At 38.6% G+C, this 57472-nt stretch carries 62 protein-coding genes (2 of these 62 only partly in view); 48 read left to right on the forward strand and 14 right to left on the reverse strand.

What is annotated here, in order from left to right; genetic code table 11:
• The 10 genes from ACFQRG_RS09690 to ACFQRG_RS09735 all read left to right on the forward strand — a co-directional run.
• Window positions 1–734: the 3' portion of an AI-2E family transporter gene (locus ACFQRG_RS09690; RefSeq protein WP_380965696.1), read on the forward strand. It extends 346 nt beyond the left edge of the window; only the last 734 of its 1080 coding nucleotides appear in the window; its start codon lies beyond the left edge, outside the window; its stop codon occupies window positions 732–734.
• Window positions 735–1013: 279 nt separating this feature from the next.
• On the forward strand, window positions 1014–3650 hold the full coding sequence (gene alaS, locus ACFQRG_RS09695; RefSeq protein WP_380965697.1) for an alanine--tRNA ligase: 2637 nt from the start codon (window positions 1014–1016) through the stop codon (window positions 3648–3650).
• Window positions 3651–3698: 48 nt separating this feature from the next.
• The gene (locus ACFQRG_RS09700) at window positions 3699–3950 is read left to right on the forward strand and encodes an IreB family regulatory phosphoprotein (RefSeq protein WP_380965824.1); all 252 of its coding nucleotides are present in this window, start codon (window positions 3699–3701) and stop codon (window positions 3948–3950) included.
• The gene (gene ruvX / locus ACFQRG_RS09705; protein WP_380965698.1) at window positions 3947–4372 is read left to right on the forward strand and encodes a Holliday junction resolvase RuvX; all 426 of its coding nucleotides are present in this window, start codon (window positions 3947–3949) and stop codon (window positions 4370–4372) included. The genes ACFQRG_RS09700 and ruvX overlap by 4 nt, the downstream gene beginning before the upstream one ends.
• Window positions 4373–4376: 4 nt before the next feature.
• A complete protein-coding gene (locus ACFQRG_RS09710) occupies window positions 4377–4661 on the forward strand; it encodes a DUF1292 domain-containing protein (RefSeq protein ID WP_380965699.1) in 285 nt (94 codons plus the stop codon).
• Between the two features lie 146 nt (window positions 4662–4807).
• A complete protein-coding gene (gene mltG / locus ACFQRG_RS09715) occupies window positions 4808–5932 on the forward strand; it encodes an endolytic transglycosylase MltG (RefSeq protein WP_380965701.1) in 1125 nt (374 codons plus the stop codon).
• Window positions 5933–5981: 49 nt separating this feature from the next.
• A complete protein-coding gene (locus ACFQRG_RS09720) occupies window positions 5982–6626 on the forward strand; it encodes an O-methyltransferase (RefSeq protein WP_380965702.1) in 645 nt (214 codons plus the stop codon).
• Between the two features lie 97 nt (window positions 6627–6723).
• Entirely contained in the window at window positions 6724–7362 is a 639-nt protein-coding gene (udk, locus tag ACFQRG_RS09725) for a uridine kinase (RefSeq protein WP_380965703.1), read from the forward strand.
• Window positions 7363–7423: 61 nt separating this feature from the next.
• Window positions 7424–7900, forward strand: a complete 477-nt coding sequence (gene greA / locus ACFQRG_RS09730; RefSeq protein WP_380965704.1) for a transcription elongation factor GreA — start codon at window positions 7424–7426, stop codon at window positions 7898–7900.
• Between the two features lie 79 nt (window positions 7901–7979).
• Window positions 7980–9749, forward strand: a complete 1770-nt coding sequence (locus ACFQRG_RS09735) for a penicillin-binding transpeptidase domain-containing protein (RefSeq protein WP_380965705.1) — start codon at window positions 7980–7982, stop codon at window positions 9747–9749.
• Here ACFQRG_RS09735 and ACFQRG_RS09740 read toward each other — a convergent pair.
• Window positions 9746–9988, reverse strand: coding sequence for a KTSC domain-containing protein (locus tag ACFQRG_RS09740; RefSeq protein ID WP_380965706.1), 243 nt, complete (start codon window positions 9986–9988; stop codon window positions 9746–9748). The two genes, ACFQRG_RS09735 and ACFQRG_RS09740, sit on opposite strands and share 4 nt — an antisense overlap.
• Window positions 9989–10206: 218 nt before the next feature.
• Between ACFQRG_RS09740 and ACFQRG_RS09745 the strand changes: the two genes are divergently transcribed.
• Complete coding sequence (locus ACFQRG_RS09745) at window positions 10207–10860, forward strand: YrrS family protein (protein ID WP_380965708.1); 654 nt, start codon at window positions 10207–10209, stop codon at window positions 10858–10860.
• Between the two features lie 47 nt (window positions 10861–10907).
• On the opposite strand, the gene ACFQRG_RS09750 is transcribed toward ACFQRG_RS09745, so the two are convergent.
• From ACFQRG_RS09750 to ACFQRG_RS09760, 3 genes are all read right to left on the reverse strand, one after another.
• The gene (locus ACFQRG_RS09750; RefSeq protein ID WP_380965825.1) at window positions 10908–11429 is read right to left on the reverse strand and encodes a shikimate kinase; all 522 of its coding nucleotides are present in this window, start codon (window positions 11427–11429) and stop codon (window positions 10908–10910) included.
• Between the two features lie 273 nt (window positions 11430–11702).
• Window positions 11703–12533: a sugar phosphate isomerase/epimerase family protein gene (locus tag ACFQRG_RS09755; RefSeq protein WP_380965710.1), complete on the reverse strand. Its 831-nt coding sequence runs from the start codon at window positions 12531–12533 to the stop codon at window positions 11703–11705.
• Between the two features lie 222 nt (window positions 12534–12755).
• Window positions 12756–13511 (reverse strand): IclR family transcriptional regulator, encoded by a 756-nt coding sequence (locus tag ACFQRG_RS09760; protein ID WP_380965711.1) that lies wholly within the window; start codon window positions 13509–13511, stop codon window positions 12756–12758.
• Window positions 13512–13915: 404 nt separating this feature from the next.
• On the opposite strand from ACFQRG_RS09760, the gene ACFQRG_RS09765 reads away from it, so the two are divergent.
• From ACFQRG_RS09765 to ACFQRG_RS09825, 13 genes are all read left to right on the forward strand, one after another.
• Entirely contained in the window at window positions 13916–14773 is an 858-nt protein-coding gene (locus ACFQRG_RS09765) for a citryl-CoA lyase (RefSeq protein ID WP_380965712.1), read from the forward strand.
• Window positions 14770–16224: an aldehyde dehydrogenase family protein gene (locus tag ACFQRG_RS09770; protein ID WP_380965713.1), complete on the forward strand. Its 1455-nt coding sequence runs from the start codon at window positions 14770–14772 to the stop codon at window positions 16222–16224. Before ACFQRG_RS09765 ends, ACFQRG_RS09770 begins: the two co-directional genes overlap by 4 nt.
• 43 nt (window positions 16225–16267) lie before the next feature.
• The gene (locus tag ACFQRG_RS09775) at window positions 16268–17266 is read left to right on the forward strand and encodes a zinc-dependent alcohol dehydrogenase (RefSeq protein WP_380965714.1); all 999 of its coding nucleotides are present in this window, start codon (window positions 16268–16270) and stop codon (window positions 17264–17266) included.
• On the forward strand, window positions 17263–19023 hold the full coding sequence (locus ACFQRG_RS09780) for a thiamine pyrophosphate-binding protein (protein ID WP_380965715.1): 1761 nt from the start codon (window positions 17263–17265) through the stop codon (window positions 19021–19023). Before ACFQRG_RS09775 ends, ACFQRG_RS09780 begins: the two co-directional genes overlap by 4 nt.
• A gap of 69 nt (window positions 19024–19092) precedes the next feature.
• Window positions 19093–19326, forward strand: a complete 234-nt coding sequence (locus tag ACFQRG_RS09785) for a hypothetical protein (protein ID WP_380965716.1) — start codon at window positions 19093–19095, stop codon at window positions 19324–19326.
• Window positions 19327–19350: 24 nt separating this feature from the next.
• Entirely contained in the window at window positions 19351–20553 is a 1203-nt protein-coding gene (locus ACFQRG_RS09790; protein WP_380965717.1) for a CaiB/BaiF CoA transferase family protein, read from the forward strand.
• Window positions 20554–20923: 370 nt separating this feature from the next.
• Window positions 20924–22264 (forward strand): MFS transporter, encoded by a 1341-nt coding sequence (locus tag ACFQRG_RS09795; protein ID WP_380965718.1) that lies wholly within the window; start codon window positions 20924–20926, stop codon window positions 22262–22264.
• Between the two features lie 247 nt (window positions 22265–22511).
• Window positions 22512–23291 carry a type I 3-dehydroquinate dehydratase gene (gene aroD, locus ACFQRG_RS09800; protein WP_380965826.1) on the forward strand — a complete coding sequence of 260 codons (780 nt, stop codon included), beginning with the start codon at window positions 22512–22514 and terminating at the stop codon, window positions 23289–23291.
• 102 nt (window positions 23292–23393) lie between these two features.
• A complete protein-coding gene (locus tag ACFQRG_RS09805; protein WP_380965719.1) occupies window positions 23394–24713 on the forward strand; it encodes an MFS transporter in 1320 nt (439 codons plus the stop codon).
• A gap of 369 nt (window positions 24714–25082) precedes the next feature.
• Complete coding sequence (locus ACFQRG_RS09810) at window positions 25083–26072, forward strand: zinc-dependent alcohol dehydrogenase (protein WP_380965720.1); 990 nt, start codon at window positions 25083–25085, stop codon at window positions 26070–26072.
• Window positions 26073–26273: 201 nt separating this feature from the next.
• Window positions 26274–26978, forward strand: coding sequence for a 5'-methylthioadenosine/S-adenosylhomocysteine nucleosidase (gene mtnN / locus ACFQRG_RS09815; protein ID WP_380965721.1), 705 nt, complete (start codon window positions 26274–26276; stop codon window positions 26976–26978).
• Window positions 26971–27435 carry an S-ribosylhomocysteine lyase gene (locus ACFQRG_RS09820; protein WP_380965722.1) on the forward strand — a complete coding sequence of 155 codons (465 nt, stop codon included), beginning with the start codon at window positions 26971–26973 and terminating at the stop codon, window positions 27433–27435. The genes mtnN and ACFQRG_RS09820 overlap by 8 nt, the downstream gene beginning before the upstream one ends.
• Window positions 27436–27566: 131 nt before the next feature.
• Window positions 27567–27800, forward strand: coding sequence for a YrhC family protein (locus tag ACFQRG_RS09825; RefSeq protein ID WP_380965723.1), 234 nt, complete (start codon window positions 27567–27569; stop codon window positions 27798–27800).
• Window positions 27801–27903: 103 nt separating this feature from the next.
• Here ACFQRG_RS09825 and ACFQRG_RS09830 read toward each other — a convergent pair whose 3' ends face one another.
• Window positions 27904–29295, reverse strand: coding sequence for an amino acid permease (locus tag ACFQRG_RS09830; protein ID WP_380965724.1), 1392 nt, complete (start codon window positions 29293–29295; stop codon window positions 27904–27906).
• 269 nt (window positions 29296–29564) lie between these two features.
• Here ACFQRG_RS09830 and ACFQRG_RS09835 point away from each other — a divergent pair, with 269 nt between their 5' ends.
• Together ACFQRG_RS09835 and ACFQRG_RS09840 are read left to right on the forward strand one after the other, a co-directional pair.
• Window positions 29565–30353 (forward strand): SDR family oxidoreductase, encoded by a 789-nt coding sequence (locus ACFQRG_RS09835; protein WP_380965725.1) that lies wholly within the window; start codon window positions 29565–29567, stop codon window positions 30351–30353.
• A gap of 604 nt (window positions 30354–30957) precedes the next feature.
• Window positions 30958–31107: a YrzI family small protein gene (locus tag ACFQRG_RS09840; RefSeq protein ID WP_380965726.1), complete on the forward strand. Its 150-nt coding sequence runs from the start codon at window positions 30958–30960 to the stop codon at window positions 31105–31107.
• A 49-nt stretch (window positions 31108–31156) separates the two neighbouring features.
• Here the strand turns inward: ACFQRG_RS09840 and ACFQRG_RS09845 are convergent, their stop codons facing one another.
• The 3 genes from ACFQRG_RS09845 to hmpA all read right to left on the reverse strand — a co-directional run bounded on the left by ACFQRG_RS09845 (window position 31157) and on the right by hmpA (window position 33433).
• Window positions 31157–31717 (reverse strand): FAD-dependent oxidoreductase, encoded by a 561-nt coding sequence (locus ACFQRG_RS09845; RefSeq protein WP_380965727.1) that lies wholly within the window; start codon window positions 31715–31717, stop codon window positions 31157–31159.
• A 99-nt stretch (window positions 31718–31816) separates the two neighbouring features.
• On the reverse strand, window positions 31817–32089 hold the full coding sequence (locus ACFQRG_RS09850; RefSeq protein WP_380965728.1) for an acylphosphatase: 273 nt from the start codon (window positions 32087–32089) through the stop codon (window positions 31817–31819).
• A gap of 108 nt (window positions 32090–32197) precedes the next feature.
• The gene (hmpA, locus tag ACFQRG_RS09855; RefSeq protein ID WP_380965827.1) at window positions 32198–33433 is read right to left on the reverse strand and encodes an NO-inducible flavohemoprotein; all 1236 of its coding nucleotides are present in this window, start codon (window positions 33431–33433) and stop codon (window positions 32198–32200) included.
• 194 nt (window positions 33434–33627) lie between these two features.
• Between hmpA and ACFQRG_RS09860 the strand changes: the two genes are divergently transcribed.
• The 3 genes from ACFQRG_RS09860 to ACFQRG_RS09870 all read left to right on the forward strand — a co-directional run bounded on the left by ACFQRG_RS09860 (window position 33628) and on the right by ACFQRG_RS09870 (window position 35164).
• Window positions 33628–34062: an RrF2 family transcriptional regulator gene (locus ACFQRG_RS09860; RefSeq protein ID WP_380965729.1), complete on the forward strand. Its 435-nt coding sequence runs from the start codon at window positions 33628–33630 to the stop codon at window positions 34060–34062.
• A gap of 95 nt (window positions 34063–34157) precedes the next feature.
• A complete protein-coding gene (gene sigK / locus ACFQRG_RS09865) occupies window positions 34158–34874 on the forward strand; it encodes an RNA polymerase sporulation sigma factor SigK (RefSeq protein ID WP_380965730.1) in 717 nt (238 codons plus the stop codon).
• Window positions 34875–35062: 188 nt separating this feature from the next.
• On the forward strand, window positions 35063–35164 hold the full coding sequence (locus tag ACFQRG_RS09870) for a YjcZ family sporulation protein (RefSeq protein ID WP_380965731.1): 102 nt from the start codon (window positions 35063–35065) through the stop codon (window positions 35162–35164).
• 93 nt (window positions 35165–35257) lie between these two features.
• Here ACFQRG_RS09870 and ACFQRG_RS09875 read toward each other — a convergent pair whose 3' ends face one another.
• The 3 genes from ACFQRG_RS09875 to sda all read right to left on the reverse strand — a co-directional run bounded on the left by ACFQRG_RS09875 (window position 35258) and on the right by sda (window position 37321).
• Entirely contained in the window at window positions 35258–36565 is a 1308-nt protein-coding gene (locus tag ACFQRG_RS09875; RefSeq protein ID WP_380965732.1) for an ArsB/NhaD family transporter, read from the reverse strand.
• Between the two features lie 17 nt (window positions 36566–36582).
• Complete coding sequence (locus ACFQRG_RS09880) at window positions 36583–37050, reverse strand: hypothetical protein (protein WP_380965733.1); 468 nt, start codon at window positions 37048–37050, stop codon at window positions 36583–36585.
• A 130-nt stretch (window positions 37051–37180) separates the two neighbouring features.
• Window positions 37181–37321, reverse strand: a complete 141-nt coding sequence (sda, locus tag ACFQRG_RS09885; protein WP_380965828.1) for a sporulation histidine kinase inhibitor Sda — start codon at window positions 37319–37321, stop codon at window positions 37181–37183.
• Window positions 37322–37795: 474 nt separating this feature from the next.
• Here sda and ACFQRG_RS09890 point away from each other — a divergent pair, with 474 nt between their 5' ends.
• The 8 genes from ACFQRG_RS09890 (at window position 37796) to ACFQRG_RS09925 (ending at window position 42815) form a co-directional block, all read left to right on the forward strand.
• Window positions 37796–38311 carry a YqeG family HAD IIIA-type phosphatase gene (locus tag ACFQRG_RS09890; RefSeq protein ID WP_380965734.1) on the forward strand — a complete coding sequence of 172 codons (516 nt, stop codon included), beginning with the start codon at window positions 37796–37798 and terminating at the stop codon, window positions 38309–38311.
• 2 nt (window positions 38312–38313) lie between these two features.
• On the forward strand, window positions 38314–39423 hold the full coding sequence (gene yqeH, locus ACFQRG_RS09895) for a ribosome biogenesis GTPase YqeH (RefSeq protein ID WP_380965735.1): 1110 nt from the start codon (window positions 38314–38316) through the stop codon (window positions 39421–39423).
• A gap of 5 nt (window positions 39424–39428) precedes the next feature.
• A complete protein-coding gene (gene aroE / locus ACFQRG_RS09900; RefSeq protein ID WP_380965736.1) occupies window positions 39429–40268 on the forward strand; it encodes a shikimate dehydrogenase in 840 nt (279 codons plus the stop codon).
• Window position 40269: 1 nt separating this feature from the next.
• A complete protein-coding gene (gene yhbY, locus ACFQRG_RS09905; RefSeq protein WP_380965737.1) occupies window positions 40270–40566 on the forward strand; it encodes a ribosome assembly RNA-binding protein YhbY in 297 nt (98 codons plus the stop codon).
• 11 nt (window positions 40567–40577) lie between these two features.
• On the forward strand, window positions 40578–41150 hold the full coding sequence (locus ACFQRG_RS09910; RefSeq protein ID WP_380965738.1) for a nicotinate-nucleotide adenylyltransferase: 573 nt from the start codon (window positions 40578–40580) through the stop codon (window positions 41148–41150).
• A complete protein-coding gene (gene yqeK / locus ACFQRG_RS09915) occupies window positions 41140–41718 on the forward strand; it encodes a bis(5'-nucleosyl)-tetraphosphatase (symmetrical) YqeK (RefSeq protein ID WP_380965739.1) in 579 nt (192 codons plus the stop codon). Before ACFQRG_RS09910 ends, yqeK begins: the two co-directional genes overlap by 11 nt.
• Window positions 41718–42071, forward strand: a complete 354-nt coding sequence (gene rsfS / locus ACFQRG_RS09920; RefSeq protein ID WP_380965829.1) for a ribosome silencing factor — start codon at window positions 41718–41720, stop codon at window positions 42069–42071. The genes yqeK and rsfS overlap by 1 nt, the downstream gene beginning before the upstream one ends.
• Window positions 42072–42206: 135 nt before the next feature.
• Entirely contained in the window at window positions 42207–42815 is a 609-nt protein-coding gene (locus tag ACFQRG_RS09925; RefSeq protein ID WP_380965830.1) for a class I SAM-dependent DNA methyltransferase, read from the forward strand.
• 44 nt (window positions 42816–42859) lie between these two features.
• On the opposite strand, the gene comER is transcribed toward ACFQRG_RS09925, so the two are convergent.
• Entirely contained in the window at window positions 42860–43693 is an 834-nt protein-coding gene (gene comER / locus ACFQRG_RS09930; protein WP_380965740.1) for a late competence protein ComER, read from the reverse strand.
• A 173-nt stretch (window positions 43694–43866) separates the two neighbouring features.
• On the opposite strand from comER, the gene ACFQRG_RS09935 reads away from it, so the two are divergent.
• The 3 genes from ACFQRG_RS09935 (at window position 43867) to ACFQRG_RS09945 (ending at window position 47496) form a co-directional block, all read left to right on the forward strand.
• Window positions 43867–44517, forward strand: a complete 651-nt coding sequence (locus tag ACFQRG_RS09935) for a helix-hairpin-helix domain-containing protein (protein ID WP_380965741.1) — start codon at window positions 43867–43869, stop codon at window positions 44515–44517.
• Window positions 44518–44612: 95 nt separating this feature from the next.
• Entirely contained in the window at window positions 44613–45182 is a 570-nt protein-coding gene (locus ACFQRG_RS09940) for a ComE operon protein 2 (protein WP_380965743.1), read from the forward strand.
• On the forward strand, window positions 45127–47496 hold the full coding sequence (locus ACFQRG_RS09945; protein WP_380965744.1) for a DNA internalization-related competence protein ComEC/Rec2: 2370 nt from the start codon (window positions 45127–45129) through the stop codon (window positions 47494–47496). Before ACFQRG_RS09940 ends, ACFQRG_RS09945 begins: the two co-directional genes overlap by 56 nt.
• A gap of 83 nt (window positions 47497–47579) precedes the next feature.
• On the opposite strand, the gene ACFQRG_RS09950 is transcribed toward ACFQRG_RS09945, so the two are convergent.
• Window positions 47580–47714 carry a YqzM family protein gene (locus ACFQRG_RS09950; RefSeq protein WP_380965745.1) on the reverse strand — a complete coding sequence of 45 codons (135 nt, stop codon included), beginning with the start codon at window positions 47712–47714 and terminating at the stop codon, window positions 47580–47582.
• Between the two features lie 319 nt (window positions 47715–48033).
• Between ACFQRG_RS09950 and holA the strand changes: the two genes are divergently transcribed.
• Entirely contained in the window at window positions 48034–49056 is a 1023-nt protein-coding gene (holA, locus tag ACFQRG_RS09955) for a DNA polymerase III subunit delta (RefSeq protein ID WP_380965746.1), read from the forward strand.
• 42 nt (window positions 49057–49098) lie between these two features.
• Here the strand turns inward: holA and rpsT are convergent, their stop codons facing one another.
• Window positions 49099–49365, reverse strand: a complete 267-nt coding sequence (gene rpsT / locus ACFQRG_RS09960) for a 30S ribosomal protein S20 (protein ID WP_380965748.1) — start codon at window positions 49363–49365, stop codon at window positions 49099–49101.
• 185 nt (window positions 49366–49550) lie between these two features.
• On the opposite strand from rpsT, the gene gpr reads away from it, so the two are divergent.
• From gpr to dnaK, 7 genes are all read left to right on the forward strand, one after another.
• Window positions 49551–50660, forward strand: a complete 1110-nt coding sequence (gene gpr / locus ACFQRG_RS09965) for a GPR endopeptidase (protein WP_380965750.1) — start codon at window positions 49551–49553, stop codon at window positions 50658–50660.
• 103 nt (window positions 50661–50763) lie between these two features.
• On the forward strand, window positions 50764–51120 hold the full coding sequence (locus tag ACFQRG_RS09970; RefSeq protein WP_380965751.1) for a DUF3679 domain-containing protein: 357 nt from the start codon (window positions 50764–50766) through the stop codon (window positions 51118–51120).
• A 293-nt stretch (window positions 51121–51413) separates the two neighbouring features.
• The gene (gene lepA / locus ACFQRG_RS09975) at window positions 51414–53237 is read left to right on the forward strand and encodes a translation elongation factor 4 (RefSeq protein WP_380965753.1); all 1824 of its coding nucleotides are present in this window, start codon (window positions 51414–51416) and stop codon (window positions 53235–53237) included.
• 17 nt (window positions 53238–53254) lie between these two features.
• Window positions 53255–54382 (forward strand): radical SAM family heme chaperone HemW, encoded by a 1128-nt coding sequence (gene hemW / locus ACFQRG_RS09980; RefSeq protein ID WP_380965831.1) that lies wholly within the window; start codon window positions 53255–53257, stop codon window positions 54380–54382.
• Window positions 54383–54471: 89 nt separating this feature from the next.
• On the forward strand, window positions 54472–55494 hold the full coding sequence (hrcA, locus tag ACFQRG_RS09985; protein ID WP_380965754.1) for a heat-inducible transcriptional repressor HrcA: 1023 nt from the start codon (window positions 54472–54474) through the stop codon (window positions 55492–55494).
• 83 nt (window positions 55495–55577) lie between these two features.
• Window positions 55578–56174, forward strand: a complete 597-nt coding sequence (gene grpE, locus ACFQRG_RS09990) for a nucleotide exchange factor GrpE (protein WP_380965755.1) — start codon at window positions 55578–55580, stop codon at window positions 56172–56174.
• Window positions 56175–56265: 91 nt separating this feature from the next.
• Window positions 56266–57472: the 5' portion of a molecular chaperone DnaK gene (gene dnaK, locus ACFQRG_RS09995; protein ID WP_380965756.1), read on the forward strand. The gene runs 626 nt beyond the window's last position; only the first 1207 of its 1833 coding nucleotides appear in the window; the start codon lies at window positions 56266–56268; its stop codon lies beyond the right edge, outside the window.

Below are 57472 nucleotides of genomic sequence, written 5' to 3' on the forward strand. Positions count from 1 at the left end.
ATAAACGAATCAACGATGTTTATCATTCTACGCCCGAAGCGGTTCATGACCATTTTAATGGTATCCTCGATTTAGTAGAAAAACGGGTTAATCATTTAGTAAAAGGGATTATCAGCGGTATTACATGGATATTCCAATCTTTCTTTTCTTTATTAATGATTCCTTTTTTAACCTTTTATTTTTTAAAGGATTTTGAAAGTATAAAAAAAGGGGTTTGGATTCTTACGCCAATAAGATGGAGAGATCATGGGAGAACATTATTGTTTGAAATTGATGATCAACTAGGTAAATATATCAGAGGGCAGCTTTACGTTTGCGCAATTCTTGCTGTCATCGCTTTTATCGGACTATGGTTATTAAAAGTAAAGTATGCGCTATTATTAGGTATTTTTGTCGGCTTAACTGATATCATTCCATACTTCGGTCCGATTATTGGCGCCATACCTGCTGTTTTTATGGCTACAACTATTTCTTTCAAAACTGCGATTTTTGTTTTGGTATTAATTTTGCTCTTGCAATTTCTTGAGAGTAATATTATCGGTCCTTTGATTGTTGGAAAAAGTGTTGAGATTCATCCGGCCTATATTATGTTTTCAATCATTATCGGCGGTGAAATTGCAGGTGTTGTCGGAATGATATTTGCTGTGCCGGTTTTCGTGGCACTGAGAGTCATTATTAGATATATACGCGGCCGCGATAAGGAAATTGACAAGGGGAGCGGTTCTCATCTATAATATCGACATACATAATAGAAAAATCGTTGAAAGAGCCTGCCGTTATGGATCATTTACTAGAGAGGATTTTCCTTGGCTGAAAGAGAATCCAAATGGGGATTAACGGTTGCTACTCTGGAGAGCAGCTAATCCCTGCCGGAGTGATCCGTTAAATCTTGCAAGGTGATAGACCTGGAATGGTCTGTAACTAGGGTGGTACCGCGTGAGATATAACTCTCGTCCCTGATTGGGATGGGAGTTTTTTATATTTATTTAAAATTTTTACTGGAGGTTATTTATATGAAAAAGTTAACTTCAGCTGAAGTTCGTCAAATGTTTCTTGATTTTTTTAAAGAAAAAAATCATAAAGTTGAACCAAGCGCATCGCTTGTTCCGCATGATGATCCATCGTTACTATGGATAAACAGCGGAGTAGCTACATTAAAAAAATATTTTGACGGCCGGGTTGTCCCGGAAAATCCGCGGATTGTCAACGCGCAAAAAGCGATAAGAACAAATGATATTGAAAATGTCGGTTATACAGCCCGCCATCATACTTTCTTTGAAATGCTGGGAAACTTTTCAGTTGGCGATTATTTCAAAGAAGAAGCGATTCATTGGGCATGGGAATTCTTAACAAGCCCAAAATGGATAGGATTTGATAAGGAAAAGCTATCTGTTACTATCCATCCTGAAGACGATGAGGCTTATAAAATATGGCATGAAGACATTGGCTTGCCTGAGAACCGGATTATTCGCCTGAAAGAAAATTTCTGGGATATCGGTGAAGGCCCAAGCGGACCGAATACAGAAATCTTTTATGACCGCGGTGAATCATACGGCAATGACCCTGATGATCCTGAATTATATCCGGGGGGAGAAAATGAAAGATATTTAGAGATATGGAATCTTGTCTTTTCACAATTTAATCATAACCCCGATGGCAGTTATACACCGCTTCCTAACAAGAATATTGATACGGGAATGGGTCTTGAACGAATGGTTTCTGTTATTCAAGACGCAAAAACTAACTTCGATACTGATTTGTTCTTGCCAATCATTTATAAAATTGAACAAATTTCCGGTCAAAAATATGGAGAAACAAAAGAAAAAGATACTGCATTTAAAGTGATTTCCGACCATGTCAGGGCGGTCACATTTGCAGTAAGCGACGGTGCCCTGCCATCAAATGAAGGCCGCGGTTATGTTCTCCGCCGTTTAATCAGACGGGCTGTCCGGTTTGCGATGGACCTCAATATTAACAAACCTTTTATGTTTGAACTCGTGCCAATCGTTGTAGATATTATGAAAGATTTCTATGAGAATGTCGTTGAAAAATCCGCTTTTGTTCAGAAAGTCATTCGCCACGAAGAAGAGCGTTTTCACGAAACGATTCATGAAGGCTTAGCGATTTTAAAAGATGTTATTGCCAAGGCAAAAACTAAAGGCGACCAGGTGATTAGCGGCTCAGATGTTTTTAAGCTATATGATACGTTCGGATTTCCTTATGAATTAACAGAAGAATATGCGCAAAATGAAGGACTCTCGATAGATAAAGATGGCTTTGACAAAGAATTAGAAGCGCAAAGAGAACGTGCACGTGCCGCCCGTCAAGATACGGATTCAATGCAGGTTCAAAGCGAAACATTAAGAAATATTAACGTAGACAGCCAGTTTGTCGGCTACACAGAGCATGAAGTACCGTCAGAAGTTGTTACCATTATTAAAGATAACAGCACGGCCCGCGAGGCAAAACAAGGTGATGAAGTTCAAATCATTCTTAATGAGACACCTTTTTATGCTGAGAGCGGCGGCCAAATTGCAGACCAGGGTCATTTGATTAACGAAACAACAAAGCTTATTGTTAAAGATGTACAAAAAGCGCCAAACGGTCAAAATTTACACACTGTTTTTGTTGAAAAAGGTGATTTGAAGCTTGGCGATCATTTCAAGGCAGAAATTAATGAAAAGAACCGTGCCGCTACGGAAAAAAGTCATACCGCAACACATTTGCTTCATCAGGCGTTAAAAGATGTTCTGGGCAAGCATGTTAATCAAGCAGGTTCCCTTGTTGCCCCTGATCGTTTAAGATTCGACTTTTCTCATTTCGGTCAAGTGACTGAAGAAGAACTTAAACAAATTGAACAAATCGTCAATGAAAAGATTTGGGAAAAGCTGCCTGTTGAGATAACTCAAATGCCGATTAACGAAGCAAAAGCAATGGGTGCCATGGCATTATTTGGAGAAAAGTATGGTGATATCGTCCGGGTTGTTAAAGTCGATGATTACAGCTTGGAACTTTGCGGCGGATGCCATGTGAATAATACAGCGGAAATTGGCTTATTTAAGATTGTCACTGAAACCGGTATCGGGGCTGGTACGAGAAGAATTGAAGCTGTTACCGGCCAAGGTGCATACGAGCGAATGAACCATTTTGTACAAGAATTGCAAAAAGCAGCCCATTTATTAAAAACAAATATTGAACAAGTACCGGACCGTATTGATGGACTTCAAAAACAAATCAAAGAATTAGAAAAGGAAAATGAGTCCTTAACATCGAAATTAGGTAATGCCGAAGCAAATGATTTAATGCAATCCGTTGAAAAATCAGACGGTATCTCTTATATTACGAAAAAGGTCAATGTTTCTGACATGAACAGCTTACGTTCGATGGTTGACCAATTAAAAAATCAACTAAAATCGGGTATTATTGTTCTGGCTGCGGTCAATGATGGAAAGGTAAACATTGCCAGCGGTGTAACGAAAGACCTCGTTTCGAAAGGGTACCATGCAGGAAAACTAATTAAGGAAGTTGCCACAAGATGCGGCGGCGGAGGCGGAGGCCGTCCGGATATGGCACAAGCCGGCGGGAAAAACCCTGCTCAAGTCGATGAAGCTCTGTCTTACGTGTCTGAATGGATAAAAAGTTTTTCATAAATATTTAGTTTTATGTGATGAGGGGGAAGGATAAATTTGGACAAAACAATGAAATTTAGTTTTAATGAAGAGCCGGATAAGCGAGACGCCCGTGATGCCTTGCTTAAGGTATATAATGCTTTGCAAGATAAAGGGTATAATCCAATCAATCAAATTGTGGGTTATTTACTGTCAGGCGATCCAGCTTATATTCCCCGCCATCGTGATGCAAGAAATATTATCCGCCGGATTGAGCGTGATGAATTAATAGAGGAATTAGTTACTTCTTATCTCAATCATCACCGTGATGGTCAGCTATGAGGATTATGGGATTGGATTACGGCAGTAAAACCATTGGGGTAGCAATCAGTGATTTACTCGGTTTTACTGCTCAAGGTATAGAAACTATTCATCATACAGAAGATAAAAGACATCTTATTTACAATCGTTTAAAAGAGTTAATTGATGAATATAGTGTAGAGAAAATTGTTGTTGGACTTCCAAAGAATATGAATGGAACAATTGGAGAATCAGGCGTTGCTTGCCAAGCCTTTGCAAAAAGTATAAAGAACAAATTTCATTTACCTGTGGAAATGTGGGATGAACGTTTAACAACAATGGCAGCGGAACGGATGTTAATAACGGCAGATGTCAGCCGTAAAAAGCGAAAAAAAATCATTGATAAGATGGCGGCGGTTATGATTCTTCAAAGCTATCTGGATCGCAATGGAAATGGAGTGTAGAAAAATGAGTGAAGAACAGGATCGTATCATTATCCCTGATGAAAATGGTGAAGAGCACCTTTTTGATGTCATTTTTACGTTTGATGTTGATGAGACCGAAAAGTCATATATGGTTGTAAAACCAGTTGAATCAACAGAGGATGACGATGACGAAGATATGCAGGAAGTATTTGGATTCCGCTATGAAGATAAGGACGGCGAATTTAGTCTTTATCCTATAGAAACGGATAAAGAATGGGATATGGTCGAGGAGATGTTTAACACCTTTTTAGCGGAAAACGAACTTTAATTAATTATTTTCAGCCTCCTTTTGCGGAAGGGGGCTTTACCATGTTATGGACAAATTTGGTTTCGACAAATTTTTAAAAGTCTAGTGCTGACATTTTATGAGCATAGTGTATAATGGACTAGGTACCTTGAAAGGGGAGTCCTTTTTTGTCGAAATCAGATGACCAAATGAAATTATTAAATAAACAACGTAAGGGAAATCGGCTGCGTCGATTTGGGCTCATTGTTGTCATTGTATTGATAATTTTAATAGCCGCTGCGGTTTGTGGCATTTTTTATGTCAAAAATGCGTTAGCACCCGTTGACAAATCAAGTGCAAAAAAAGTAACTGTTCAGATACCAAGCGGCACATCGAGTGTTAAGATCGGCCAAATACTTAAGGAAAAAGGTATAATCAACAATGCCTCTGTTTTTAGATACTATGCAAAATATAAAAATGAAAGTAATTTCAAGGCAGGCACATATCTTTTTTCACCATCAATGTCAACAAATGAAATTATTCAATCACTAAATTCGGGGAGAAACCAATCGGCCGCTTTACAGATAACGGTACCTGAAGGCTGGTGGGTTAAGGACATCGCCCATAGAATTGCCCAACAAACGAATTTAAATGAAAAAGATATTTTAAATAAGATGCAAGACCGGAATTATATCAAGCAGCATTATATGAAGGATTATCCTTTTCTGACCGATGAGATTCTTAATAAACAAATTAAATACCCTCTGGAAGGCTATTTATTCCCGGCAACTTACAGATTTTCACAAAAAAATCCTTCGTTAGACACAATTATTAAAGCCATGCTTGATAAAACGCAGGATGTTTTGGGCAAATATCAGAAGCAAATTAACAACAATAAGTTAGGCTCAGTCCATAAAATTTTAACAATGGCCTCTTTATTAGAAGGTGAAGCGCAAAGCTTACCGGATCTTAAGAAAGTTTCCGGTGTCTTCTATAACCGGCTGGACAAAGGGATGCCTCTGCAAACCGATCCCACGATTGCTTATGCCAAACAAAAGCATCTATATCATACAACCTATAAAGATTTAGATATTAAGTCGCCTTATAATACCTATAAAAATAAAGGTTTGCCTGTTGGACCTATTAATAATCCGGGGGAAGAAGCCATAGAGGCTGTTTTAAATCCTATTAAGAGTGACGATCTTTACTTCTTTGCAAGGCCTAACGGCGAAGTTATTTTTACAAAAACGCTTAAAGAGCATCACGCGGTTGTAAAGAAATATGGACATGAATGGGATAAAATTAAAAGTTAAGAGGAGGATAACTCCTCTTATTCTTATATATTTGATAGAGGTGTGCTGGATGGAAGATCAAATCTTATCTAGATATGCTGCAGCTTTGGCGCCAAAAAATGATACGCCTTTACTTGATAAGCTTGAAAAAGAAGCAAGAGGCAGGCAAATTCCTATAATGCAGCCAGATGCTATGGCGCTTTTACAGCATTATATCAGACTGATAAAACCAAAACGGATCTTAGAAATTGGAACAGCTGTAGGTTATTCGGCTATCAAAATGGCATTGTCTTCTGAGATAGCTCAAATTTATTCAATAGAGCGTGAAGAAGAAATGTACAGGGAAGCGCAGGCCAATATTAAATCTTTCTCATTAGAAGACAGGATCCACGTTATAAAAGGGGATGCGACAAAGATAGCGGAGGATACTGGACAGTATGCCCCGTTTGATTTTATTTTTATAGATGCTGCCAAAGGGCAATACCAGTTATTTTTTGAACAGTACTCGCCTTTTTTATCGCAAGACGGATTAATTGTTACTGATAACGTCTTATTCCGCGGGTTGGCAGCTGACCCGGAGCGTGCGGAAAGCAAACGATTGCGGAAGCTGGCTGAAAAAATAAATCGTTATAACGAGTGGCTGGCAGCTCATCCGCAGTTTGACAGTGTGTTTTTAACTGTTGGTGACGGCATTGCCGTATCAGCAAGAAAATAAACCCTTTCTCATTCAAACGAGATGACAAACCAGGTCATTTGGGGAGGGTAAACCTCATGAATTTTGGCTATGATATAAGGAAAGGACAAGTATAATCATGAATAAAAAACCGATTATTATAGGTGTTGCCGGAGGGACCGGATCGGGTAAGACAACGGTGGCAAAAGAAATTTATCGGAGTTTTCCTGACCAATCGATTGCTATCATCGAACAAGACGCATATTATAAGGCGCAAGATCATAAAACAATGGAAGAACGGTTATTAACAAATTATGATCACCCCTTAGCTTTCGATCATGATCTTCTTACCCGGCATTTGAATGATTTACTCCAATTTAAACCTATTGAAAAACCAGTATATGACTATACAGTCCATACAAGATCTGATAAAATAATTCCTGTCGAGCCAAAAGATGTTATCATCTTAGAAGGCATTTTAATACTTGAAGACGAAAGACTTCGTGATTTAATGGATATAAAGGTCTTCGTCGATACTGATTCGGATCTTCGAATTATACGCAGACTGCTGAGAGATACACAAGAACGGGGCCGTTCTGTTGAATCAGTAATTAATCAGTATATTACTGTTGTCAGGCCAATGCACCTGCAATTTATTGAGCCTACAAAACGTTATGCTGATATTATCATTCCTGAAGGCGGGCAAAATGCGGTAGCCATTGATTTAATGGTCACAAAAATTCATTCTATTTTAGAAAAAACTAATTCATTAACTTAAAAACTTGGCACAACATCCTCTAACCAAGTTTTCTTTACGATAAAAAAGGGAGTGGAACCGAATGGCTGAAGAAAAAAAGCATTACATGACAGCTGAGGGTAAACAGAAGCTCGAGGAAGAACTTGAATATTTAAAAACCGAAAAAAGAAAAGAAGTAGTTGAGAGAATCAAAATCGCCCGCAGCTTTGGTGATTTATCCGAGAACTCTGAGTATGATGCAGCTAAGGATGAACAAGCTTTCGTAGAATCACGTATTCAGCAATTGGAACAAATGATTCGGGATTCTGTCATCATTGAGGCTGATGGGACGAATACAGATACCGTTAATATCGGCAAATCAGTAACTTTTCAAGAACTGCCTGATGGAGAAGAGGAAACTTACACGATTGTCGGAAGTGCGGAATCTGATCCTTTCGAAGGTAAAATTTCTAATGATTCTCCGATGGCCAAAAGCCTTATCGGACGTTCCGTAGGTGAACAAGTGACAGTCCCGACACCTGGCGGGGATTTACTCGTAAAAATTTTAGAAGTTAAATAAGGAAAGCTCGCCACCCCTTGGCGAGTTTTTTTAGTTTAGAAAAAAACGAATGCGTTAACACTGTCTTTGAGGTGGTTGGATGATCAAACCCAAAAGAGTGTTAACAATTGGACTTTTTATTCTGTTTACCTTGCTGGTTTTTATCGGGCGGCTCGCACAAATCCAGCTGGTTGAACCAACATCATTTTCTAAGTACCGCATCAATCTTATTCAAAGCAGCATAAACCAAAGAACAAGCCAGTTCATCTTTAACAATGGAAGAGGCACAATACTGGATCGCCATTTAAAGCCTTTAACAAATCACGAGCAGCTGTCACTCGTTTTGTTTCCTTTTTTAAAATATACAGACTGGCCGGCAGGTTCGGTGGCTGATATTTTAAAAGTACCTAAAAGCCAACTGATTAAAGCCGTAAATTCAGCTCATAAACCTTTTGTCTTTAAGCAAGGGCATTTGAATATTTCAAATCAGCAAAAACGTCAAATTGAAAAACTGAAGGTTCTGGGCGTTCATGTCATGATGGTTCAATCAAATGACGATAGAAATATCGACCCTCAAGTAATTGGGCTCGTCAGGCAAAACAGCCGTATGATTGAAAAAAGGTATGGTGACCTTTTGAATAAAGGCGTTGTTTCCCGGACTGTGCCCACAGGTATTAACGGGCTGCAAAAGGCATTTGATCCATTTTTATTATCACAGAACGAATCTATGCTTCTTTATCATACTGACGCTAAAGGAATGCCTTTGTTTGGCAACAGCATACGTTATACTGCACCTTCAAATCCGTTCTATCCTTTGAGAGTCGTTTCAACTTTAGATAAAGATATACAACAATTAGCTGAAAAAGCTGTTAATAGAGCAGGGTTGGAAAAAGGGGGGGTTGTCATTCTTGACGTCGATAACAGTAATTTACTGGGGATGGTAAGCCGCCCTCAAATAGATAACAATCATCCATACCAAACAAACAGCGAAAATCAGATGTTAATGCCGCAATTTCCGGGATCAGTATTTAAAATAGTAACTGCAGCTGCCGCAATTCAGGAAAATGACGTTCACAGCGGAGATACCTTTAACTGCAACCTTGATGTTTACGGTGAAAAACCCGCGCAAAAACAGCTGGGAACACTTAGTTTTGATGATAGTTTTTATCAAAGTTGCAATTATACATTTGCTCATCTTGCTAACTTAATGACAAAGAATCATTCAAATGTGATTAATGATTATGCCGATTTACTGGGATTAACAGGTAAGTCAGGCTGGAGCGGGGATGTCTATCACTTTAATCATTTCGAACATTTTCCAGATGAGAAAACAAATACGATCTGGATAAACAATGAACCGTCTCATAATAAAAAAGCGATAGGTCAAACGGCAATCGGACAATTAAACGTTAAATTAACGCCTTTATCTGTAGCTAATATGATGGCAACGATCGCCCGGAACGGTGTTAAGCAATATGTACGCGCGGCTTCCAAAATCATTTATCATCAGGATGATCATATGACACTGGCTTCATTCCCGCATAAATCTATTAAAGGACAAAAACTTGAATCTTATACCATTATCAGGCTTCAACAACTGTTAAGAGGCGTCGTTAAAAGTCCTGAAGGTACAGCACATTATTATTTGAGCGGTCTGCCATACCCGGTCGCCGGAAAATCCGGTACAGCCCAAACTGGAAGAAATGATATGAATAACTGGTTTGCCGGGTATTTTCCAGCTGATCACCCGCACTATGCAATGGTTGTTGTTGACCTTAACCAGCGACACGGGGAAGAAAAAACATATCAAATTTACCGGCAAATTGTAAAATCATTATATCAATTAGATATGAGAAAAAGCTCGAACTAATGAATGATAGTCCGAGCCTTTTCAAGTTTTTTAAATTGTTCAATGATAACATTTTTATAATAGGCTTCCTTATCTTCCGCCAAAAGAAAATGAAAGATTGTTTGCTCTGAGATGTTTGGAATTGTCTTTTTTGTCCCATCAAAGAATAAAATTTGTAAGGTTTCTGTCTTACGATCATAACCAATCGTATCAAAACTCTTCAGCTGGGAAAGGTCCTTATTAAATGTTGTAAAGTTCATTTTGACAACCTCCTTACACATATCCTATTAGCCTTCTGCATAAGATATTCCTTCTTTTTGTCAAAACTAGTGGGATTCTGACAATGTTTTCCTTTTGCTTGTTCTATCAATGGTATGTCTATCTATCTTTTTTAGAACGGCTAAAATAAATTTATATACTACGAACCTTATAAAGATGTTACAATGTAATTATATCTGTTAAAAGGAGGAACATAGGAATGAGGCAGGATAACAACTCTCCTTCACGTTCTTCAAGAAAACGAAAGAAGGCTGATCGTATATTAAACTGGGCGATCGGTATTGTCGCTGCACTTATATTAGTAGTAGGCGGGGTTATTTTAGTTTCTCTCTTACATTCACCCGGCCAAAAATCGGCTGACACGGGTGCGCCGACTTATAATAAGCATAGTGAAAAAACAAGTGCTGAGGAAAATAACAGCGGCGATGTACAAAAGAGCGATGATGGACATAAAGATTCGACTAATAAAGATGAAAGTCAATCTAATAAAGACAAGCAGAAGAAAGACAAGGCCAATGATAAGGCTAAGCAAGATCAAAAAGATGCTAATAAGAAAAAAGATGATAAAAATAGTAAGTTAAATGACGAAGCAGCTTCCACAGCGAATGAATCAAATCATACGGCTTCTTATGATAAAGGTTCGGCTGACTGGAATGCTCAATTAGCTGCTGTATCTTCCGCAACCGGTATTTCACAAGACAATATGGTTGTTTATTGGCTGGGAAACGGCGGCGGTCCAAACAGTTCATTAGCTCGTGTCGCCCCGAAAGATAACGCCGGCCAAAAATATGTCGTTCATCTTACATGGAAACAAGGTGAAGGATGGAAAGCGGACAGCGTTAAAAAACCGTAACTTTTTAAAGGAGACCTTTTAACAGGTCTCCTCTTATATTTGGGTTATTAAATTTCTAATATTTTTCCGGAATGCGGTTCATGAATATCCCATGACAATTTTAAAGTATCAATAATGTAATCACTAATTTCTTCAGCTTCAATATTATCGGTGTTAAATCTTGAATTATGTGTTGAATAGATTTTTTGTCTTTGATAATACAATTCTTCAATTTCTTCAAGTGTTCGCCCTTGAAGAACCGGCCGATTATCAATGATTAAATCTAATCTTTCCTTCCAACAGTCCCAGGATAGATCCAGAAGAAAAACAATACCATTTGTCATGCAAATATTTTTTATTTCTTCTTGCCCGAAAGCGCCTCCGCCGACAGAGATCACCTTAAGTCTCTTTTTGCTAAAGGCAGTTATAATCTCTTTTTCTTTTTCCCTGAAAGTTTCTTCTCCAAATGTTTTGAAAATCTCCGGAATGGGCATGTTAAATTCTTTTTCAATTTCCTTATCTATATCAATAAATTCCCTGTAAAGCTTTTTAGCGACAAGTTCGCCAATTGTTGTTTTGCCAACACCCATAAATCCATTAAATATAATACTTTTTTCTCTAAGAGGTATTGGATTGTTGTTAACCACTTGCTAAAAACCCCCTTAATAATAAAAAACTGAGGATGCCCCATTTTCATCATTTTATCAGAAAGAAGCAACAAGCACATTATTTTGGATTCATTTTATAAATAAAAAAAATCCCCGTATGTGTGATAAGAGGATTATGATTTATTCCTCAGTAAAAATTTTTGGGAGTTTCAACCCATTAGATGTTAACTCAGGCATATCATTGAATGGTTTAATTTAATCAACGCTTATTTTACGAGGGTGAGCAGCAAGATAAGCTTTTGCTGTTTGCAAGCAGCGTCTTGCAAATTCTTCATAACCTAATTCATTGGCACGCTTAGTATTTGGTATCTCAAGTGAATAAGGAATCTCGGGAATCCGATTCACGATGCTTGCGACATCAATGCCTCCCTCTCCGACATACGAACGTTCCTCGCGGAGGATACGTGTCATCTCATCTTTTGAAGCTGGTATTTCCGCCGGTGCATCGCAAAGATGGAGATAGCGGAACCATTCCCGGGGGACTGTATCCAGATCTTCTGCTTTATCCCTTGAGCGATGAAAATGATGTACATCGATCATAAGGCCGGCATTTTCTTGTTTCACGGTGCGAAGAACACCGAGAGCACCCTTAAGGTCAAAGACACCGGCAATGGGAACGAATTCTAGTTCTATCGTTAGTCCAAACGGCTTGGCAAGTTCGCAGAGTTCATCAAAACGTTCAATAGCCAAATTGCGATCGTCAGTCCAGATACTGCTAAGGACATGACGGCCGCCAAGTTCAGCAGCAACTTCCATGGCAGGCAAATAACTTTTTGGGTCAATGCCGTCAGAAATACGCGCCAGTTCTATGTCTAAAAGTTTGAGATCCGTATCATTAAGCGCAGCTTTAGTTTGCCTCATCATTTCTTTATTTTTAGCCAAGTCATAATTTGGCTCACCTGGCAGTCTCATGTAAATAGGTCTTAAACTGACAAAGTCATAGCCGGCCCGCGCAGCGATGTAAGTCATCTCAGGCGGCGGGCAATTAAGAACGGTAAGGTGGGCTAAGGAAAATTGTTTTGTCATTTTATTGTATTCCTCCAATTTTTTCTATGGAATATTCGAATTAACCAAATGGGGTTCCGTTTAATGGCACTTGGTTTCATTGGATGGAATATAAAGTAATCTTAAACTAAAACGATTAAGTTTTCAATAGTTATTAAAATGAAAAAAATGCCCGATATACATCATCAGGCACTTTTGGTATGTAAGATATTGTGAAAAGAATATAAAAGGGGAAGAAGACAGCTATTGCTGTTTTATATAACCCATTTTAGAAGAAATGGTAAAAGCAGAACTTTTAACAAGTTTTCTGTACTCATTTATTTTTTCTTGAGTAAATCTTATTGTTGGTCCGGCAATTGACAACGAGGCTTTAACGGTACCATGAACATCAAAAATTGGTGCTGACACAGCGGATGAACCAATCTCTTCTTCATCAATACTGTAACAGGAAAAATCCGACTGAATTTGATTTAACTCGTCAAATACCTTTATGTTATTCTCGGATTCTAAAACCTTTTTGATGAAATTTTCGTTTTGGAACGCGAGTATGGCTTTACCGCCTGAACCGAATGATAAGGGATATTTTTTACCGATTTTAACAAAATGGCTGATGGAACTAAGGCCTTTATATTGTTCCAAACAAACTCTTTGATACCCCTCTAAGATATGCAGGTTTACTGTTTCTTTCGTTTCATTGCGCAACTCTTCCATAATCGGTTTGGCAATGTTTTTTAATTCAATTGATTGACCGGCTAAAAAACCTAAATAATAAATTTTTTTACCAAGTTTATATTTAAGGGTTGAATGGTCTTTTTCTATAAAATCGTTTTGTTCTAAGGTTGATAAAAGTCTTGTTGTTGTTGATTTAGCTAACCCCAATTTGTTGGAAAACTCTGTGAGACTCAGTTCAGACTGCTCTTCATCAAAACAGTTAAGAATATCTAAAGCTCTTTGAACAGTTCTTAATCCTTGTCCTCCCTTTTCTTCTTTAGTTGACACTTTGACATCATCCTTTGTTTTTGTATCAAATTTTTTACACTTTAAGAAAGTATAAATTGGCAGCGATGTTGCTAATTCGACGCAGGGACCAATTCGCAAAAATATAACTTATTTTCTGTTATTGTACCAAAATAAATCAGGCTTTACATTCTCTGTTTATTTCTAATGATTTTTTAGGGGGCTTGATTATTCAAACTAATGCCTCTTTACATTTTTTTCACTAAATTATTGACAGCCTTTAAAACCTTATATACAATAAAAATCAAGTTCCGTTTAATGTAATTGGGTTCCATTGGTTGGAACAAAGGATTAAGGAAATGGCATTTATAAGTAAGAGCAAAATTGCTAAAGACAAATAAGATTTCCTTAATATCTGAGTAAAGTCTTAATAAAGGAGGTTCTTTATGAAGAATAGAAGTGCATTAGACGCTTACTCTAATGGAGAGGCGTGGTGGAATACGTCAATAAGCAGTATTAAAAAAAACGAAATCATTATTAGAGGGTACCCGATTGAGGAGTTAATTGGAAACCTCTCATATAGTCAAATGCTCTATTTTCTGCTTTGCGGAGAAATACTCAGCGATCAAAAGGCAAAGCTTTTTGAGAGCGTTCTAGTAGCGGGCGCAGACCATGGGCCAAGAGCTCCTTCGATTGCTGCCGGCAGAATGGCTGCTACTTGCGGTATATCATTTAATTCAGCTGTCGCTACGGGTATAAATTTGCTTGGGGATATCCATGGGGGAGCCGCTGAAAAAGGCATGAAACTTTTTTATCAGACAAATGCGATTGTAAAGGAAGACAAACAACAAAGCCTTTCCCAGGTCGTTAAAGATCAATTGGATCTATTAGAAGAAAAGAAAGAAAAGCTGCCGGGGATTGGTCACCAATTACATGACGATGACCCTCGTGTAAGAAAGCTTTATCAACTTTCTCAAAATTTAGTGGAGGAAGGCGAAATTTCAGGGGAATATTTAAGGATTGCTGAAGCGTTCAGAGGACAATTGGAGCAACGAAAACAAAAAAAGATGACGATGAATATCGATGGTGTTTCCGCGGCGGTTCAATGTGAATTAGGCATTCCTGCAGAAGCTGCAAAAGGTGTTTTTGCCTTGTCGCGCGGAATGGGGATCGTTGCCCATGCCTTTGAGGAATTGAACAATGGTGTATTAATTAAAGGCCCATGTCCAAACACAGAAGAATTGGTTCAATACACTGGACCCTCAATTCGTCACATAGAAAAGGAGAGTGAATTGCAATCATGACAATAACAAATGTCAAGTCGCTAAAAACAGCACAATCTTATATTAATGGGGAATGGATTTCTTCTGATCGAAAAACCAAGCCAATTAAGAGCCCTTATTCCGGCGAAGTGATCGGAGAGCAGTTTTTGGCAACGGACCAGGATGTTGAAAATGCGCTGGCTTGTGTTTACTCAGCTAAAAAGGATATAGCTGAAATACCAACCTTCAAACGGGCAAAAATTTTAAAAAAAGCGTCCAGCTTATTGGAACAAGAAAAAGAACGGTTTGCTAAACTCATTTCCCTTGAATTAGGAAAGCCTTTGAAAAACACGCTTGATGAAGTATCCCGTTCAATCGAAACATTAGAGCTTTCTGCTGAAGAGGCGAAAAGACTGTTTGGAGAAACTATGCCGGGTGATGTTTCTGAAAGGGGAGCCAATGCTTTTGCCGCCACTTTTCGTGTCCCTGTCGGTGTTGTGGCAGCGATTACACCGTTTAATGCACCCTTAAACCTGATATGCCATAAAATTGGCCCTGCATTTGCGGGAGGCAACAGTGTGATTTTAAAACCCGCTTCCCAGACAACATTAATAGCAACAGAGCTTTTAAAACTGTTATTGGAAGCAGGACTCCCTAAAAACGCTATCAATATGGTAATCGGCAGCGGCGGGATCGGACAAAAAATAGTAAAAGATGAGCGGACGAACGTCATTTCCTTTACCGGAGGTGTCATAGCCGGCAGAAACATTTGTGAGACAGCAGGTATGAAGAAGGTACTTCTTGAATTAGGCGGAAATGCTTCAACAATTGTTCATGAAGATGCCGATTTAGAACGCGCGGCAACACTTTGCGCCAAAACCGGCTATAGTAATTCAGGACAAAGCTGTATCTCTGTACAAAGGATTTATGTTCATCAATCAGTGGTTGAACCATTCACCCAACTTTTAAAACAAGAAGTTTCAAAAATTAAAATAGGCGATCCACTGTCATCTGATACAGATATTGGTTCTGTTGTAGATGAAAAGACCGCTGAAAGAATCATTGATTGGGTAGATGAAGCAGTCACACTTGGGGCAGAGCTTATTCATGGAGGCAAAAGGAATGGGGCGACCGTCGAACCTACTGTTTTATTAAATCCTCCAAAGAAGAGTAAAGTTGTTTGCGATGAAGTATTCGGTCCGGTTGTCAGCATTATTCCTTATGAAACAATCGATGAAGCTATTAATGAGACGAACGATTCTTCATTTGGTCTTCAAGCAGGTCTGTTTACAAACCAAATGGATTTAGCATATAAAGTTGCACACTCACTCGAAGCAGGGGGCGTTGTCATAAACGGAACATCAAACTTCCGATTGGATCATTGGCCTTATGGCGGCATTAAGGACAGCGGCATTGGACGTGAAGGCCCTCGTTATGCGATTCAGGAAATGACTGAAATGAAGATGCTTGTTTTTCAGAACCTTTTACAATGAATTGCTTATTTGAAAATATGCACAATGATTGGCGGCGATGATTTTGCTGGAACTACATTTAAAGAAACCTCGTGAATTAGAACTTAGAGAGTCCGGGGGGCAGCCATTTATTAAGGATGATGAAGTCAAAATAAAATCGATTTACGGCGGGATTTGCGGTTCGGATCTTTCGGTTTTTAAAGGAAAGCTGAATCATGCAACCTATCCTGTCCGGCCCGGCCATGAGTTATTGGGGACAATTATAGAAAAAGGAGAAGATGTCACCTATGACATCGGCACAAGGGTGGTCATTGCTCCCAATACTTTTTGCGGAGAATGCGAATATTGCTTGCAAGGAAAGTTAAATATTTGCCTGAACAAACAATCGATCGGCATCAATGCTGACGGCGGTTTTGCTGAAGAATTCGTCATTTCATCTAAGTATATCCTGCAGGTTCCCGATACTGTAACAGATAAGAAGGCGATTTTAATTGAACCTTTGTCAGTCATTGTTCATGCTTTAAAAAAGGCTCAACTAAATAGGACAAGTTCGGTTGCCATTATGGGATGCGGTACAGAGGGGATGTTGGCTGCAGCATTAGCCAACCATTTGGGAGCTAATGTAACAGTCACTGATATTAATCCATTAAAGCTCGATCTTGTCAGAAAACTCGGTGATATAAAGGCTCTCCGCCCTGAGGAGATCAGTGGAGAAACATTTGATGTAGTGATCGAAGCGGCAGGTGTAAAAGAAACTTTTGAACAAGGGGTCCAACTTATAAAACCAGGCGGCGCAATGATATTAATTGGCATGGCACGGGAAGCGAATTTTCCGGTATCACATGTTGTACGGAGTGAAGTAACGATATATGGGAGTATCATATATAACTTCCCGTTTGACTTTTCCGAAAGCCTGGAGTACCTGAGTAATAGTGAATTCTATATAGATCCAATTGTTTCAAAGATTGTACCACTCGCAGACTATCAACAAGCCTATGAAATGGCTTTGTCTGGAAACTACGGAAAGGTCGTTTTAGATTTCAAGGAGGGAAATCGGACATGAAAGAACTTGTTTCAAAACAACTAGTAAAATATCTTGAAAATTGCGGCGTAGAACATATCTTTGGACTTTGCGGCCATACGAATATTGCTGTATTGGCAGAACTAGATAAAAGTCCAATCAAATTTATCAATGTCAGACATGAACAAATTGCGGCACATGCAGCAGATGGCTATGCTCGTGCCAAAAGAGAAACAGCTGTTGTCTTAAGCCACCTGGGGCCGGGATTAACAAACGCGGCAACAGGTGTAGCTAATGCGGCGCTTGATTCTATCCCTATGGTTGTCATTGCCGGCGATGTTCCAACCCATTATTACGGCAAACATCCGCATCAAGAAATTAATTTGCATGCGGATGCACAACAATACGAAATTTATCGTCCTTTTGTTAAGCGTGCTTGGCGTGTTGATCGCGCTGACCGTTTTCCTGAAATTATTCAGAAGGCTTTTCAATTGGCGGAAAGCGGAAGGCCGGGTCCCGTATTAGTATCTGTACCTATGGACATCTTTTCGAAAGAAATTGATGTCTCCTTATTCGAGAAACTTAAACATAACACAAGGCATATTCAAAAACCATCAATCGATGATGAAACCGCTAAAAAAATTATTGAAACACTTGTTGATGCTGAAGAGCCGCTTATTTATGCCGGCGGCGGTATCATGTTGTCCAATGCATCTGATGAACTAAGGGAATTGGTTGATCATCTTAATATTCCGGTTGCATACTCCATAATGGGCAAAGGAGCCGTTTCAGACGATCACCCGTTAACTCTAGGGATGACCGGATTCTGGGGTACGAAGTTTATTAATGATAAATGCAGACAAGCAGATTATATTCTAGCTTTGGGAACCCGTTTTTCGGAAGCGGACTCAAGCTCTTGGGAACCTGAGTATACGTTTAACTTCCCGCCGACAAAATTGATCCACATTGATATTGATTCTAATGAAATTGGACGGAACTATCCGGCAGAAATCGGTGTTGTCAGTGACCTTAAGCAGGCATTAACCGTTCTTAATCGTGTTGCCAAGGCACTTTATCCAAATGGTGTGGAGCGAAATGCACAATTAAAAGAAGAGATAGCCTCTTACAAACATACATTTAAAGATAGCAATCAAGAAAACGTTCAAAGCAATGCTTTTCCTATGAAACCGCAGCGTATATTGGAGGATGTCCGGCAAGTATTGCCTAAAGATGCGTATATCACCACAGATGTAGGGTGGAATAAAAATGGTGTCGGACAGCAGTTCCCAATTTATGAAGCCGGTACAATATTAACACCTGGCGGGTATTGTACAATGGGCTTTGGCTCATCGGCGGCTATAGGCGCCAAACTGGCCCGACCAGATAAGGTTGTTGTTTCTCTAATAGGAGACGGCGGCTTCGGTCAAAATCCTTCCGTACTTGCGACAGCTTTTGAAGAAAACATCCCTGTCGTTTGGGTAATTATGAACAACAGCGCGTTCGGAACCATTGCGGGCTTAGAAAAAGCTCATTATGACACAACTTACGGCACTGTTTTTAATAAAAGCGGTGAAACATATTCACCAGACTTCGCAAGTATTGCAAAGGGGTATGGTATTGAAGGCATCACAATAGAATCCGCAGAAGAATTTAAACCTGTACTGCAAAAAGCAATAGAAGCAAATAAACCTGTTGTTATTGATGTCGCTATGGTTAATGATCCTGTCCCTACCGATGGACATTGGAACATTCTTGATATTTATTCACCTGGGAAAAAAGTTTCACATGTCACAACCTGATCAATATTAAGTATCAATACTTTAATAAAAAATGGTGGGGGATTTTCCCCCTCATCTTTCTAAGGAGATATGGATGTGGTTTCCCCGTATGATGAATTGTTTAGCACAATGGGTTATAGTGCGATAGATCTAGTATTTGGAATTAATTCTTATAAAATATCGGAAAAAGAAAAAAGAGAACTCATAAAGCTGGCTAAAATTTCAGAAAGTAACAAAGCAATAGAACAACAGATTCTAATGATCCGTGAGCAAGATATAAGTGAACCTGAAAAAAAGAATAAGTTACTTTCACTATTATATTAGAAGAATTTAGAGAAGGAGGTATTAATGATGAAACGATTACCCTTAGAAGGTGTAAAAGTATTAGACGTTTCAACAATGATCGCTGCACCTTTCGGAACAGCATTATTAGGGGATTTTGGTGCCGATGTCATTAAAGTTGAAATGCCGGGGAAAGGTGACACTTCAAGACATGTTGGCCCGTTTTCTGATAGCGAACCCCTTCGCTGGCCGGGATTGTCCAGAAATAAAAAATCGTTGACATTAGATTTGCATAAATCTGAGGGTGTTGAAGTATTTAAACAACTGGTTTCGAAAGTTGATATTTTAATAGAAAACTTCAGGCCGGGAACGTTGGAGAAATGGGGTGCCGGATATGAGGAGTTAAAGAAGGTTAATCCAAATTTAGTAATGATTCGGGTTTCCGGCTACGGTCAAACAGGACCATACCGTGAAAAGGCTGGATTTGGAACACCGGCAACAGCATTCAGCGGGTATACTTATTTGCAAGGGTTTCCCGATAGACACCCGACAAGTCCGTCATTTTCGCTGACAGATTATATATGCGGCATTTATGTGGCTTTTTCTGCGGTCACAGGGATTTATTATCGTGATGTAAATCCTGAAGGCAGCGGACAAATGGTTGATATTGCATTATTTGAAACAGTTTTTAGAATGATGGAATTCCTTGTTGCAGAATATGATCAGCTTGGCAAGGTAAGGGAAAGGTCACCGGGATTAGCGGGGCACTCCAGTCCGTCCGGGACATTTAAAACGAAGGATGGCCATTACGTTGTATTAGTAACAAGTACAGACTCAACTTTTGAAAGATTGGCTAAAGCGATGAATCGTGAAGATATGTTAACGGATGATAAATTTTACACAAACGCAAAGCGCTTAGAAAATAACGATGAGACAAATCAAATTGTTTCTGACTGGATCGGGACTATAGATAGAGATGACCTCTTAGAAAGACTTGATAAGTTTGGTGTACCCGTCAGTCCGATTTTAAGTATTAAAGATATTTTTGAAAATCCGCAATATAAAGCCCGGGAGGATATCATTGAAGTAGACCATCCAAGATTAGGAAAAATTAAGATGCCCGGCATTGTTCCAAAATTTGAACAAACACCTGGGCGCATTAGAAGCATAGCCCCTGATTTAGGAGAACATAACGACGAAATTCTTCAAAATTTGGTTGGTTTAACGGAACAAGAGATTGAAGAGTTAAAGCAAAAGAGCGTTATATAAAGACAGGATCGGCAATTGTGTACGGGGGAGGAATGTTGTGGGGAAAATGGGAACGTACTGTTTCCAGTACCTCACTTTATGATAATAAGGTTTCGGGTGTTTAATTGGTTAATATTGAAAGCGTTTAAATTAATGTCTGAGTCTCATTATTTATTTAGTATGATAAAATTAATAGGTAGTTTTAAATTTTGATCTCTTAATAGCGGGATGTTTTATCAAGAAATTCGGTCAGATTAACAGCGGAGATCTCAGCCCTTACTTATTTGGAAAGAATGGGATCATTTCTTTTCCAAAAAAAGAAAGAAAAGTCCAAAATGAAGAACATAAGGTACCAGTGTATAACGAGCTATTGTATTAAGAAGGTGAATATATGAACAAACAACATATCGGTAAAAAGCGCTGGATGATTGCGGTAATGCTCGGAATTGGTGTCATTATTGAATATTTTGACCGCACAAATATATCTATTGCAGCAAAACCGCTGACAGAAGAATTTAATTTAACTCCTGGGGAAATGGGGCTTCTTCTTTCGTCATTTGCCTGGTCTTATGCTCTTCTTCAAATCCCTGTAGGTGTATTGCTTGATAAAATAGGCGTAAAATGGATGATGCGATTAGGAACGGTCATTTGGTCCCTGGCCACATTAATGACTGCCGTTGTAAGCGGTTATGGCCTTGTCCTTTTGTCAAGGGTATTACTCGGGGCAGGAGAAGCACCATATCTTCCGGCAGCAGCAAAAGCCACGGGACATTGGTTCCCGCGTAAAGAACGGGGATTGGCTATATCAATGTTTGATTCAGAATCTAAATTGTCTAATGCGATAGGAACACCGATAGTTGCTTTGGCGGTGTCCGCTTGGGGATGGCGCGGCGGCTTCTTCATGACAGCTACCCTTAGTATATTGTTTGCAATAGTGTTTTGGATTTGGTATCGGGATCCCCATGAAGACAAACGATTATCAAAGGAAGAATATGATTACATCGTTGAGGGCGGAGCGCAAAGTACGGAGAGCGCGCCGGGAGGAACGATGAAAAACATCAAATACTTGTTAACGAAACGAAAAGTTTGGGGGATATTTATCGGTTTTGCAGCCTATGGATATTCTTGGTTTCTTTTTCTGACATGGCTTCCGGGTTACCTTCAGACAGAAATGCACATGTCAGTCATTCAATCCGGTTGGTATGCAGCAATACCCTGGATTATAGGGACGCTCTCAGAAATAATTATAGGCGGCTGGCTTATTGACCATTTAACTAAAAAGGGATATAACCCAACCCGCCTTCGTAAGACATTTTTAGTTATTGGTATGCTTCTTGGTCTCGCTGTTATCGGTGCTGTATTTACAGACAGCGCAAAAGTTGCTGTATTCTGGATTTCACTTGCTCTTGGCGGTCTCGTTATTACATCTTCCATCGCCTTTAGCATACCGACTTTTATAGCACCAAAAGGCACCGTCGGGACATTAACGGGCTTAATAAGTTTCGGAAACAATGCGATGGGGATTGCTGCTCCGATTGTAACAGGATTTATAGTAGGGGCAACAGGTTCCTTTTCTTCTGCTTTTATAGTAGCTGGAATTTTTTTAATCATTGGTATACTCAGTTACGTATTTCTGCTCACTGATTTAAATCCTATCGAAAGCCTTGATGAAAGAGAGTCAGGCAACGAACAGAGCGGGGATGACAAAAATAATATTAAAATATCCCTTTAATCAGTGAGAGATCGGAACGGTTAAAATCACTTTGTATGATTTTTTCTTTTCCGATCATCCTGCCCAGAAGAGTTTTTATCAAGACCGGCTTGCCGAGGTGCCGAAATTCTTGAGAATTCCCTCGTGTGCAGGTCGCTAATCACTCTTAAATGACCATTTGTAAGGTTGTTTAAGACGGTATAAGCATTAACTGTTAATAAATAATCAAGACTTGTACCAGTTTTTTAATATAGGTGAGGAGGGATTGATATTGGTAGAAAAAAAAATAGTCGAGGTAAGAGGAAGACAATTAGGTGCTGATAAACAACCGCTTATATGTGCGCCATTAACTGGTAATCATCAAGAGGGCATTTTATCTGAATTAGATAAGGTAATGGCTAAAAAACCCGATTTAATTGAATGGCGTGTTGATCATTTTTATCAAATTGAAAATGTACAAGCTGTAATTAATTCAGCGAAGAAAATTAGGGAAACTGCTGGTGACGTTCCAATTATTTTTACTAACCGTTCACAAAGAGAGGGCGGTCAGCCGATATCTCTATCGGAAAAAGATATTGTTGAATTGTATACTGAGATTTGTAAAACTCAAACCGTCGATATCATTGATTTTGAATTAAGCAATCAGACAGAGCATCTGCATTATTTAAGAAAAGTCTCATATGATACAGGCATAAAAATGATTATGTCCTATCACAATTTTGATTTCACACCAAGCGGGGATGTTTTAAATAAAAAGTTTTCAGAGGCAGAAGCTTATGATGCTGATATTGTCAAAGCAGCAGTTATGCCGAAAACACTTGAAGATGTTTTAAAACTATTAAATGTGACTTTACAAGCTGACAAAAAATTGAGTATACCGTTGATAACAATGTCAATGGGCGGTTATGGTTCTTTAACACGTATGTTTGGAGGCGTGTTTGGTTCTGCTGTGACCTTTGCCGTTGGTGAAAATAGTTCAGCCCCCGGTCAAATTCCGATTGAAGATTTAAAAACGGTTCTTAATATTGTTAAGAAATCTATAGGGTAATATTTTGATTTAATTTAAATTGTTAACCGAAGCTGTAAGAATTACAGCTTTCGGGCGTCTTATATGTCAGAAAATTGGAAACCGTTGAAAGGTGGACAACGCATGGGTAAAAAGCGTATAGGTAAAAAACGTTGGGTCATTGCAGCATTGCTTGCTGTCGGTGTTATTATTGACTATTTTGATCGTGTTAATTTATCTGTTGGATTAACACCGATGACAAAGGAATTTCATTTAAGCCCCGGAGAGATGGGGATTCTTCTTTCTTCATTTGGCTGGTCTTATGCTCTCCTTCAGATCCCTTCCGGCGTCCTGCTTGATAAGATCGGCATTAAATGGCTCATGCGTGTTTGTACATTTATCTGGTCTTTGGCCACGTTAATGACAGCAGTGGTCAGCGGTTATGGTCTCATTATATTGTCCAGGGTAATACTCGGGGTAGCAGAAGCACCCTATTTTCCTGCTGCAGCAAAAGCAACAGGGCATTGGTTCCCGCGCAAGGAACGTGCCTTTGCGACATCATTGTTTGACGCTGAATCAAAGTTATCTAATGCAATTGGTACCCCAATTGTTGCGTTGGCGGTCACCGCTTGGGGCTGGCGGGGCGGCTTTTATATGACTGCTATCCTAAGTTTTGTTTTCTTTATTGTATTTTGGTTTATGTACCGGGATCCTCACGAGGATAAAGGGCTTTCGAAAGAGGAGTATAATTATATTGTCGAAGGCGGTGCGCAGCAGAGTTCAGATGCCGCATCAGGCGGAACGATGAGAAATATCAAGTTTTTATTAACTCAACGTAAAGTTTGGGGCGTACTAATTGGATTTGCGGCCTATGGCTATTCCTGGTTCTTATTTCTGACCTGGCTCCCGGGTTACTTACAAACGGAGATGCATATGTCAGTCCTTAAGTCCGGCTGGTATTCGGCTACACCATGGATTATCGGATTTCTCTCCGAATTACTGATTGGAGGCTGGCTCGTCGACCATTTGACTAAAAAGGGGCATGATCAGACTCGTGTACGAAAGATCATTCTTGTTATCGGAATGGTTCTTGGTCTGGCAGTTATTGGTGCGGTATTTACTGCCAGCGCAAAGATAGCTGTATTCTGGATTTCAGTAGCTCTTGGCGGTCTCGTCGTAACCTCATCGATAGCCTACAGCATTCCAACATTTATTGCCCCGAAAGGAACAGTTGGCACACTGGTTGGCATTTGTGCATTCGGAAATAATGCGATGGGTATTTTAGCCCCGATTGTTACCGGATTCATTGTCGGTGCCACAGGATCATTTGCTTACGCTTTTGTCGTTGCCGGAATTATTTTGGTCATAGGTATATTAAGCTACGTCTTTTTGCTTACAGACTTGGATCCGATTGAAACCCCTTTTGAGCAAGAGGTTAGCAATGTTTCCAGTCATACTAATTAAAGTTTTTAGCTTTTGAAAATAAGAGATATAATTTTAGTTTGTCATAAAAGGACTCGGTTTTCATTATATGTATAGTGAAAATTGAGGCCATTTTTCTTTTTTTAAAATAAAGGGGTACTGGGACATTTATGGCGGTTGATTCGTAATGAAAGCCGTATGTTCCAGGGGCGCCTGTATTATTACTTTTATGTACATGAAAACCGATCTCTCCGCTTTAGAAGGGTTCGGTTATTTGTGTTTTGACAGCTGATTTAACTATTTTTTAAAACAAGTGTAAAATAAATATACAATATAAATCTTGTACTGCTAAAGTTATTATTAATAGTTTAAACGTCACAAACAATAAATCAATCAACGGAGGAATCGAAAATGTTGGAATTACGTCTGAATAAACCCCGTGACTTATCATTAAAAGACTCTGAACCCGTCCAGCATTTACTGGATCATGAAGTGAAAATCGAATTAATTTATGGCGGCATCTGCGGCTCAGACCTTTCTGTTTTTAAAGGAAAACTTGGCCATGCTTCTTATCCGGTTCGCCCCGGGCATGAATTATTAGGAACAATTATTGCGACTGGGAAAGACGTTAACTATGAAATTGGAACAAGGGTCGTTGTTGCTCCTAATACATTTTGTGATGAATGTGATTTTTGTTCAGCAGGCAAACCGAATATTTGCAGAAACAAAAAATCGATTGGGGTTAACGCTGATGGCGGGTTTGCTGAAGAAATCATTGTTTCATCAAAGTACGTTCTGCCGATTCCGGAAGATATATCGAATGAAAAGGCTATTTTAATCGAACCTTTGTCTGTTATTGTCCATGCTTTAAGAAAAGTTCATATTACGAAAGACTGTCATATTGCTATAATGGGGTGCGGCACTGAAGGGATGCTGACAGCTGCAATGGCCTGCTATTTAGGGGCGCGCATAACAGCTATTGATATTAACCCGTTAAAACTCGATATAGTCAAGCGCTTAGGAGATATTAGAGCAGTCAACCCTAATGAAATTGAAAATGAAACTTTCGATATAGTGATCGAAGCTGCCGGTGCAAAAGCATCCGTAGAGCAAGCCGTACAATTAGTTAAGCCGGGCGGTACAATGGTCTTGATTGGCATGACACCGGAAGCAAATCTCCCTATAAGTCATATTGTAAGAAATGAAATATCCTTATTAGGAAGTATTATTTATAACTTTCCGTCGGATTTCTCTAAAAGTTTGCAATATTTGAGAGAAGAGAAGCTTGATTTGCAACCGGTCATTTCTAAAATTGTCCCTATTAAAAACTATCAAGAGGCTTATGAAATGGCCTTGTCCGGAAACTATGGAAAAGTCATTTTAGATTTTAGAAAAGGATAGGAATCTGTTATCCAGCAAAGCAACAACCTGAATATTTATTCCTATAGCTTTGCGACGAGAAGTGGCAATACTCCATTGAATATGCTTCGGCGAAGGAGTATTACCATCACCCAAGTGAATGACATTCCAGATATGTAGAAACAAATAAAGATGAATGTTAAAATTGATTACAATAATACATTCAATAGAAGGGGAATTTCCATGAAAATAGGTCTAATCGGTGCAATGGACGAAGAAGTTAAATTGCTTAGGAGCTTAATTCAAAACCTTAAAGAAAAAGAGGTAGCGGGCTGCCGTTTTTACAGCGGGCAACTCGAGTCCCTCGATATCGTTCTGTTGCAATCCGGTATCGGCAAAGTTAACGCCGCTATGAGCACGTCGATTTTAATTCATGATTATAAGCCTGACTATATTATTAATACCGGATCTGCCGGCGGATTCGATCAAGATTTGCAAGTGGGGGATGTGGTCATTTCCTCTGAGGTTCGTCATCATGATGTGGATGCAACCGTTTTTGATTATGAATACGGGCAAGTACCGGGAATGCCGGCCTTTTATCAGCCGGACGCGTTTTTGGTAGATGTTGCCGAAAAGGCGGCTAATAAGATGGCCGACTTCAAAATTGTAAAAGGGTTAATTGCAACTGGGGATTCTTTTATGTCTGATGCAGACCGAGTGGCTTTTGTTAAAGAAAAGTTTCCGGAATTAAAAGCGGGAGAGATGGAGGCGGCAGCCATTGCTCAGGTATGTCATCAATTCAAAACACCGTTTGTTATAATTCGCTCCCTTTCCGATATCGCAGGGAAAGAGGCAGGGATTTCATTTGACCAATTCCTGGATGTCGCCGCTAAAAATTCTGCAAACCTTATTTTAAATATGTTAAAGGAGTTGAAAACACGTGGTTAAAAAAATGAACGTGGAAAGCTTCAATCTTGATCATACAAAGGTTAAAGCACCTTATGTCAGACTTGTCGGAGTCAGTGAAGGATCGCATGGAGACAAGGTTTATAAGTATGATATCCGTTTTTGCCAACCGAATAAAGAGCATATGGATATGCCTGGCCTCCATTCATTAGAACACCTTATGGCGGAAAATATCCGTAATCATATGGATAACGTGCTTGACATCGGGCCAATGGGATGCCAAACAGGCTTCTATCTTTCTATCATGAATAATGATAACTATGAAAGTGTACTTGAAGCGCTTGAGACAACATTGAATGATGTCTTAAATGCGACCGAAGTTCCCGCCTGTAATGAAGTTCAATGCGGCTGGGCGGCAAGCCACAGTCTGGAAGGCGCTAAGGAAATTGCTGAAAAGATGCTTAGCGGCAAGGATGAATGGACACAAGTCTTTGAATGATAGTGTGTTAGAAAAGGGCCAAATGCCTGCACTTTACTAAAACGTTCATGTCCATTCCCTCTTTTTACAAGAATTACATGTCAGGATTTTTATTAATCCATGTTAAAGTAAAAATAGGGGGAGGGATAAGTATGAACGAACGAGAGTTAAAGAATCTTAAACACAAAGCCATTGATTACCAACGCTTTAGTTTCATATTTATGTTTTTAAGTGTGTTTTTATATATAGGTACATTGATTCCTTTTCAAGGTAAAACTGCAGCGAAAAGCGAGATTCTCACTTTCGGCTGTTTAGGTATTATGATTATTGCTTTGCTCTTTTTCTGGAGAATGAAAGCGGCAAAGAAGAAGCTTGAACAAAACTAGTCATAGTCCATGTCAATTTGGGCTATGACTTTTTTTATTTTTATAACTGCCTTGTCCAAAAAAAAGTGAGCCTTACATTGCGTAAGCTCACTTCTTGCATTTCTTATTCTTTATTCATTATACTATGCTTTTTACCATAAGCAAAATAGATGCATAATCCAAATATCATCCAAATACCGCAAGCAATCCACGTATGAACAGAAAGCTGAGTAATTAAAAATATACATAATAGAAATGAGCAAATCGGTAAGATTGGAAAGAGCGGTACTTTAAAACCGCCTGTTGGTATGCTCTTATTTTTTCTTAAGTAAATAACTCCGATTGAAACGATTGTAAATGCAAGTAATGTTCCCATGTTCACTAATTCTGCTAGTTCAGACAATGGCACAAACCCTGCACAAAAGGCTACTAGTACTGCAAACACCCATGTACCTTTAACTGGTGTTCTATATTTTTTACTCAGCTCACACATGCTTTTCGGCAGCAATCCATCACGGCCAAGCGCGTAAAGAAGTCTTGTTCCGCCATATGACATAACTAGTATGACTGTCATCATCCCAATAATAGCACCAAGTGAAATCACGCCAGCGACCCAATCTTGATGAACAATCTGCATAGCAAAGCTAACCGGGTCACTTACATTTAGATGTGTATACGAAACAATGCCTGTCAAAATAATCGATACAACTACATAAAGTATTGTACAAATAAATAACGATCCAATAATGCCAATTGGCATATTACGTTGTGGATTCTTTACCTCTTCAGCAGCTGACGAAACAGCATCGAATCCAAGATAAGCAAAGACAACTAGGGCTGCACCGCTCATAACGCCTTTCACGCCAAACGGCATAAATGGTTGCCAATGAGATGGCCTCACATAAAAGATACCTACTCCAATAAATAAAAGTATAACGCAAACTTTAATAAATACCATGATCGTATTAAACTTCGTAGATTCTTTTACGCCAAGCGTTAATAAGAAGGCAGTTGCAAATATAATGACGATAGCCGGAACATTTACATATGTTCCATGTGCCGGATCAAAAGAACCTGAGATCGCCTTTGGAATGGAAATATTAAATCCCTCTAACAAAGCACTTAAATAAGAAGACCAGCCGGTTGAAACCGCTGCAACTGCTAATCCATATTCCAACAGCAAAGCCCACCCGACAAACCAGGCAACTAACTCCCCAAACACAATGTATCCATAGGTATACGCACTGCCTGTTACTGGTACAGATGAAGAAAATTCTGAATAACACATACCTGCTAATGCACAGACTATAGCGGCTAAAATAAACGAAAAAATGATAGCAGGTCCGGAATGCTCCGCAGCTACTGTTCCAGGAAGAATGAATATACCTGTTCCAATAATGGCACCTACCCCAAGCAGCGTTAAATCAAATGCTCCTAATGTTTGCTTTAGATGGATATTTCCATCTTTCTTTAGCAATTCTTTGATGCTTTTCTTTCTAAATAATTCATTTTTCACCCTAAAAAACCCTCAATCTTCTTGAAATTATGTAAAAATTCTACACTCAGGTTTCCTAAAAGTCAAGCAATTTTGTCGATTTATCAATACTTTTGTCGAACAATATCGCTTGCAGGAAATGCTATAGTGCCATCGAAATATTTATTATTAGGGAGTTTATTACTGCTTCTAAAGTAAATCTTGAAGAATTTCATAAAGTGAAACTTCCATAAGTGGGGGTTTTGTTCGTCCCCCGCTTATGGTTAGTGTAACAAATCGGGGGGACAAATATGGATCTTGAATTAAAAGGTAAAAATGCGCTGGTGATGGCTTCGAGTCAAGGGTTAGGCAAAGCGATAGCGGAACAGCTTGTCCGGGAAGGTGTTAATGTCATGATCGCCAGCCGGAGTGAAGAAAAGTTACAAAAGGTCGCACAGGAATTATCGGCGATTGGACGCGGAAAAGCGGCATACATAAAAGCGGATGTAACTAAAGAAGAGGATTTAAACTCAGCGGTTGTAAAAACAGTTAATCAATATGGGGGCATTGACATTCTTATCAATAATGCCGGCGGACCGCCAAGCGGCAGCTTTCTGGAGATGACTGATGAAGATTGGCAGCATTCGTTTACACTTAATCTCCTAAGCTATGTCCGTTTAATACGCCAAGCAGTCCCTATTATGGAAAAAAGGGGCGGGGGACGAATTATTAATATTGCTTCATCATCAATAAAGCAGCCGATAACTAACCTTGTATTGTCCAATACATTCAGGCTGGGAATTGTCGGACTCACAAAAACGTTAGCTGAGGAGCTCGCACCAAAAAATATTTTAATTCATACAGTTGCCCCGGGCAGGATTGCTACTGACCGGGTAGAGTATCTCGATAAAGCGCGGGCTGAACAAACGGGTCTGGCACTTGAAGAGGTCAGAAAACAAGCGGAAAAAGGCATTCCCCTGGGACGTTATGGTCAACCTGAGGAACTGGCAAAAGTCGTTGCTTTTCTTGTTTCCGGCGCTTGTACCTATATGACAGGCAGTTCAATTTTAGTTGACGGCGGCGCGATTACAAGCATTTAAAATCGTGTTCAAAAAGGAGGAACGAGCATTACATCTCGAACTACTGCGAGTTGCGACGAGAAGTGGAAATACTCCAATGAGTAATCTTCGGCGAAGGAGCACCTTATTCACAGTATCGACGGCAATGTTTCCCGGACTTTTTGAACATCCTCTTTAAAATGAACTGGAAAAATTTAATTTTTATGTTTACAATTCAAAAAAGTCTGTGTATAATGACATTATCAATTTAAAGGGAGGTTGAGCATAATGTTAATGATGAGACAATATGAATTAACGATAATTGAATATAAATTCTTAGGCTCGGCCTTCAGTCGGATTTTTTGATCATATATATCTTTTCTATTTTAGAAGAGATTTTTATGGGTACCGCAGGTCGTAATAGCCTGTGGTCTTTTTTTACCTTTTTATTTTGGCTATTAAAGGTAGTAATTACTTTTTTAGTAAAAAGACCTAAGGCATGTTTTTGCCATAGGTCTTTTTCATATAAAAAATTTAAAAAGGAGATGAAGACAGATGCCATTGTTTTTACAAACAATTACAGCTTGGTTTAAGGAGAAAACGGGATTTTTATGAAACGTTATTTTAAAAGAAGGGAGGAGAGCTTATGCTTAAGTTAAACCTCTTTACTTTCACGCTTACCATGAGCATAAAAAGAAAAAGATTAACTATGCAAGAGTATCAGGATCAAAAGAGAATTAAAAAAATTAATGAAGAAAATTTAAATAAAAGGCTGGAACACACTCCGTTTTTATAAAGTGAAAAAACCCTCTTGGTTTTTAGAACCAAGAGGGTTTTGATGATGTTTACAGTGCATCATGATCGACGTAACGTTCGCCTTTTAAGTCACTCATTAAGTTAACAGCAACTTTTGCCCCGTCTCCGCTTGTAATGATTGTATGAACACTGACTCCTGCAGCTGTTCCGGCAGCCCAAATTCCTTCAATATTCGTACGTCCGGCTGCATCAACATCAATGACATGTTTAACATAAGGCTCATCACCAGGTTTAGTATGCAATCCGATGTTTTCAGCAAGCTTTGCATTAGCGCCTGTTGCTAAAATAATTTGCTTTCCTTCGTAATTATCGCCTTCTTCAGTTTCAACAGTGAAACCCTGATCCTTTTTAACGACATTAGTGACATTTGCCTTTTTAATGTCGGTTCCAAACTTTTCAGCCTGCTTATGTCCAACTGCAACAAGATCACCGCCGGAAACATCTTCGACACCATAATGGTTCTTTATTAAAGCGCGTTGGGTAAGTCCCTTTTCATTATCCAGAATACATGTTGTCAATCCGCCTTTACTTGTAAATAATGCTGCACTTTGTCCTGCAGGACCGCCTCCGATAATAATAACATCATACATAGCTTATCTCTCCTTTATATGTAGCAGATATTTGTATTTACGAATGTCTAATACAAGGATAACACAGGTTTGGAATTTTTAGATAATAGATAACAAAATCTAATAAGTTATTTTAAATCTATTAAAATGTTTAAGACTTTCCTTTTTATATAATGCCAAATCCTCAACATGTGAAAAACGGTTTCCTTCTTTAATAACTTTAAAAAAATTATCTAAAGATCCGGATTCACCCTCTGCTTCAATTTCAACTGTCCCGTCGGCATTGTTTTTAACCCAACCTTTAATATTATATTTTTCTGCTGTCTGTTGGGTGAAAAAACGAAATCCGACCCCTTGAACACTTCCGCGTATAATTGCCCGAATTCGTTGCATTATCAAAAACTCCTCTAGAAAATTCTGTCTTTATATATACCCGGAATCATAAAAATCCAAACTTAAAAAGTTGCCTGGGAATTTCCCAGGCAACTTTTTAATAAAAAATTATACTGTGACAGCTTCTTCTTCAAGCATCTCATCCTGAGGACCGAAGAATTCATAGTGGATGTCCTCGTCATTAATACCCCAGTGTTTTAAGATTTTATAGATCGCAGCCATAAATGATTTTGGACCGCAGAAATAGTAGACGGCATTTCTATTATCAATAACTTCTGACAGCCACATTTCATCCATATGACCGACCTTAGCAAATTCGTTCATTTCAAGGTCTTTGCTTGTCGGATCGTTATAACAAATAAATGTTTTAAGATTTTCGTGTTTTTCAGCCGCTTTTTTTACGTCTTGATTAAGTGCATGTACTTTACCATTTTTCGCCGCATGAATCCAGGTGATCGGGCGTTCAGGCTGTTTTTCAATGACAGTTTTCAGCATGCTCATCAAAGGTGTTTGTCCGACACCGCCGCTGATGAACACCAACGGCTTATTGGAGGACGTATCAAGCGTGAAATCGCCAGCCGGTGCACTGACAAGAATTTGATCGCCTTCTTTGATCGTATCATGTAAGAAATGGCTGACAACACCTTCAGGGTACATTGCATTTTTATCTTCCCGTTTAACGCTGATTCGGAAATAGTCTTTTCCAGGGGCATCAGATAAGCTGTATTGACGAATGTGTGTATAAGTTTCGCCAGGAATTTCAAGCTTAAGGCTTAAATATTGTCCCGGAAGATATTCAGGAAGCGCTCCTCCGTTAGCGGGTTTTAAATAAAATGATGTAATTACATCACTTTCCTGAACCTTTTTATCAACAATAAAAGGCATGTAATCATCCCAGCCATTGTTTTCTTTAACTTCTTCACGCAACTGATTTTCCAGCTGTATAAAGACATTAGCAATTTCGCCATAAGCGATTTCCCAAGCTTTCATAATGTCATCTGTTGCTTGATCGCCCAAAACATGCTTAATAGCCCAAAGTAAGTTTTCGCCAACAATTGGATATTGATCAGGTCTAATACCGATACTGCGGTGCTTATGGGCAACAACTTTTACCGCGGATAATACTTCTTCTAAGCGATCAATATGAGCGGCGGCTTGATAAACAAGTTTCGCTAAAGCCCGCGGCTGTTTTCCTTCTTTTTGATGTGTTTGGTTAAACACATTATAAAGTTCAGGATGTTCACTAAACATGTGTTCATAAAAGGCTTCAGTTATTTCATTTCCTTTTTCCTCTAATACAGGTACAGTTGCTTTAATAATATCAATTGTTTTTTGATCCATTATTGATCCCCCTTAGCTCTTTTACAATTCCATTATAATCCTTAAAGATGTATTTTAAATACATCTTTTGTGACAGAACGTTGAATTAATAATATTTCAGCGCGGGCCTTTTTTGAACAAATCCTAATAGTCATGAAGCTGGAAATCAGCTATAATGACATAAAAGTCGACATTTAAAGCGGAGGAAATGGTAATATATGAGATTAACCAGTTACACAGATTATTCAATTCGTGTCCTTATTTCGCTTGCGGCTCAGCCAAATGGACAATTAATCAGCATACAGGACATTGCTGATGCTTATAAAATTTCAAAAAATCATTTAATGAAGGTTGTTCACCAGCTTGGTCAATTAGGATTGGTCCATACGATCAGGGGAAGAGGCGGCGGTATACAACTGGCAAAGCCTCCGGAAGATATTAATTTAGGCTGGGTTGTCCGCCGTACAGAGGATGATTTTTATATGGTTGAGTGTTTTAATCCGGAACGAAGCGCTTGTATTATCAGCCCGGTTTGCCGGGCAAAAAGTATTTTAGCAGAAGCAACAGAAAAATATTTAGCCGTCCTTGATCAATATACATTGGCGGATATTACTGGAAATAAGCCTGAGCTGCAAAAGGCTTTTAAATTTTAATTGTCCCTATCAACTGATTTTTCCCCGGACAGACACGAAAAAACATTGGCGCACATAACAATAAAAATAGATGTGAGCCCAATGGAGGTGGGGAGATGTTGTCATTATTGGTTGGGAGTGCGGCATACTTATTTAAGGAATTTTGGGTTTTTGTATCATACGTTAAGAACAATGCTTTTCCGCAGCCGCTTCCGGAAGATGAAGAACGGAAATGCCTTGAACTTATGGCACAGGGAGATCAGGAAGCCCGCAATCGTCTAATTGAACACAACCTCCGTTTAGTAGCGCATATAGTAAAAAAATTTGAAAATACAAAAGAAGACAGTGAAGATCTTATCTCAATTGGAACAATTGGGTTAATAAAAGCTATTGAAAGCTATTCGCAAGGAAAGGGGACCAAACTCGCAACATATGCAGCAAGGTGCATTGAGAATGAAATATTAATGCATTTAAGAGGGTTAAAAAAGACACGAAAAGATGTTTCTCTGAATGATCCTATCGGGCAGGATAAAGAGGGGAATGAAATTTCTCTGATCGATGTCCTTAAATCAAAGAATAAAGATGTTATTGACGAAATTACTTTGAATATGGAAAAAAAGAAAATATATGAATATCTGCATATTCTCGATGAGAGAGAAAAGGAAGTCGTAATTGCTAGATTTGGTCTTGATAACCGTAAAGAACTCACACAGCGGGAAATAGCAAAAAAATTAAATATATCCAGAAGCTATGTTTCAAGAATTGAAAAAAGAGCTTTAATGAAGCTTTTTAATGAGTTTTACCGGCAGCCCTATAAGAACAAATCGAGATGAAAGAGAGTGCATTGTCATGCACTCCTTTTTATTTATGTGAATAAAAATACAAAAAGGGCAATGAAATGGTTCTAATGCCCAAAAATAAGATATGCCGAAGTATTTCCGCATTCGCCCTAACAAGTTTTTGAAGTTATCATATATTAATCATGTAACTGATAAATAACGAAGAAAAAGGAGATGAGAGAATGAGCTACGGAGCTGGCGGATACGGCATGGGCGCAGGCTTTGCGTTAATCGTTGTCTTGTTCATCTTGTTAATTATTGTTGGTGCAGCATACGTTTATTAATTAATCAGATAGATTTGGGTCGTCGCCTGATCTAAAATAACATGGTTAGAAGCCCTGTCCAAAAAAATGGATAGGGCTTTTTAGAATATTTTTTTAAGACAGAGGAAGTAAGTACCTTAAATAAATATAAACGGTTGAAATAATTAATGCTGCGAATGTTAAAGGTGCGCCTATTTTTAGGAAATCCATATAGGAAAAACCGTGGCCTTCTTTCTCTGCCAGGCCGGACACAACGACATTGGCTGAAGCGCCGATTAAAGTCATATTTCCGCCCAGACAAGCCCCCAGTGACAATGCCCACCACAGTGCATTGATGTGCGGAGAATTCATTGAATATCCCATACCTTTGGCCATGTCTTGGATTAATGGAATCATCGTTGCTACATAAGGAATGTTGTCAATTGTTCCTGAAGCAATTCCGGAAACCCAAAGAATAAGCAGTGCCGTGAGAGAAACATTCCCGCCTGTAAGATCAAGGGCTTTAGATGCCAGGAATTTTACAACCCCTGCATCAACTAAGCCTCCTACCAAGACAAACAAGCCGCCAAAGAAGAAAATAGTCACCCATTCAACAGACTGAAAAGCTTCATCAATGTGATTTTCCTTAACGCCAATTAAGAGCAGCAGAGCGGCGCCAGTCATGGCAACAGTTGCCGGTTCAAGACTATGTATAAAGGAATGAAGAATAAAACCAATAACAGTTAATAATAAGATGATGCACGATTTGATCATAAGCTTGCGGTCTTTTATAAAATCGTTTTCATTCAGTTCGAGAAGTTCCTGTTTTTTCTCAACCGAAACATTTAATTGCTTTCTGTAAATAAAATATAAGATGATGAGCGTGACGACAGCAATAATGATAATGACGGGTGTAAGATTAAGCAAAAACACATTAAATGTTAAATGTTTATTGGCTGATCCTATCATGATGTTAGGGGGATCGCCAATGAGTGTCGCTGTACCGCCAATATTAGAAAACAAAACTTCCGATATTAAAAAAGGGAACGGTTTGACACCTAAAATACGGGTAATAGAAAAAGTGACAGGAACCATTAATAGAACAGTTGTCACATTATCAAGAAAAGCTGATCCAATAGCTGTTAATATGGAAAGGGAAACTAATATTTTAACAGGCTCGCCCTTAACAGCTTTTGCGGCTTTAACAGCGACATATTGAAAGACGCCGGTTTTATTCGTTATACCTACAAGTATCATCATGCCGATGAGTAAAGTAATCGTATCCCATTCAATATGTTTGGTAAATGCTGTATGAAGATCAACGATTCCGAAGATGATCATAACAGCTGCTCCGAGAAGAGCGATAACGGCGCGGTTGAGTTTTTCAGTAATAATAATTGCATATATTACTAGGAAAATAATGACGGCGATTGTTACTTGCATAAAGGGTGTTCATCTCCTTATTTATCGTCTTTGCTGACTGATTTGAAAGTTCTTGCCCCTGATTCCACAGGTTCGCCATCATAAGGACATGACAATTTGTCCAAATCAGCATTTAGATCCTCTATGTAAAAAGTAAATCCGCATTTTTTACAACGGACAGGCAACATACGGTCTATGAACACTTCGTTAGGCGGTGAGTTTTTCTCTGAAGTATCAATTAATTCGATATGCATTGCCGGATCAGAATCATCATCTGCTATCAGTTTTCCCGTGATATCAAATTTTGTTCTCCATGCCGAATCAAGGGAAAACTCGTCCAACTCACTAAGCGAGGCATCAAGAAGAACTTTTTTTGCCAAAAGCATGATTTGCTCATCACTCAGATCATCAAACTCAGATTGATTTTTTGATTTTTTCCAAACACCTCTTAATTGGTCTTCGGTAAAAACGTATTTTTGTATCTTATGTATGATGACGTTCTTCACAATCAGTCCTCCTTGTATTTAGAATTATCCAACTTAATTCTACAATATTTTCACCTTAAAACAAAAGAAAAAGACGAACTATTACAGCTCGTCCGATAAAATTCAGTTATTAGAGATGGGAAAACGCGCGTTAATTATATTGACTAACCTTTCCGTCTAAGGATCTGCGGTGAATTTCTTCTTCAATCAGGTGAATAAACTCTTTGCTTAACTCCAATTCTTTTGCTTTAAAATAAGACTCAATAAGGAGATCATCAGATAACTTTTCCATACTATTTAGCCGATTACGGCATGACACCTCCCTTTACTCTTGCCGCCAGCATCTTAGTTAATGACATTTCACTTGAATAAATGGTATCATGAAATAAAATTGAGAACAACCGTTCTGATATCCACAACTTTTAGTGGATAAGTTGTGGGCATCTTGTTTATAACTGATGAAAAAGTAAAGGCGGCAATCGTTGATATGTGAATAAAGTTATCCACATTTTAGAAGGTTGTCAATAAATGTCGAAATGTTTTTGGGATTTTTTTCTTTGAATTGCATATAAAATGGAGCTTTCATAGGAATGAATCATTCAGTCCTATTTTTATTTAATAAACAGTATACACTAAGAAAAGCAGTATAGTCTCCAGTTGAAATATGATAAAATGGAATCTTAAAGTTAAAATGGTTGTGAATGGACGTATCCTTGGTAAAATATACGTGTGATGGGAAAATGTCATTGGATTTGAGGTGTATTGATTGTTAAAGCATTTTTTGCCTAATGAACATGTAAAAAGCATTTTTGAAATTAAACCCGATGATTTAACAAGAAAAGGAATAAAAGGTATCATCACTGACCTTGATAATACATTGGTTGCTTGGGATAATCCTGAAGCCACCCCTGAATTAATTGAATGGTTAAAGACGATGAAGGATGCCGGGATTCTGGTTACTATTGTGTCTAATAATAATGAGGTGAGGGTCAAAGCTTTTTCAGACCCGTTAAAAGTTCCTTTTATTTATAGGGCAAGAAAACCATTAGTCCGGTCTTTTAAGCGGGCAATAAGGGATATGGATCTTAAACCGGACGACATAGTTGTCATAGGAGACCAATTGCTGACGGATGTATTAGGCGGCAACCGTCTTGGTTTACATACAATTTTAGTAGTTCCGGTCGCTATGTCAGATGGATGGATGACGCGTTTTAACCGTAAAATGGAACGCCGTATCCTTTCGTCTATGCGAAAAAAGGGATTAATCGATTGGGAGGATTAAAGATGCAAGAGCAATACACATGCGCAGGCTGCGGGGTGCCTATTCAAACGGAAGATAAACAAGCCTTAGGCTATGTCCCTAAAGCTGCGCTTGAACGGGATGTTATTATTTGTCAACGCTGCTTTCGGTTAAAGCATTATAATGAAGTTCCGGATATTTCGTTGTCAGATGAAGACTTTTTAAAACTTTTGTCTCAAATCGGACAAACCGAAGCATTGGTCGTTAAAATTGTTGATATCTTTGATTTTAACGGAAGCTGGGTACCGGGGATGCAGCGTTTTGTCGGACGTAATAATATTTTGTTAGTTGGTAATAAAGTGGACTTGCTTCCAAAATCAACAAATGAAAGTAAACTGAAAAATTGGATGAGACAATCATCTAAAGAGCTTGGATTAAAGCCGATTGATGTTATGTTAATGAGTGCTGAAAAGGGCATCGGCATTTCTGATGTAGCAAATGCCATTGACCAATACAGTGATGGGAAAGATGTCTATATTGTCGGCAGTACAAACGTTGGTAAATCAACTTTTATTAATCAATTGATAAAACAATTCGGTGAAGATGATGACATTGCTATTACAACCTCGCAGTTTCTGGGTACGACTTTAAATTTTATCGACATTCCGCTTAATGAGGATCAAACGCTTTATGATACACCCGGGATTATCAACAGCCACCAAATCGCACATTTTATCAGCCCTGAAGATTATAAAAAAGTTGTTCCGAGAAAAGAAATTAAGCCCAAAGTTTTTCAGTTAAATGAAGAACAAACATTGTTTTTAGGGGGACTTGCAAGGTTTGATTATTTGTCGGGCGGCCGGCGGTCAGTCGTTTGTTATGTATCAAACGAATTGTATATCCACCGAACGAAGCATGAAAACGCCGATCAATTATATAGAAGCCAATACGGTAAATTACTTTCTCCGCCGAATGATCCAAATGATGAATGTCCGGCTCTGGAACGTCATGAATTTGTCATTAAGGAAAACGATATGGATATCGTTTTTTCAGGACTTGGATGGATTACGGTTAAAGGGGCGGGAGCAAAAGTTCAGGCTTTTGCACCAAAAGGCGTTGGTGTTATGATTCGGCCATCAATAATAAAGGGGTGATTGTTATGAGTGAATTATATGCTGTCATTGGTGATCCTATAGAACATAGTTTATCGCCTGCCATGCATCATTTTTGGTATGAAACTTACAACATGGACCATCATTATCACGCATTTAGGGTAAAACCTGATAACCTGAAGGATGCGGTTAGAGGCATGAAGGCGATTGGGGTTAAAGGTTTCAATATCACCATTCCCCATAAGATTAATATTATCCCGTTATTAGACAGTGTGGATGATGAAGCACAGATGTTAGGGGCGGTTAATACCGTTGTTAACAGGGGCGGAAAGTTATATGGATACAATACCGATGGCTTGGGATTCCTATTAAGTTTAAAAGAAGAAGTGCCTGAAATCTTGGAACAAAATCCTAAGGTATTGATCATTGGGGCCGGGGGCGCCGCCCGGGCAGTCGGTCTGACCCTTGCCAAACACGTAAAACTACAGCAACTGGATATTACTAATAGAACAATGGAAAAAGCAAGACAATTAAGTGAAGAATGTACGGACTTAACAAATACCCGTGTCTTATCACTTCAGGAAGCGAAAGATACTCTGCCGGATTATGACTTAATTATTAATGGCACGTCTGTTGGCCTTGCGCCGCATATTGATCAAATGCCAATGGATATTACGCCAAGCGAAAGAAAGCAAGTATTTGCCGATCTAATTTATCGTCCGCTCAAAACAAAATGGCTGCGGGAAGCAGAAGCACAAGGCCATATTATCTTAAATGGCTTGCCAATGTTGATTTATCAAGGAGCGCTTGCATACAAGCATTGGTTTGGGAAATTGCCGGATGCAAAAATTATGCAAAGTTTCTTGGAAAGAAAAATGGAGGATTAACATGCTGACAAATAAGCAAAAGAGATTTTTACAAAAGAAAGCCCATCATCTTAAGCCGATATTTCAAATCGGTAAATCAGGTATTCATGATAAAATGATTGGCGAGATTGACAGTGCTCTTGAGGCAAGAGAACTGATAAAAATAAATTTATTACAAAATACTTTAGAAGATGTAAATGATGCAGGTCTTCAATTAGCTGAAGGAACTGGAGCTGAACTCGTTCAAATTATCGGCGGCACCATTATTTTATATAAAGAGTCTAAAGAAAATAAACAAATTGAAATTCCAAAGGCATAGGAGTCTAAGTCATGAAGAAAATAGGTCTTATCGGCGGAACCTTTGACCCGCCGCATCTTGGGCACTTAGCAATCGCCGAAGAAGCGGCGGACGCTTGCCGTCTTGACGAAGTGTGGTTTTTGCCGAGTTATATTCCACCGCATAAGGACAGACTGGTCACAGATTCAGATCATAGAATTGCGATGGTTGACCGCGCGATTGAAGACAATCCATTGTTTAAGCTTTCATTAATTGAAATTAAAAGAAAAGGCCGCTCTTATACTTATGATACTTTGTATGAATTAAAACGCAGATATCCGGATGATCAATTTTATTTTATTATTGGAGCAGATATGGTTGATGATTTGCCAAATTGGTACAAAATTGACCAGCTGGCTAAACTCACATCATTTATTGGTTTTAAGCGGCCGGGATATACCTTTAAAAAGCCCGAAGGCGTGACCATCATTCCGGTTGAAATGCCGCAAATTGACATTTCATCCAGTATGATTAGAAAAAGGATAAATCAACATCGTTCTTATCGTTATTTTTTATGTGAAAACGTAAAAAAATATATTGAAGAGAAGGGTTTATATGAAGATTGAAGAAGCCGATCACGAAGTTAAACAAATTTTACCAAGAAAAAGATATGAGCATACACTTGGTGTCGTCCAATCGGCAAAGTATTTAGCGGGTATTTATAATGGGGATGTTAAGAAGGCTGAGCTTGCGGCAATGCTTCATGACATTGCTAAATATTTTAGTAAAGATGATATGATTTCAATCATTAAAAAAGAGCCGGATATACCCGATGATTTATTAAATTACCATTTGTCTCTATGGCATGCACCGGTGGGGGCGGCTTATGTCAGAGAAACATACGGCGTTCATAATTCAGAGATTTTAAATGCAATCTATTATCATACAACTGGAAGAAGCGGTATGACCCTTCTTGAAAAAATTGTATTTTTGGCCGATTACATTGAACCGGGAAGAGATTTCCCTGCAGTAGCAGAAGTGCGCAAATTAGCTGAAACGGATCTTGATACAGCAGTGGCAAAGGCATTGGAAAATACAATCATTTTTTTGATTTCCCGCCATCAGCAAATTTACCCTGATACGATAAGCGCTTATAACGATCTCATCAAACGAGTAGGGAGGAATCTTAAGTGATAAATGGTGAACAAATGGCTTATTTTTTGGCTAACATTATTGATGATAAAAAGGGACATGATATTGTCATTTTAAATATGCAAGGTATATCAGTCATGGCTGATTATTTTATCATTTGCCACGGTAATTCGGAAAAACAAGTTCAAGCAATTGCAAGGGGCTTAAAGGAAGGTGCCCAAGAGCAGCAAATAGAGGTTAAAAGAATGGAAGGCTTTGATCAAGCGAGATGGGTGCTTGTGGACTTAGGCGATGTTATTGCCCATATTTTTCATAAGGAAGAAAGAGATTATTATAAGCTTGAAAAACTTTGGGGAGATGCGCCGACACTATCACTCGAAAGTAAGATGTCTTAAGTATGGCTTATGAACATTTTGCATTATTATATGATCAACTTATGACTGAAGCCCCTTATGATCAATGGGTAAATTGGATTAAGCGAACAGCAGAAGCTTACCATTGCCCAGGGAATAAGGTGCTTGAACTTGGATGTGAGAACCGGAGAAATAAGCTTACTCCTGAAAAAAGAGGGTTATGATGTTTCAGGTGTTGATTTATCGGAAGATATGCTTGCTATTGCCCAAGAAAAAGCAGCCGGAACAAATCATGCAATTTCTCTTTATCAGCAGGATATGCGTGATTTTTATTTACCTGATCAATTTGATATGGTCATTGTTTGCTGCGATTCATTGAATTATCTTAATAACATGGATGAGGTTAAATCGACTTTCAAAAATGTATTTGACCATTTAAATGACAAAGGTTTATTCCTTTTTGATGTCCATTCTTTACATAAAATAAATCATCTTTTTCATAACCATCAATTCTCTTTAGCTGAAGAAGATATTGCTTATATTTGGGAATGTTTTCCCGGTGAACAGCCTCATAGTGTTTTTCATGAATTAACATTCTTCCGGAAAAAGGCTTCTGGATTGTATGAACGTTTTGATGAAACTCATTACGAACGGACTTTTCCGATTGATGAATATAAAAAGACGTTAGCAGATACGGGTTTTGATATTCTTGAAGTTACTGCTGACTTTACAGGTGAAAAGCCAATGCCGACGTCGGAAAGAATTTTTTTTAGTGTAAAAAAATAAAAGGATTTTCAATTTAAAGAGAGAAATATGTAAAGGCGGGAAAATCACTCGCCTTTACGTCTGTTAAATTGCTTATCAACCAGATGATGATCTTCTTTAAATTTCTCCTGCGTTTTTTGAAAAAGATGTTCAAAGACGTCCCCAAGTTCATTTTCCAGTACATTTAAGCCTTCTCCGGTAACTCCGCCTTTAACCGTCACTTTTTCTTTTAATCCAGGCAAAGTATAAAAATTTTTCTCCAATAATTTTCCCATACCAATGATCATATTGCTCGTAAGCTGTGTCGCCTGTTCTTTTGTAATTTTTGTTTCTGTCACGGCGCCTTGTATGAAACGCTCAAGTAAATAGCTGAAAAAAGCTGGACCGCAGCTGCATATATCTGAAGCGACTCTTGTAATATTCTCCTCTATACAAATCGGGGCCGAGAACTTTTTTAAAATAGCTAATAATTGATTCCGCTGAAGTTCCCCGCAATTTTCACCAAAGGTAACGAGCGTTGACCCTGATAATGACCGGTTGACAATGCTTGGAATAACTCTTGCAACATGACACGGAACGACAGATTCAATTTGCTCAACTGTAATCGGGCTCGTAATTGAAACAAGACATTTTTCTGGTGATAATTCTTCTTTAATATCTGTAAGCAATGGATAAATATCTAAAGGTTTAATACAAACGAAAATAACGTCAGTATTTTTAATGACTTCTATAGCTGTTCGAACGATATGAACATCGGGATAGTCAGATTTAAGCTTAAAGGCTTTTTCTATCGAACGGTTCGTTATAATTAGATCACCCGGTGAAACAGCATCCCCTTCTATAAGAGACTGGATCAATATGGTGCCCATGTTTCCGGTTCCGATAATACCTAGCTTCATTCATTTCGCCCCTTTCACGCGGCTTTTCCTATACCACTGTATGCGGCTTCGCCAATGATTATTCAGAGAAGTATCGCCGTTTCCGTCCAAAGGCATTTCATAGGATGCAAATTCAAATGATGTCTTATTTAAGATAAGGTAAGTTTTTATACGAATATGAAGAGGTGAGTATCTTGATTCGCAAAGAAAAAATTCCTTATATTGTGGCAGCCGTGCTGCTGGTTATTTTGGTGTATGTTTCTTTTTTAAAACCAAAGTCTTCTGAGCCCGAATTTCCCGATGAAATGCAAAATAAGGTTGCGGAACAAAAAGATGACAGGATTACTGATGCTGCAAATTCTAAAGAGCATGAGCAAAAACAAACAGATATCATTGTTGATGTTAAAGGGGCGGTTAAAAAGCCCGGCGTCTACCATTTTGTTAATGGTGCAAGAATCATGGACGTTATTTCAAAAGCCGGCGGTTTCAATAATGATGCTGACCAAAAGCAAATTAATATGGCGCAGAAATTAACAGATGAAATGGTTGTGTATATTCCGCATAAAGGAGAAAATGTACAAAATGCAGGAGGAGCTGCTTCGGCCGCCCCGCAAGGCCCCGCCAATGGCAATACTGACGGAGCTAAGGGAGATAAAGTAAATATCAACTCCGCAACGGAAGAAGAACTGCAAAAACTTCCAGGAATCGGCCCCGCAAAAGCGGCGGCTATCATCACTTACCGTGAAAAAAGCGGTCCTTTTAAAACGGTAGATGATCTTATTAATGTCCCGGGTATCGGTGAAAAATCACTGGAGCAGATCAAACCTGAAGCAACTGTTAATTAAATTTTATTTGACGATAAAAGAAAATGGTGAAAGAATATGAATACAAGATTGTTTAATTTAATTGAAGGTTTTAATGAAAAGTGAGGATATAGAATATGAAAAGACTATCATGGGATCAATATTTTATGGCTCAAAGCCATTTACTGGCCAATAGAAGTACTTGTCCAAGACTTGCTGTAGGTGCAACAATTGTGAGAGATAAACGGATTATTGCCGGGGGATATAATGGGTCGATATCAGGCGGTGTTCATTGCGTTGATGAAGGCTGTTATATCATTGACGGGCATTGTGTAAGAACGATTCATGCTGAAATGAATGCGATTATTCAATGCGCAAAATTTGGAGTTGCTACACAAGGTGCAGAAATATATGTCACCCACTTTCCATGTTTGCAATGCTGTAAAGCGATTATCCAAAGCGGTATCAAAACTGTTTATTATGCAACTGATTATAGAAATCATCCTTATGCAGTTGAACTTTTTGACAGTGCCAATGTTAAAACAAAAAAAGTGCCTTTTAACAACTTTTTCGAACATGATAATCAAGCGGAAAAGTTGAAATTGTTCGCTAATATAATGAAAAAGCTTGAAAGTGCCGGTGTGGAAGAAGATGAAATTAAGGAGCTTTACAGGCAAGCTCAAAATATTTTTTCTCATGACGTTTAAATGGCAGGATATCACAGGTAAATTTTACTTTCTGGCCATTTCAATGGTATTGGCTATTTGGATGACTCTTGGTGAGTGGCAATGGCTGCCGCTTTCTTTAATTATTGGTATGGCCGTTGTCCTATTAAAAAGGCAGTTGTCTCTGGGGATTTTATTTATAGTCATTGCTGCCTTTTCAATCGTTAATAGTCAATATATATCGCAAAACCATTCTTTGTTCAAAAATCCGCGATCCGGAACATTTGAAGGAAAAATTACAGATCTCCCCAATTTCGATGGTGATAAGCTTTCCTTTACTTTTAAAATTCCTCAAGGTGAAAAACTGCTTGTTAATGTGCGGATAACCCGGCTTGAAGACAAACAAGCGCTCAGGCAAATGGTGAAAACCGGTATGACTTGCCGAATAAGCGGAGAACTTCAGCAACCGCGAACTAAAGATAATTTCCATGCCTTTAATTATCAAAAATATTTATTTCATCAACATATTTATTGGTTGCTGAAAACTGAATCTTCTTTTACCTGTTCAGATCATCATCTATCCTTGATAGATCAGATACATCGATTTAGAGAGCGGCAAATTAGCGAAGTGAATACACAATTTCCTAAGCCATCTAGCGATATGATCAATGCTCTTGTGTTCGGTTACCGTGAAAATATGGATCAGGAATTCCTCAATGCCTATCAAATGCTCGGAATGATTCATTTATTAGCGGTTTCCGGTCTGCATATTAGTATTGTCATTGGCTCGATATTCTATGCCGGGCGGCGTTCAGGCCTCATTAGAGAACATGTTATTACTCTTCTCCTTATTCTTATTCCCTTATATATATTTATAACAGGGGCAAGTCCTTCAGTAATAAGGGCCGGATTAATGACAATGGCTGTACTAAGTGCGCAATTATTTAAATCCAAACTATCCACTTTGGACAGTATAAGTCTGACTTGTATAGCCATGTTGGTGTACGATCCTCATTTGCTATTTAATTTAGGTTTTGAATTATCATTCCTGGTCACTTTTTTTATTATTCTCTCCTCTTATTTTATTGACGCAAAATATCACTCCTCCATTCCTAAATTAATTGCTGTAACGTCCATCGCGCAGCTGGCCTCGTTTCCAATACTCATCTATAACTTTTATGATTTCTCCCTTATGAGCTTTATTGTCAATTTATTTTTTATTCCCTTTATTACTTTTTGTATCTTACCCCTCTGTTTTATTGTCATTTTCGTGTATTCGTTAATACCATTCTTTTTGCCTGTCTTAACAAACATTTTACAAACCTTATTGACTTATAGTGATCAATTGCTTCTGATATTGTATCATCATAATTTTTTAAATTTGCGTTTTGGTCAGCCGGAGATTTATTTTTTGATATTGATTTGTACGGGGGTTTTGGCCGTTTGTTATTGGTGGGAGATTTCTAAGCAAAAGTCAGCACTTATTTGGCCAATATTATTAATTGTTTTTTTATATTTTTCCCAAATGACTATAGGCTATTTAAATCCAAATGGAAAAGTAACTTTCTTAAATGTTGGACAGGGGGATAGTATATTTATTCAATTACCGCATCAAAAAGGAAACATTCTCATTGATACCGGAGGAAACTTGCCTTTTCAAAAACAACAATGGCAAAAAAGGAAAAATCCTTATCAAGTTGGCCGTGATGCCGTGCTAATGGAACTTAAAGCCAGAGGAATTAAACAATTGGATGCATTGATTTTAACGCATGAAGATTATGATCATATTGGCGGGTTAAAAGATCTTGCTGGAAACATTCTTATTAAGAAATTAATCATTAGTTCATTTTTTCCTATCAAAAAGAATGAAAAGGAAATATTTATAAGGCTGGTAAAGGGAGGAACTGAAATAAAGAGAATTGAGGCAGGTAAATCGATAAAATTTCATCAATATCGCTTACAAGTTCTTTCGCCGGCAGAAAAGATGTCATCATCTAACGGTAACTCAATAGTAGTCTCAGCGATATTAGGCGGAAAAACATGGTTATTTACTGGAGACAGTGATAAGGAAGCTGAACAGGTTTTATTATCCAGATATCCCCACTTGCATATAGATGTATTAAAGGTGGGGCACCATGGCAGTAAAACATCAACAAGTGAGAGATTCGTTAAAGTGATTAAGCCTGCAATAGCCGTCATATCAGTCGGTGAAAATAACAGGTATGGACATCCGAATCCGGAAGTTATGGCGCGGCTAAAAAAGTATGGCGTGAAAATATTTCGGACAGATGAGCGGGGGGCGATTGAGGTAACGTTTCAAGACAAACGTGTAGTTGGTCTAAAAACGGTAAGATAACATGATTTGCAGTTACCTTTATTATTTCGGTTCTTTGTATTAAGAAAATAAAGAAGGCTTGGCGCTGGCCAAGCCTTCTTTATTTACGTCATAAGCTGTTGGATGACAATACCGATAATGAAAATGATGGCAAAAAAGAGAAATGAGAAATTAAAGCCATTTAATGCATCAACAAAATCATTGCTTTTACTTTGGACATCTTTTTCAAATTCGTTCATGCGCATCCCTCCCCGCTTATTTCAAATAATAGCACAAGTCAAAATAAAATGAAAATATATCTTCCAGAATTTTTTATCACTTGCTAAGTGTTGTCACCCATACTTTGGCGAGGCATAGGATATCATAACAAATACAATCAGAATATCGTCGCACAGCAATTGTCCTAGGCTTTGCTGTGCGGCGTTTATATAAAATAGAAGGATGAGCTTGGGGGAGCTGATCCTTCTCCTATTTTAAGCGTGTATACGATATTATTCAAGCAGCGGCCTTGTCGGTAAAGTCTTTCTGGGTTAAAGTAATAATGAAAAGAGGGATAGTATGGCATTAACCCAGAAAGATTTAACGATAAACAAACCGCTTTCTCCTATATATGTATTATTTGGAAAACAAAGCTATCTTATACAATTGATTAAAGATAAGATCATTAATCAGGCTCTGACTCAAGAAGAAAAAGATTTTAACTTATCATCATATAACATGGAAGAAACGCCGATTGAAGCAGCTATTGAAGATGCCGAAACATTGCCATTCATCGGAGAAAAACGTGTTGTTGTGATTGAGAATCCGTATTTTTTAACGGCTGAGAGGTCAAAGTCAAAAGTTGAACATCATTTAAAGCAATTTGAAAAATATATTGAATCGCCTTCTCCCGGCACGGTTTTGATTGTCATTGCCTTTTATGAAAAACTGGATCAGAGGAAAAAACTTGTTAAGCTGCTGACAAAAGCAAGTAAAACATATGAGCTGTCCCAATTGACTGATGATTTGTTGTTTAAGTTACTTGAGAATATTGCTTTAGATTATGATGCTCATTATACGAAGGAAGGGCATGAGCAACTTTTAGCATTAGTCGGACCGCATTTAACTTATCTTGCAAATGAAGTGAAAAAATTTGCCCTTTATTGCGGTAAGGATCATCCAATCGATAAAAGTATTGTTAATGAATTAGGAGCGCGGTCGCTGGAAAATAACGTTTTTTCCTTAGTTGATATGGTTATGAGAAAGCAGACAGCAAATGCTTATCATTTGTTAAACGATCTTCTTAAGCAAAAAGAAGAACCGGTCAGGCTCTTAGCTTTAATTTCAAGGCAGATTAGAATCGTTTATCAAGTCAGTCTGTTTCAAAATGAGGGTTATACGCAAAAACAGATGGCCGCTAAGCTTAAATTGCACCCTTATGCGGTCAAGATTGCTTCAGGACAAGCAAAAGCCTTTAACCGCCAAGATTTAGAGCGTGCGCTAAGCCAGTGTGCTGAAGCAGATTATCAAATGAAAAATGGATCAATGGAAAAAACATTGGCGCTTGAATTATTAATCCACAAACTTGCGCAAATTAAATAAGAAAAAAAGAGGTTTCCAACAAAAGTGGACCTCTTTTTTATCTTATACTGACAAACCATTCAATTTTTGAGAAAGGCGTGATTTTTCACGAGCAGCTTTATTTTTGTGGATTAATCCTTTAGTTGCCGCTTTGTCAATTTTTTTAGTAGCTACGATAAATGCTTCTTTTGCACCTTCAACGTCGTTATTATCAACTTTTTCATTAAAGCTTTTAATTGATGTACGTAAAGCTGATTTAAACATCACATTATGTTGACGGTTAGATTCATTCTTCTTAACGCGTTTGATCGCAGATTTAATATTAGGCATACTTTCACCTCCTTGAGGCACTTCATTAACAAATTGTATTGTAACAGAGAAGAATCCCTTTTTCAAGATGAATAAATAAAACCTGTCTAATAGATTTATTTTTATCCTGCACTCCCAATGAATGAAAACCATAAAAACCGGCTATCATGAATAATAATGATGGATTGGAAAGGGGCGTTTTTCAGATGACTGAAAACTTAGATATAAATGCTTTTAAAGTAAGAACAGACCTTGCGCTTGAAGCCCATGAAATGGTTATAAAAGAGCAGGAACAGCAAAAAAGAAAGCCAATCGCGGGCGTAAAAATGGAAGAACAAAATATTGATGGCATTAAATTAACAAAAATGGTCATTAATGAAGAAGCTGCTGAAAAGTTAGGAAAAAAGGCAGGTAAATATTTAACTTTTGAGGTTCAGGGAATCCGCAAGCAAGATACAGCGCTTCAAGAGACCGTTGAACGCGTTTTTGCCAAGACTTTTGCAAACTTTTTAAAAGAACACAATATATCTAAGGATGCAAGCTGTCTGGTCGTTGGCCTGGGAAATTGGAATGTTACCCCGGATGCCTTAGGTCCGAATACAATCCAAAATCTTTTAATCACAAAACATTTATTTGCTTTACAGCCTGAGCAAGTTCAGGACGGTTTCCGTTCGGTCAGTGCCATTTCTCCGGGAGTTATGGGATTAACCGGCATCGAAACAAGTGACATTATTTTTGGAATTATTGAGAAAACAAAACCGGATTTTGTTATTGTGATTGATGCTCTCGCCGCACGTGCGCTTGAAAGGGTAAATACAACTATTCAAGTCGCGGATACAGGTATACACCCGGGATCAGGGGTCGGCAATAATCGGAAAGAAATCAGCGAAGGAACTTTAGGTATTCCTGTTATAGCTATAGGCGTTCCAACGGTTGTAGATGCCGTAACGATCACAAGCGATACTTTAGATATGGTATTAAAGCATTTCGGCCGGGAAATTCGGGAAAGAAATAAACCTTCAAAGGCGCTGACGCCCGCATGGTTATCATTTGGCGAAAAAAAGAGATACACCGAGGAAGATTTGCCTGACCCGGAAAAAAGGTCATCATTTTTAGGTTTAATGGGCACGTTATCTGAAGATGATAAGCGTCAACTTATTAGAGAGGTTCTCGGGCCGGCCGGTCATAATTTAATGGTAACCCCTAAAGAGGTTGATACTTTTATTGAAGATATGGCAAATGTTTTAGCGGGAGGACTTAATACAGCATTGCATGGTCAAATTGATCAGGATAATTTAGGACATTACACTCATTAATGATAAACTGCAGTTCTATTCATGTGATATTCAGCATAAGTAATTAATGTAGAGAAACGATTTGGACAAGCTTTTTAACAGCCCTATACGAGGTGTGATAAAAATGAAAAAGTTTTTTATAAAAACCGTTATATTAATGTCACTGTTATTCTTATGTGTTCTTTATGGGATGGTAACAGCAAAACACGGAATGACAGACCTTAAAGGGTTAAATGTGCCGAATGATAATGAAAAGCCTTTTAGTTTAAATATTGATTTTCCAAAAACAATGGATCAAGTTAAAACGTCCAAAAATTCACCTTCGATAGAAGAACGTGCTGAACATTTAAAGGATATTAAGTCTTTTAACCCGTACTCGAGTTTAGGTAATACGATGTCAAACAGTATGTCAGATGTATTTCGAAAAGGGATGTCAATGACTGCAAATATGGTGAATCAGGTGGTTCATGCTGTTCTGTAGAGGCCTTTGGGTCTCTTTTTTTATTTGATGTTAGATGTGGGTTTTAAAGTTGATGATTATTCATGAAGAAGGGTGCTCCTGCGCCGAAGCATATTCAAAGAGGTGCCGCCAACTTCTCGTCGCAGCTCGCAGCAGGTTCGAGAAGAGTCGCTCGGTGCTCCTGCGCCGAAGCGTATTCAAGGAAGTATCACCAACTTCTCGTCGCAAAAGCTTCAAAGATGTTTATTCAGGTAGGGGCTTTTGGTATAATCTATCTAGTGTGTTTTTTTGTATATTGGTAGGAGTGAGTTAATATGTCTGAGAATGTTGAGAGCCGTCAGTCACGGATTAGGAATTTTTCAATTATTGCTCATATAGATCATGGGAAGTCAACGCTTGCGGATCGTATTTTGGAAGAGACAAGTGCGCTGACTAAAAGGGAAATGAAGGAACAGATGCTTGATGCGATGGATTTAGAGCGCGAGCGGGGCATCACGATTAAATTAAATGCTGTTCAATTAACATATAAAGCTAATGATGGCAATGAGTATATTTTTCACCTCATAGATACGCCGGGACACGTCGATTTTACTTATGAGGTTTCCCGAAGCTTAGCGGCATGTGAAGGCGCTCTGCTTATTGTTGATGCCGCGCAGGGAATTGAAGCACAGACATTAGCCAATGTTTATTTAGCGATAGAAAACGATTTAGAAATCATTCCGGTTATTAATAAAATAGATTTGCCAAGCGCTGAACCTGAACGTGTCAGAAAAGAAGTTGAGGATGTGATTGGACTTGATGCATCCGACGCTGTATTAGCATCGGCAAAGGCTGGAATAGGGATTAAAGACATATTGGAACAGATTGTAGAAAAAGTGCCGGCACCTGCGGGAGATCCTGATGGTCCGCTTAAAGCGCTGATTTTCGATTCGGTATATGATGCATACAGAGGCGTTGTTACGTATATCCGGATAGTCGAAGGTTCTGTAAAAGTGGGCGATAAAATAAAAATGATGGCCACTGACAAAACTTTTGAAGTTGTTGAATTAGGTGTATTTACACCAAAAGCTGTCGCAAAGGATGAGTTAACGGTTGGAGATGTCGGCTTTTTAACTGCTTCGATAAAAAATGTCGGCGATACGCGCGTAGGTGATACGATCACCAGTGCAAATCGGCCGGCCGACGAGCCGTTACCCGGTTACCGGCGCATGAATCCAATGGTTTACTGCGGGCTTTATCCAATTGATTCAAGCCAGTATAATGATTTGCGTGAAGCATTAGAACGTCTGGAATTAAATGACTCTTCACTTCAGTATGAACCTGAAACATCAGATGCCCTCGGTTTTGGTTTCAGGTGCGGCTTTTTGGGTCTGCTTCATATGGAGATCATTCAAGAACGGATAGAGCGCGAATTCAATATTGACCTGATTACGACGGCTCCAAGTGTTATATATCATGTTACCAGTGTCGGCGGTGAAATGGAGAAAGTCGATAACCCGTCAAAAATGCCGGATAAAAAAGATATTAGTACAATCGAAGAGCCGTTTGTCAAAGCCACAATTATGACGCCAAACGATTATGTCGGACAAGTGATGGAGCTTTGCCAAAAGAAACGCGGCGATTTTATTGATATGGTTTACCTTAATGAAAACCGAGTAAATGTCATTTATCATTTACCGTTATCCGAAATTGTATATGATTTCTTCGATCAATTAAAATCACAAACAAAAGGATACGCTTCACTCGACTATGAATTCCTGGGATATAAACCATCCAATCTTGTAAAGATGGATATTCTCCTTAACGGCGAACAAGTCGATGCTTTGTCTGTTATTGTGCATCGTGATTTTGCATATGAACGGGGTAAAGCGATTGTTGAAAAATTAAAAGAACTTATTCCGAGACAACAATTTGAAGTCCCGGTTCAAGCTGCCTTGGGACAAAAGGTTATTGCACGGTCAACAATTAAGGCATTAAGAAAGAATGTCCTTGCTAAGTGCTACGGCGGGGATATCAGCCGTAAACGCAAGCTTCTTGAAAAACAAAAAGAAGGTAAAAAACGAATGAAAACTGTCGGTAAAGTAGAAGTGCCGCAAGAAGCCTTTATGGCTGTATTAAGAATGGATCAAGATAAATAAAGGCTGTGATTCATATGATTAAAGGTGCCTATGTGCACATACCGTTTTGTGAACATATTTGTTATTATTGTGATTTTAATAAAGTCTTCATTGAGAAACAACCTGTTGATGACTATTTAAATGCCTTGGAAAAAGAAATAATAGAAGGCTTATCTGAGAATGATTCCCGTATAGAAACGATCTTTATTGGCGGCGGGACCCCGACAGCCTTAGACAATAAGCAATTTCATAAGCTTTTACAGATAATTGAGCGGCATTTAGTTGCTTCGGAGCTGAAAGAATATACAATAGAAGCTAACCCGGAAAATCTCAATGAAACAAAGTTGAAATTGATGAGATCTTACGGTGTTACCCGTCTCAGTCTGGGCGTCCAGGCATTTCAAAACGATTTACTGAAAGAAATTGGCCGGCCTCATAGCCGTACAGATGTATTTGATATTTTTCAAAAGGCGAGGCAAGCTGGTTTTAATAATATATCCATTGACTTAATGTTTGGCTTGCCGAACCAAACTGAAAAAATGTTAAAAGAATCAATTGATATAGCAATGACACTTCAGCCTGAACACATTTCTATTTATTCATTACAAGTTGAGCCTAAGACGATTTTTTATAATCGGATGAAAAAGGGTAAATTGCATCTTCCTGGGCAAGATATAGAAGCGGAAATGTTTGAATTGGTTATTTCCGAATTAGAAAAAAACGGGTATACTCACTATGAAATCAGCAATTTCGCAAAAAATGGGTTTGAGAGCCGGCATAACTTATTATATTGGAATAATGAGCAATACTTCGGTTTCGGTGCCGGGTCTCACGGTTATGTAAAAGATAACCGGGTGGTGAATGCCGGACCTATTAAAAACTATATAAAGCTTGTAGAAGACACAGGCCGTGCGCAAACTGCCGCGCATCCGGTCACTAGGAAAGAGAAAATTGAAGAAGAATTGTTCCTCGGACTTAGAAAATTATCAGGGGTTCAAAAGAAAAGATTTTATGAAAAATTCCAATGTCAAATAGAAGATCTTTACAGTGAAGAAATTAAGCGATTAGTAGAGCAAGGTTTGTTATATGAAGATGAGGATAAAATTGCTTTGACACGCCAAGGCGTCTTTCTGGGAAATGATGTTTTTGAAGCATTCTTAGCATAGCAGATCCGTTGACAAATGACCTAATCATTGATAAATTTTAGATTAGAATTAGCACTCGTTATATAAGAGTGCTAACAGAGGTGATGGGGATGTTAACAGAACGTCAGCTGTTTTTACTTCGAGTTCTCGTTGATGATTACATTCGTTTTGCCGAACCCGTTGGCTCGCGTGCGATAGCCAAACGTGAGGATGTCCATTACAGTCCAGCTACCATTAGGAATGATCTGGCGGATCTTGAAGATATGGGTTACTTAGAAAAAACTCATACATCTTCCGGGCGAATTCCTTCTGAAAAAGGTTATCGCTTTTATGTTGATCATCTAGTGTCACCAGTATTACTGACGGCTCATGAAATGGAAAATATAAAAACAGCTTTTACAGAAAAATATTATGAGCTGGAAAAAGTCATTCAAGCTACAGCGAAGATAATGTCTGATTTCACAAGCTACACGGCCATTGTCATGGGTCCGGAACTGAATGATACACGGTTAAAGCACATGCAAATCATTCAATTAAATGATGAAAAAGCCATTATGATCATTGTTACAGATACCGGTCATGTGGAAAACCGGACGTTTTCATTACCGGAAGGCGTAGCTGCTCAAGATATTGAAAAGCTGATTAATATTTTGAATGAGAAATTAAAAAACGTGCCGATTTTTCAATTAAAATTAAAAATTGAGCATGAAATTAAAAATGTCCTGAAAAATCATATCCAAAATTATGAGCAAATGCTATCAATATTAGATGAGGCTTTAAGTGATCATCCATTAGATCAAATTTATTACGGGGGTAAAAATAATATTTTAGCCCAACCTGAATTTCAAGATGTAAATAAGTTTTTACCTCTTCTGAATGCGTTAGAAGAGAAGGAAACGATTTATGAGCTGCTCCGTTCGCCGACCAGCGGTATACAGATTAAAATAGGTCATGAAAATGACTTAATCGCAATAAAAGATTGCAGCGTTATTACAACTAATTATTCAATTGGTGACGAGCATATGGGAACTGTTGCTGTTATTGGTCCGACAAGAATGGCTTATCCAAGGGTGATTACCTTGATGGATGTTGTTTCGAACAGTCTGTCCAAAGTGTTGACGAAGCTTTATTAAAACTCAACCTTAATACTCTGGCAGTGGAAGAGGTTATCTTCCACCCTTTCTAATGGGTAGAATATATCAGGAGGTGATCTTAAATGACGGAATTCCAAGCAAAAGAAATGGAAGAACAAGAAGAACAAATTGAAAATGAAGCAGAAGATAACAAAGAAGCAGAAGATTCGGCTCCGGCAGAAGAACAAACCGGACAGTCAGAAGTTAACGAAGAAACACTTAGAAATAAGGAAGAAGAAATAAAAAAGCTTCAGGAAGAGCAAGATGAATTAAAAAACCGTCTGTTAAGGGTTCAAGCCGATTATGAAAACTATAAACGGCGGACCAATGAAGAGAAAATCAAAGAAAGAAAGTTCCGCGCGCAAAGTTTAGTTGAGGAAATTCTTCCTGTCTTAGACAACTTTAAAAGAGCTCTTGATGTTCAAATAGAATCTGAGGAAGCCAAGTCTCTGAAGCAAGGCATGGATATGGTTTACCGCCAATTAACAGACGCCATGGAAAAAGAAGGCGTCAAAGAAATTGAAGCTGTAGGCAAACCGTTCGATCCTCATTTGCATCAAGCCGTTATGCAAGTTGAAAATGACGAATACGAGCCGAACACAGTTGTTGAAGTTCTGCAAGCGGGCTATTCTTTAAACGATCGGGTTGTTCGTCCAGCAATGGTTAAAGTCAACTCTTAAATTTTTTCGGAAGACGTTCAAAAAGTTTAGGGGAAACTTCATTCCCCTTTTGAACGCATGGTTACATAGATCATATTAGGAGGGTTTCTTAATGAGCAAGATTATAGGTATTGACTTAGGAACAACGAACTCATGCGTAGCAGTTATGGAAGGCGGAGAAGCAACTGTCATTCCTAATGCGGAAGGAAATAGAACTACACCATCAGTTGTCGCTTTTAAAAATGGCGAGCGTCAAGTGGGTGAAGTTGCCAAAAGGCAAGCGATCACTAACCCGAATACAATCATTTCTATAAAAAGACACATGGGCACAGATTATAAAGTTGATATTGAAGGCAAAAATTACACACCGCAAGAAATATCAGCAATTATTTTGCAAAAATTAAAATCCGACGCCGAAAGCTATCTTGGTGAAACAGTTGACAAGGCCGTCATTACTGTACCAGCTTACTTTAATGACGCCCAAAGACAAGCAACAAAAGATGCAGGTAAAATTGCCGGTCTTGACGTGTTAAGGATTATTAACGAACCGACAGCTGCATCGCTTGCTTATGGGTTAGAAAAAGGCGAAGATCAAACAATCCTTGTTTATGACCTTGGCGGCGGTACATTTGACGTTTCTATCCTTGAACTGGGTGACGGTATTTTCGAAGTTAAAGCTACTGCCGGTGACAACCGTTTGGGCGGTGATGATTTTGACCAAGTGATTATCGATTATCTCATTCAAGAGTTTAAAAAGGACAACGGCATTGATCTTTCTAATGACAAAATGGCACTGCAACGTTTAAAAGATGCAGCTGAAAAGGCTAAAAAAGATCTGTCCGGTGTATCACAAACTCAAATTTCCCTGCCATTTATCACAGCTGATGCAACAGGACCAAAACACCTTGAAGTTAATTTGACAAGGGCGAAATTTGAAGAATTATCTTCAGACCTTGTTGAAAGAACAATGGGTCCGACACGCCAAGCGCTTAATGATGCCGGCATGTCTTCAAGCGAAATTGACAAAGTTATCCTTGTTGGCGGTTCAACCAGAATTCCTGCTGTTCAAGAAGCTATTAAAAATCTTACAGGTAAAGACCCTCATAAAGGTGTCAATCCTGATGAAGTTGTTGCTCTTGGTGCAGCCATTCAAGGCGGCGTTTTAGCCGGCGATGTTAAAGACGTTGTTCTTCTTGATGTTACACCGCTGTCACTCGGTATTGAAACAATGGGCGGCGTATTTACTAAACTTATTGAAAGAAATACAACGATCCCGACAAGCCAATCGCAAATTTTCTCAACGGCTGCCGACAACCAAA

The sequence above is a fragment of the Scopulibacillus cellulosilyticus genome (assembly GCF_042665295.1).
GTDB classification, from domain to species: Bacteria; Bacillota; Bacilli; order Bacillales; family Sporolactobacillaceae; genus Scopulibacillus_A; species Scopulibacillus_A cellulosilyticus.

What these genes read in the sequence shown, in the direction of transcription:
- ACFQRG_RS09870 (WP_380965731.1), top strand. Translation starts at nt 35,063, where the DNA reads ATGAGCTACGGAGCTGGCGGATACGGCATGGGCGCAGGCTTTGCGTTA.
- ACFQRG_RS09745 (WP_380965708.1), top strand. Translation starts at nt 10,207, where the DNA reads ATGAGGCAGGATAACAACTCTCCTTCACGTTCTTCAAGAAAACGAAAG.
- ACFQRG_RS09875 (WP_380965732.1), bottom strand. Translation starts at nt 36,565, where the DNA reads ATGCAAGTAACAATCGCCGTCATTATTTTCCTAGTAATATATGCAATT.
- ACFQRG_RS09860 (WP_380965729.1), top strand. Translation starts at nt 33,628, where the DNA reads ATGAGATTAACCAGTTACACAGATTATTCAATTCGTGTCCTTATTTCG.
- ACFQRG_RS09770 (WP_380965713.1), top strand. Translation starts at nt 14,770, where the DNA reads ATGACAATAACAAATGTCAAGTCGCTAAAAACAGCACAATCTTATATT.
- ACFQRG_RS09710 (WP_380965699.1), top strand. Translation starts at nt 4,377, where the DNA reads ATGAGTGAAGAACAGGATCGTATCATTATCCCTGATGAAAATGGTGAA.
- rpsT (WP_380965748.1), bottom strand. Translation starts at nt 49,365, where the DNA reads ATGCCTAATATTAAATCTGCGATCAAACGCGTTAAGAAGAATGAATCT.
- ACFQRG_RS09835 (WP_380965725.1), top strand. Translation starts at nt 29,565, where the DNA reads ATGGATCTTGAATTAAAAGGTAAAAATGCGCTGGTGATGGCTTCGAGT.
- ACFQRG_RS09850 (WP_380965728.1), bottom strand. Translation starts at nt 32,089, where the DNA reads ATGCAACGAATTCGGGCAATTATACGCGGAAGTGTTCAAGGGGTCGGA.
- ACFQRG_RS09970 (WP_380965751.1), top strand. Translation starts at nt 50,764, where the DNA reads ATGAAAAAGTTTTTTATAAAAACCGTTATATTAATGTCACTGTTATTC.
- ACFQRG_RS09750 (WP_380965825.1), bottom strand. Translation starts at nt 11,429, where the DNA reads ATGGGTGTTGGCAAAACAACAATTGGCGAACTTGTCGCTAAAAAGCTT.
- mtnN (WP_380965721.1), top strand. Translation starts at nt 26,274, where the DNA reads ATGAAAATAGGTCTAATCGGTGCAATGGACGAAGAAGTTAAATTGCTT.
- ACFQRG_RS09945 (WP_380965744.1), top strand. Translation starts at nt 45,127, where the DNA reads ATGAAATTAAGGAGCTTTACAGGCAAGCTCAAAATATTTTTTCTCATG.
- comER (WP_380965740.1), bottom strand. Translation starts at nt 43,693, where the DNA reads ATGAAGCTAGGTATTATCGGAACCGGAAACATGGGCACCATATTGATC.
- ruvX (WP_380965698.1), top strand. Translation starts at nt 3,947, where the DNA reads ATGAGGATTATGGGATTGGATTACGGCAGTAAAACCATTGGGGTAGCA.
- holA (WP_380965746.1), top strand. Translation starts at nt 48,034, where the DNA reads ATGGCATTAACCCAGAAAGATTTAACGATAAACAAACCGCTTTCTCCT.
- gpr (WP_380965750.1), top strand. Translation starts at nt 49,551, where the DNA reads ATGACTGAAAACTTAGATATAAATGCTTTTAAAGTAAGAACAGACCTT.
- aroE (WP_380965736.1), top strand. Translation starts at nt 39,429, where the DNA reads ATGAGTGAATTATATGCTGTCATTGGTGATCCTATAGAACATAGTTTA.
- yhbY (WP_380965737.1), top strand. Translation starts at nt 40,270, where the DNA reads ATGCTGACAAATAAGCAAAAGAGATTTTTACAAAAGAAAGCCCATCAT.
- hrcA (WP_380965754.1), top strand. Translation starts at nt 54,472, where the DNA reads ATGTTAACAGAACGTCAGCTGTTTTTACTTCGAGTTCTCGTTGATGAT.
- ACFQRG_RS09805 (WP_380965719.1), top strand. Translation starts at nt 23,394, where the DNA reads ATGGGTAAAAAGCGTATAGGTAAAAAACGTTGGGTCATTGCAGCATTG.
- ACFQRG_RS09825 (WP_380965723.1), top strand. Translation starts at nt 27,567, where the DNA reads ATGAACGAACGAGAGTTAAAGAATCTTAAACACAAAGCCATTGATTAC.
- ACFQRG_RS09940 (WP_380965743.1), top strand. Translation starts at nt 44,613, where the DNA reads ATGAAAAGACTATCATGGGATCAATATTTTATGGCTCAAAGCCATTTA.
- lepA (WP_380965753.1), top strand. Translation starts at nt 51,414, where the DNA reads ATGTCTGAGAATGTTGAGAGCCGTCAGTCACGGATTAGGAATTTTTCA.
- ACFQRG_RS09810 (WP_380965720.1), top strand. Translation starts at nt 25,083, where the DNA reads ATGTTGGAATTACGTCTGAATAAACCCCGTGACTTATCATTAAAAGAC.
- ACFQRG_RS09785 (WP_380965716.1), top strand. Translation starts at nt 19,093, where the DNA reads ATGGATGTGGTTTCCCCGTATGATGAATTGTTTAGCACAATGGGTTAT.
- ACFQRG_RS09740 (WP_380965706.1), bottom strand. Translation starts at nt 9,988, where the DNA reads ATGAACTTTACAACATTTAATAAGGACCTTTCCCAGCTGAAGAGTTTT.
- ACFQRG_RS09790 (WP_380965717.1), top strand. Translation starts at nt 19,351, where the DNA reads ATGATGAAACGATTACCCTTAGAAGGTGTAAAAGTATTAGACGTTTCA.
- ACFQRG_RS09795 (WP_380965718.1), top strand. Translation starts at nt 20,924, where the DNA reads ATGAACAAACAACATATCGGTAAAAAGCGCTGGATGATTGCGGTAATG.
- ACFQRG_RS09720 (WP_380965702.1), top strand. Translation starts at nt 5,982, where the DNA reads ATGGAAGATCAAATCTTATCTAGATATGCTGCAGCTTTGGCGCCAAAA.
- ACFQRG_RS09765 (WP_380965712.1), top strand. Translation starts at nt 13,916, where the DNA reads ATGAAGAATAGAAGTGCATTAGACGCTTACTCTAATGGAGAGGCGTGG.
- udk (WP_380965703.1), top strand. Translation starts at nt 6,724, where the DNA reads ATGAATAAAAAACCGATTATTATAGGTGTTGCCGGAGGGACCGGATCG.
- yqeH (WP_380965735.1), top strand. Translation starts at nt 38,314, where the DNA reads ATGCAAGAGCAATACACATGCGCAGGCTGCGGGGTGCCTATTCAAACG.
- sda (WP_380965828.1), bottom strand. Translation starts at nt 37,321, where the DNA reads ATGGAAAAGTTATCTGATGATCTCCTTATTGAGTCTTATTTTAAAGCA.
- ACFQRG_RS09840 (WP_380965726.1), top strand. Translation starts at nt 30,958, where the DNA reads ATGCTTAAGTTAAACCTCTTTACTTTCACGCTTACCATGAGCATAAAA.
- ACFQRG_RS09780 (WP_380965715.1), top strand. Translation starts at nt 17,263, where the DNA reads ATGAAAGAACTTGTTTCAAAACAACTAGTAAAATATCTTGAAAATTGC.
- ACFQRG_RS09755 (WP_380965710.1), bottom strand. Translation starts at nt 12,533, where the DNA reads ATGACAAAACAATTTTCCTTAGCCCACCTTACCGTTCTTAATTGCCCG.
- ACFQRG_RS09950 (WP_380965745.1), bottom strand. Translation starts at nt 47,714, where the DNA reads ATGAACGAATTTGAAAAAGATGTCCAAAGTAAAAGCAATGATTTTGTT.
- yqeK (WP_380965739.1), top strand. Translation starts at nt 41,140, where the DNA reads ATGAAGATTGAAGAAGCCGATCACGAAGTTAAACAAATTTTACCAAGA.
- ACFQRG_RS09845 (WP_380965727.1), bottom strand. Translation starts at nt 31,717, where the DNA reads ATGTATGATGTTATTATTATCGGAGGCGGTCCTGCAGGACAAAGTGCA.
- alaS (WP_380965697.1), top strand. Translation starts at nt 1,014, where the DNA reads ATGAAAAAGTTAACTTCAGCTGAAGTTCGTCAAATGTTTCTTGATTTT.
- sigK (WP_380965730.1), top strand. Translation starts at nt 34,158, where the DNA reads ATGTTGTCATTATTGGTTGGGAGTGCGGCATACTTATTTAAGGAATTT.
- ACFQRG_RS09910 (WP_380965738.1), top strand. Translation starts at nt 40,578, where the DNA reads ATGAAGAAAATAGGTCTTATCGGCGGAACCTTTGACCCGCCGCATCTT.
- ACFQRG_RS09700 (WP_380965824.1), top strand. Translation starts at nt 3,699, where the DNA reads ATGAAATTTAGTTTTAATGAAGAGCCGGATAAGCGAGACGCCCGTGAT.
- ACFQRG_RS09735 (WP_380965705.1), top strand. Translation starts at nt 7,980, where the DNA reads ATGATCAAACCCAAAAGAGTGTTAACAATTGGACTTTTTATTCTGTTT.
- greA (WP_380965704.1), top strand. Translation starts at nt 7,424, where the DNA reads ATGGCTGAAGAAAAAAAGCATTACATGACAGCTGAGGGTAAACAGAAG.
- grpE (WP_380965755.1), top strand. Translation starts at nt 55,578, where the DNA reads ATGACGGAATTCCAAGCAAAAGAAATGGAAGAACAAGAAGAACAAATT.